The 54,656-nt window shown below is 67.2% G+C and carries 60 protein-coding genes, 1 tRNA gene and 1 pseudogene (1 of these 62 running past the window's edge); 30 read left to right on the top strand and 32 right to left on the bottom strand.

From position 1 onward, the window contains the following. The 3 genes in view from rph to hemW are tightly spaced (at most 34 nt apart) and all read left to right on the top strand, a layout consistent with a single transcriptional unit that may run on beyond the window. Positions 1-546 carry the 3' portion of a ribonuclease PH gene (gene rph, locus Q0996_RS01350; protein ID WP_299615214.1) on the top strand. Its footprint begins 174 nt before the window's first position, so only the last 546 of its 720 coding nucleotides appear in the window; the start codon falls outside the window, past its left edge; its stop codon occupies positions 544-546. 34 nt (positions 547-580) lie between these two features. Beyond that, complete coding sequence (gene rdgB / locus Q0996_RS01345; RefSeq protein ID WP_299615212.1) at positions 581-1,183, top strand: RdgB/HAM1 family non-canonical purine NTP pyrophosphatase; 603 nt, start codon at positions 581-583, stop codon at positions 1,181-1,183. Further along, complete coding sequence (gene hemW, locus Q0996_RS01340; protein WP_299615210.1) at positions 1,183-2,391, top strand: radical SAM family heme chaperone HemW; 1,209 nt, start codon at positions 1,183-1,185, stop codon at positions 2,389-2,391. Before rdgB ends, hemW begins: the two co-directional genes overlap by 1 nt. On the opposite strand, the gene Q0996_RS01335 is transcribed toward hemW, so the two are convergent. Further along, positions 2,384-3,718, bottom strand: a complete 1,335-nt coding sequence (locus Q0996_RS01335) for a penicillin-binding protein activator (protein WP_299615208.1) — start codon at positions 3,716-3,718, stop codon at positions 2,384-2,386. The genes hemW and Q0996_RS01335 overlap by 8 nt on opposite strands. Positions 3,719-3,903: 185 nt before the next feature. On the opposite strand from Q0996_RS01335, the gene rsmI reads away from it, so the two are divergent. The 5 genes from rsmI to gshB all read left to right on the top strand — a co-directional run bounded on the left by rsmI (position 3,904) and on the right by gshB (position 7,834). Continuing rightward, positions 3,904-4,743: a 16S rRNA (cytidine(1402)-2'-O)-methyltransferase gene (gene rsmI / locus Q0996_RS01330; protein ID WP_322096620.1), complete on the top strand. Its 840-nt coding sequence runs from the start codon at positions 3,904-3,906 to the stop codon at positions 4,741-4,743. After that, positions 4,740-5,153: a YraN family protein gene (locus Q0996_RS01325; RefSeq protein ID WP_299615204.1), complete on the top strand. Its 414-nt coding sequence runs from the start codon at positions 4,740-4,742 to the stop codon at positions 5,151-5,153. The genes rsmI and Q0996_RS01325 overlap by 4 nt, the downstream gene beginning before the upstream one ends. Positions 5,154-5,202: 49 nt before the next feature. Continuing rightward, complete coding sequence (locus tag Q0996_RS01320; RefSeq protein WP_299615202.1) at positions 5,203-5,853, top strand: BON domain-containing protein; 651 nt, start codon at positions 5,203-5,205, stop codon at positions 5,851-5,853. 97 nt (positions 5,854-5,950) lie between these two features. Beyond that, positions 5,951-6,805 (top strand): SirB1 family protein, encoded by an 855-nt coding sequence (locus tag Q0996_RS01315; RefSeq protein ID WP_299615200.1) that lies wholly within the window; start codon positions 5,951-5,953, stop codon positions 6,803-6,805. 63 nt (positions 6,806-6,868) lie between these two features. Further along, positions 6,869-7,834, top strand: a complete 966-nt coding sequence (gene gshB, locus Q0996_RS01310) for a glutathione synthase (RefSeq protein ID WP_299615198.1) — start codon at positions 6,869-6,871, stop codon at positions 7,832-7,834. Between the two features lie 230 nt (positions 7,835-8,064). Here the strand turns inward: gshB and Q0996_RS01305 are convergent, their stop codons facing one another. Then, positions 8,065-8,520, bottom strand: a complete 456-nt coding sequence (locus tag Q0996_RS01305; protein WP_299615196.1) for a phasin family protein — start codon at positions 8,518-8,520, stop codon at positions 8,065-8,067. 444 nt (positions 8,521-8,964) lie between these two features. On the opposite strand from Q0996_RS01305, the gene Q0996_RS01300 reads away from it, so the two are divergent. The 3 genes from Q0996_RS01300 to Q0996_RS01290 are packed head-to-tail and all read left to right on the top strand — an operon-like array spanning position 8,965 to position 11,131. Further along, positions 8,965-9,099, top strand: a complete 135-nt coding sequence (locus Q0996_RS01300) for a hypothetical protein (protein ID WP_299615194.1) — start codon at positions 8,965-8,967, stop codon at positions 9,097-9,099. After that, positions 9,096-9,614 (top strand): hypothetical protein, encoded by a 519-nt coding sequence (locus Q0996_RS01295; RefSeq protein ID WP_299615192.1) that lies wholly within the window; start codon positions 9,096-9,098, stop codon positions 9,612-9,614. The genes Q0996_RS01300 and Q0996_RS01295 overlap by 4 nt, the downstream gene beginning before the upstream one ends. After that, positions 9,611-11,131 carry a YifB family Mg chelatase-like AAA ATPase gene (locus Q0996_RS01290; RefSeq protein WP_299615190.1) on the top strand — a complete coding sequence of 507 codons (1,521 nt, stop codon included), beginning with the start codon at positions 9,611-9,613 and terminating at the stop codon, positions 11,129-11,131. Before Q0996_RS01295 ends, Q0996_RS01290 begins: the two co-directional genes overlap by 4 nt. Positions 11,132-11,531: 400 nt before the next feature. Here Q0996_RS01290 and Q0996_RS01285 read toward each other — a convergent pair. Next, positions 11,532-11,608: transfer RNA gene (locus Q0996_RS01285), tRNA-Gly, on the bottom strand. A 515-nt stretch (positions 11,609-12,123) separates the two neighbouring features. Here Q0996_RS01285 and Q0996_RS01280 point away from each other — a divergent pair. The 3 genes from Q0996_RS01280 to Q0996_RS01270 all read left to right on the top strand — a co-directional run bounded on the left by Q0996_RS01280 (position 12,124) and on the right by Q0996_RS01270 (position 14,013). Then, a complete protein-coding gene (locus tag Q0996_RS01280) occupies positions 12,124-13,062 on the top strand; it encodes an Abi family protein (RefSeq protein WP_299615188.1) in 939 nt (312 codons plus the stop codon). A 192-nt stretch (positions 13,063-13,254) separates the two neighbouring features. Next, complete coding sequence (locus Q0996_RS01275) at positions 13,255-13,494, top strand: hypothetical protein (RefSeq protein ID WP_299615186.1); 240 nt, start codon at positions 13,255-13,257, stop codon at positions 13,492-13,494. 111 nt (positions 13,495-13,605) lie between these two features. Continuing rightward, positions 13,606-14,013, top strand: a complete 408-nt coding sequence (locus tag Q0996_RS01270; protein WP_299615184.1) for a hypothetical protein — start codon at positions 13,606-13,608, stop codon at positions 14,011-14,013. A gap of 453 nt (positions 14,014-14,466) precedes the next feature. Here Q0996_RS01270 and Q0996_RS01265 read toward each other — a convergent pair whose 3' ends face one another. The 9 genes from Q0996_RS01265 to hisB all read right to left on the bottom strand — a co-directional run bounded on the left by Q0996_RS01265 (position 14,467) and on the right by hisB (position 20,686). Continuing rightward, positions 14,467-15,324, bottom strand: a complete 858-nt coding sequence (locus Q0996_RS01265; protein ID WP_299615182.1) for an alpha/beta fold hydrolase — start codon at positions 15,322-15,324, stop codon at positions 14,467-14,469. A 9-nt stretch (positions 15,325-15,333) separates the two neighbouring features. Continuing rightward, complete coding sequence (locus Q0996_RS01260; RefSeq protein ID WP_299615181.1) at positions 15,334-16,047, bottom strand: helix-turn-helix transcriptional regulator; 714 nt, start codon at positions 16,045-16,047, stop codon at positions 15,334-15,336. Positions 16,048-16,287: 240 nt separating this feature from the next. Continuing rightward, positions 16,288-16,656 (bottom strand): histidine triad nucleotide-binding protein, encoded by a 369-nt coding sequence (locus Q0996_RS01255; protein WP_299615179.1) that lies wholly within the window; start codon positions 16,654-16,656, stop codon positions 16,288-16,290. Positions 16,657-16,733: 77 nt separating this feature from the next. Further along, a complete protein-coding gene (locus tag Q0996_RS01250; protein ID WP_299615177.1) occupies positions 16,734-17,084 on the bottom strand; it encodes a phosphoribosyl-ATP diphosphatase in 351 nt (116 codons plus the stop codon). Positions 17,085-17,234: 150 nt separating this feature from the next. Next, complete coding sequence (gene hisF, locus Q0996_RS01245; protein ID WP_299615175.1) at positions 17,235-18,014, bottom strand: imidazole glycerol phosphate synthase subunit HisF; 780 nt, start codon at positions 18,012-18,014, stop codon at positions 17,235-17,237. Further along, entirely contained in the window at positions 18,008-18,763 is a 756-nt protein-coding gene (gene hisA, locus Q0996_RS01240) for a 1-(5-phosphoribosyl)-5-[(5-phosphoribosylamino)methylideneamino]imidazole-4-carboxamide isomerase (RefSeq protein WP_299615173.1), read from the bottom strand. Before hisA ends, hisF begins: the two co-directional genes overlap by 7 nt. Positions 18,764-18,816: 53 nt before the next feature. Beyond that, a complete protein-coding gene (locus tag Q0996_RS01235; RefSeq protein ID WP_299615171.1) occupies positions 18,817-19,380 on the bottom strand; it encodes a GNAT family N-acetyltransferase in 564 nt (187 codons plus the stop codon). Further along, a complete protein-coding gene (hisH, locus tag Q0996_RS01230; protein ID WP_299615169.1) occupies positions 19,377-20,048 on the bottom strand; it encodes an imidazole glycerol phosphate synthase subunit HisH in 672 nt (223 codons plus the stop codon). Before hisH ends, Q0996_RS01235 begins: the two co-directional genes overlap by 4 nt. A 50-nt stretch (positions 20,049-20,098) precedes the next feature. Then, entirely contained in the window at positions 20,099-20,686 is a 588-nt protein-coding gene (gene hisB / locus Q0996_RS01225) for an imidazoleglycerol-phosphate dehydratase HisB (RefSeq protein ID WP_299615167.1), read from the bottom strand. Positions 20,687-20,860: 174 nt separating this feature from the next. On the opposite strand from hisB, the gene hslV reads away from it, so the two are divergent. After that, the gene (gene hslV / locus Q0996_RS01220) at positions 20,861-21,481 is read left to right on the top strand and encodes an ATP-dependent protease subunit HslV (RefSeq protein WP_299615166.1); all 621 of its coding nucleotides are present in this window, start codon (positions 20,861-20,863) and stop codon (positions 21,479-21,481) included. A 15-nt stretch (positions 21,482-21,496) separates the two neighbouring features. Beyond that, entirely contained in the window at positions 21,497-22,822 is a 1,326-nt protein-coding gene (hslU, locus tag Q0996_RS01215) for an ATP-dependent protease ATPase subunit HslU (RefSeq protein ID WP_299615164.1), read from the top strand. A gap of 64 nt (positions 22,823-22,886) precedes the next feature. Here the strand turns inward: hslU and Q0996_RS01210 are convergent, their stop codons facing one another. From Q0996_RS01210 to Q0996_RS01170, 9 genes are all read right to left on the bottom strand, one after another. Next, positions 22,887-23,441, bottom strand: coding sequence for a PAS domain-containing protein (locus Q0996_RS01210; RefSeq protein ID WP_299615162.1), 555 nt, complete (start codon positions 23,439-23,441; stop codon positions 22,887-22,889). Next, a complete protein-coding gene (locus Q0996_RS01205) occupies positions 23,438-23,848 on the bottom strand; it encodes a helix-turn-helix domain-containing protein (RefSeq protein ID WP_299615160.1) in 411 nt (136 codons plus the stop codon). Before Q0996_RS01205 ends, Q0996_RS01210 begins: the two co-directional genes overlap by 4 nt. Continuing rightward, positions 23,845-24,360, bottom strand: coding sequence for a GFA family protein (locus Q0996_RS01200; RefSeq protein ID WP_299615158.1), 516 nt, complete (start codon positions 24,358-24,360; stop codon positions 23,845-23,847). The genes Q0996_RS01205 and Q0996_RS01200 overlap by 4 nt, the downstream gene beginning before the upstream one ends. An 83-nt stretch (positions 24,361-24,443) precedes the next feature. Then, positions 24,444-25,043: a Smr/MutS family protein gene (locus tag Q0996_RS01195; protein ID WP_299615156.1), complete on the bottom strand. Its 600-nt coding sequence runs from the start codon at positions 25,041-25,043 to the stop codon at positions 24,444-24,446. 17 nt (positions 25,044-25,060) lie between these two features. Next, a complete protein-coding gene (locus Q0996_RS01190; protein WP_299615154.1) occupies positions 25,061-25,777 on the bottom strand; it encodes a lactate utilization protein in 717 nt (238 codons plus the stop codon). Next, entirely contained in the window at positions 25,774-27,204 is a 1,431-nt protein-coding gene (locus Q0996_RS01185; RefSeq protein ID WP_299615231.1) for a LutB/LldF family L-lactate oxidation iron-sulfur protein, read from the bottom strand. Before Q0996_RS01185 ends, Q0996_RS01190 begins: the two co-directional genes overlap by 4 nt. A gap of 2 nt (positions 27,205-27,206) precedes the next feature. Further along, positions 27,207-28,001 (bottom strand): (Fe-S)-binding protein, encoded by a 795-nt coding sequence (locus Q0996_RS01180; protein WP_299615152.1) that lies wholly within the window; start codon positions 27,999-28,001, stop codon positions 27,207-27,209. 111 nt (positions 28,002-28,112) lie between these two features. Continuing rightward, a complete protein-coding gene (locus Q0996_RS01175; RefSeq protein WP_299615150.1) occupies positions 28,113-29,372 on the bottom strand; it encodes a murein transglycosylase A in 1,260 nt (419 codons plus the stop codon). A 10-nt stretch (positions 29,373-29,382) separates the two neighbouring features. Then, a complete protein-coding gene (locus tag Q0996_RS01170) occupies positions 29,383-30,111 on the bottom strand; it encodes a Tim44/TimA family putative adaptor protein (RefSeq protein WP_299615148.1) in 729 nt (242 codons plus the stop codon). 89 nt (positions 30,112-30,200) lie between these two features. On the opposite strand from Q0996_RS01170, the gene Q0996_RS01165 reads away from it, so the two are divergent. From Q0996_RS01165 to secB, 3 genes and pseudogenes are all read left to right on the top strand, one after another. Then, a complete protein-coding gene (locus Q0996_RS01165; RefSeq protein ID WP_299615146.1) occupies positions 30,201-30,755 on the top strand; it encodes an FxsA family protein in 555 nt (184 codons plus the stop codon). Beyond that, a complete protein-coding gene (locus tag Q0996_RS01160) occupies positions 30,752-31,297 on the top strand; it encodes a histidine phosphatase family protein (protein ID WP_299615144.1) in 546 nt (181 codons plus the stop codon). Before Q0996_RS01165 ends, Q0996_RS01160 begins: the two co-directional genes overlap by 4 nt. A gap of 94 nt (positions 31,298-31,391) precedes the next feature. Continuing rightward, a pseudogene (gene secB, locus Q0996_RS01155) lies at positions 31,392-31,835 on the top strand (protein-export chaperone SecB); the annotation flags it as partial. Between the two features lie 192 nt (positions 31,836-32,027). Here the strand turns inward: secB and dnaQ are convergent. From dnaQ to Q0996_RS01130, 5 genes are read right to left on the bottom strand one after another with little or no spacing between them, the layout of a single operon-like run. Further along, positions 32,028-32,699, bottom strand: a complete 672-nt coding sequence (gene dnaQ / locus Q0996_RS01150) for a DNA polymerase III subunit epsilon (RefSeq protein ID WP_299615140.1) — start codon at positions 32,697-32,699, stop codon at positions 32,028-32,030. After that, complete coding sequence (coaE, locus tag Q0996_RS01145; protein WP_299615138.1) at positions 32,699-33,337, bottom strand: dephospho-CoA kinase; 639 nt, start codon at positions 33,335-33,337, stop codon at positions 32,699-32,701. The genes dnaQ and coaE overlap by 1 nt, the downstream gene beginning before the upstream one ends. A gap of 6 nt (positions 33,338-33,343) precedes the next feature. Beyond that, complete coding sequence (locus tag Q0996_RS01140) at positions 33,344-34,183, bottom strand: shikimate dehydrogenase (protein WP_299615136.1); 840 nt, start codon at positions 34,181-34,183, stop codon at positions 33,344-33,346. Then, complete coding sequence (locus Q0996_RS01135) at positions 34,180-34,788, bottom strand: Maf family protein (protein WP_322096621.1); 609 nt, start codon at positions 34,786-34,788, stop codon at positions 34,180-34,182. The genes Q0996_RS01140 and Q0996_RS01135 overlap by 4 nt, the downstream gene beginning before the upstream one ends. 32 nt (positions 34,789-34,820) lie before the next feature. Beyond that, positions 34,821-35,642: a pyruvate, water dikinase regulatory protein gene (locus Q0996_RS01130; RefSeq protein WP_299615132.1), complete on the bottom strand. Its 822-nt coding sequence runs from the start codon at positions 35,640-35,642 to the stop codon at positions 34,821-34,823. A 570-nt stretch (positions 35,643-36,212) separates the two neighbouring features. On the opposite strand from Q0996_RS01130, the gene hemE reads away from it, so the two are divergent. From hemE to rho, 4 genes are all read left to right on the top strand, one after another. Further along, entirely contained in the window at positions 36,213-37,274 is a 1,062-nt protein-coding gene (hemE, locus tag Q0996_RS01125; RefSeq protein WP_299615130.1) for a uroporphyrinogen decarboxylase, read from the top strand. Positions 37,275-37,278: 4 nt separating this feature from the next. Beyond that, complete coding sequence (gene hemH, locus Q0996_RS01120; protein WP_299615128.1) at positions 37,279-38,331, top strand: ferrochelatase; 1,053 nt, start codon at positions 37,279-37,281, stop codon at positions 38,329-38,331. Between the two features lie 11 nt (positions 38,332-38,342). Next, positions 38,343-38,786, top strand: a complete 444-nt coding sequence (gene hemJ, locus Q0996_RS01115; RefSeq protein ID WP_299615126.1) for a protoporphyrinogen oxidase HemJ — start codon at positions 38,343-38,345, stop codon at positions 38,784-38,786. A 281-nt stretch (positions 38,787-39,067) separates the two neighbouring features. Further along, positions 39,068-40,324, top strand: coding sequence for a transcription termination factor Rho (gene rho, locus Q0996_RS01110; RefSeq protein WP_299615124.1), 1,257 nt, complete (start codon positions 39,068-39,070; stop codon positions 40,322-40,324). A gap of 27 nt (positions 40,325-40,351) precedes the next feature. Here rho and Q0996_RS01105 read toward each other — a convergent pair whose 3' ends face one another. Continuing rightward, the gene (locus Q0996_RS01105) at positions 40,352-41,302 is read right to left on the bottom strand and encodes a DMT family transporter (protein ID WP_299615122.1); all 951 of its coding nucleotides are present in this window, start codon (positions 41,300-41,302) and stop codon (positions 40,352-40,354) included. A gap of 137 nt (positions 41,303-41,439) precedes the next feature. Between Q0996_RS01105 and Q0996_RS01100 the strand changes: the two genes are divergently transcribed. Then, positions 41,440-42,390, top strand: coding sequence for a LysR family transcriptional regulator (locus Q0996_RS01100; protein WP_299615120.1), 951 nt, complete (start codon positions 41,440-41,442; stop codon positions 42,388-42,390). A gap of 191 nt (positions 42,391-42,581) precedes the next feature. Here the strand turns inward: Q0996_RS01100 and Q0996_RS01095 are convergent, their stop codons facing one another. From Q0996_RS01095 to Q0996_RS01080, 4 genes are all read right to left on the bottom strand, one after another. Next, complete coding sequence (locus tag Q0996_RS01095) at positions 42,582-43,559, bottom strand: quinone oxidoreductase (protein ID WP_299615119.1); 978 nt, start codon at positions 43,557-43,559, stop codon at positions 42,582-42,584. Further along, positions 43,556-44,260: a dienelactone hydrolase family protein gene (locus tag Q0996_RS01090; RefSeq protein WP_299615117.1), complete on the bottom strand. Its 705-nt coding sequence runs from the start codon at positions 44,258-44,260 to the stop codon at positions 43,556-43,558. The genes Q0996_RS01095 and Q0996_RS01090 overlap by 4 nt, the downstream gene beginning before the upstream one ends. 92 nt (positions 44,261-44,352) lie before the next feature. Then, positions 44,353-44,829 carry a methylated-DNA--[protein]-cysteine S-methyltransferase gene (locus Q0996_RS01085; RefSeq protein WP_299615115.1) on the bottom strand — a complete coding sequence of 159 codons (477 nt, stop codon included), beginning with the start codon at positions 44,827-44,829 and terminating at the stop codon, positions 44,353-44,355. Next, on the bottom strand, positions 44,826-46,919 hold the full coding sequence (locus Q0996_RS01080; RefSeq protein WP_299615113.1) for a thioredoxin domain-containing protein: 2,094 nt from the start codon (positions 46,917-46,919) through the stop codon (positions 44,826-44,828). The genes Q0996_RS01085 and Q0996_RS01080 overlap by 4 nt, the downstream gene beginning before the upstream one ends. A 255-nt stretch (positions 46,920-47,174) precedes the next feature. Between Q0996_RS01080 and Q0996_RS01075 the strand changes: the two genes are divergently transcribed. The 6 genes from Q0996_RS01075 (at position 47,175) to Q0996_RS01050 (ending at position 53,640) form a co-directional block, all read left to right on the top strand. Then, positions 47,175-47,429: a DUF6489 family protein gene (locus Q0996_RS01075; RefSeq protein WP_299615111.1), complete on the top strand. Its 255-nt coding sequence runs from the start codon at positions 47,175-47,177 to the stop codon at positions 47,427-47,429. 86 nt (positions 47,430-47,515) lie between these two features. Next, positions 47,516-48,949 carry a tRNA uridine-5-carboxymethylaminomethyl(34) synthesis GTPase MnmE gene (gene mnmE / locus Q0996_RS01070; protein ID WP_299615109.1) on the top strand — a complete coding sequence of 478 codons (1,434 nt, stop codon included), beginning with the start codon at positions 47,516-47,518 and terminating at the stop codon, positions 48,947-48,949. Positions 48,950-49,105: 156 nt separating this feature from the next. Next, entirely contained in the window at positions 49,106-51,031 is a 1,926-nt protein-coding gene (mnmG, locus tag Q0996_RS01065; protein ID WP_299615107.1) for a tRNA uridine-5-carboxymethylaminomethyl(34) synthesis enzyme MnmG, read from the top strand. Positions 51,032-51,075: 44 nt separating this feature from the next. Beyond that, positions 51,076-51,714, top strand: coding sequence for a 16S rRNA (guanine(527)-N(7))-methyltransferase RsmG (gene rsmG, locus Q0996_RS01060; protein WP_299615105.1), 639 nt, complete (start codon positions 51,076-51,078; stop codon positions 51,712-51,714). A 38-nt stretch (positions 51,715-51,752) separates the two neighbouring features. Next, entirely contained in the window at positions 51,753-52,565 is an 813-nt protein-coding gene (locus Q0996_RS01055) for a ParA family protein (protein WP_299615229.1), read from the top strand. Positions 52,566-52,710: 145 nt separating this feature from the next. Then, on the top strand, positions 52,711-53,640 hold the full coding sequence (locus Q0996_RS01050; protein ID WP_299615103.1) for a ParB/RepB/Spo0J family partition protein: 930 nt from the start codon (positions 52,711-52,713) through the stop codon (positions 53,638-53,640). 69 nt (positions 53,641-53,709) lie between these two features. Here the strand turns inward: Q0996_RS01050 and holA are convergent. Then, the coding region (gene holA, locus Q0996_RS01045; protein WP_299615100.1) for a DNA polymerase III subunit delta at positions 53,710-54,656 on the bottom strand (947 nt) is incomplete at its 5' end.

Here is a 54,656-nt window from a genome sequence, read left to right as displayed (position 1 = left end):
GTGACGGCGGAGTACGGCATGCTGCCGCGCTCCACCAACAGCCGCACCGACCGCGAAGCCGCCCGCGGCAAGCAGAGCGGGCGCACGCAAGAAATTCAGCGCCTGATCGGCCGCTCCCTGCGCGCCGTCACCGACCTCAAGGGCTTCGGCGAGCGCCAGATCCGCATCGACTGTGACGTCATTCAGGCCGATGGCGGCACCCGCACGGCGGCCATCACCGGCGGCTTCGTGGCGCTTCATCTGGCCTTTCAGCACCTGAAGGAGATCGGCGTGGTGGAGGCGATCCCGCTCAGCGACCAGGTGGCCGCCATCTCCTGCGGCATCTACCAGGGGCATGAGGTGTTGGATCTGGACTACGACGAGGACTCCAGCGCCGCGGCCGACGCCAACTTCGTGCTCACCAAGGCCGGTGGCGTCGTGGAAGTGCAAGGCACGGCCGAGGACGTGCCCTTTCAGCGCAGCCAGTTCGACCGCCTGCTGGACCTGGCCGAGAAGGGCGTGGCCGAGCTTTGCAGCCATCAGGCCAAGGCACTGGGGCTCTCCTGAGGATCGGCGAAGAATGACGACCGTGAGGCCGGACATGCGAAAGCTGACTGCGGGCGACAAGCTGGTGCTGGCGACCCACAACCCCGGCAAGTACCGGGAGAACGCCGACCTGTTGGCGCCCTATGGGCTGGAGGTGCTCTCCGCCGGCGACCTCGGCCTGCCGGAACCGGAGGAGACCGGCAGCACCTTCGAGGAGAACGCGCTCTTGAAGGCGCGGGCCGCCTGCAGCGCCACCGGCCTGGCAGCCATCGCCGACGACTCCGGGATCGCCGTGCCGGCCCTGAACGGACAACCGGGTATCCACACCGCCCGCTGGGCCGGACCGGAGCGCGACTTCATGGTGGCCATGGAGCGGGTGCACAGTGAACTGGGCGGCAGCGGCGACCGCCGCGGGATTTTCGTCTGCAATCTCTCGGTGGTCTGGCCCGATGGCGAGACGGCGTCTTTCGAAGGCCGGCTGGAGGGCGAACTCGTGTGGCCGCCGCGCGGCGACAGGGGCTTCGGTTTCGATCCGATGTTCCAGCCCAAGGGCTTCGACATCACCTTCGCGGAGATGGACCCGGCACGAAAGCACGCCATGAGCCACCGCGCCCTTGCCTTCGCCCAACTGTCCGAGGCCCTGCTGGACGGCCGCTGATGAGCGCCGCGTCCAAGCCGCTGGCCACACCGCGGGACACGGCCTCCACACCCACCGACGATCCCGGTTTCGGAATCTACCTGCACTGGCCCTTCTGCAAGTCCAAGTGCCCCTACTGCGACTTCAACAGCCATGTCCGAGAGAGCGTCGATCAGGACCGCTGGCGCCGTGCCCTGCTCCGCGATCTGGAGCACGCCGCTTCTTACAGCGGGGGCCGGAGGGTCACCTCGGTCTTCTTCGGCGGCGGCACGCCCTCGCTGATGCCGGCGGAGACGGTGGCCGCGGTGATGGAGCGCATCGCCGCACTCTGGGACCTGCCGGCCGGGACCGAGATCACCCTGGAAGCCAATCCGACCTCGGCGGAGGCCGAGCGCTTCGCCGGCTTCGCCCGTGCCGGGGTGAACCGCCTGTCCCTCGGCGTCCAGGCCCTGAACGACGAGGCCCTGGCCTTTCTCGGCCGCCAGCACGACACAGAGGAGGCCCTGGCGGCCCTGGAGCTGGCCCGCGCGAGTTTCCCACGCATCTCCTTCGACCTGATCTACGCCCGGCCCGGGCAAAGCCTGGCGGACTGGCGCCGGGAGCTGACGGCGGCGCTGGAGCTACAGCCCGAACACATCGCGCTCTACCAGCTCACCATCGAGGAGGGCACCGCCTTCCAGGCCGCCTGGCGGCGCGGCGATCTGGTTCTCCCGGCCGAGGCGGAGGCCGCAGGGCTGTTCGAGGATACCGCCCGCCAGTTGAACGACGCCGGGCTGCCGGCCTACGAGATCTCCAACCACGCCCGCCCCGGCGCCGCCTGCCGCCACAACCTGACCTACTGGCGTTACGGCGACTATGTCGGGGTCGGTCCTGGCGCCCACGGACGGCTGACCTGGGACGGCGTCAAGCATGCGACGCGCCAGCACCGCGCGCCGGAGCCCTGGCTGGACCTGGTGGAGCGCGACGGCCACGGCTGGCGCCGCTGCGATGTGCTCACCGAAGACGACTGCCGCATCGAGCTGGTGATGATGGGCCTGCGCCTCACCAAGGGGATTGCCCGCGGCGCCTTCGAGCGGGTTCTCGGGGCGGCCCCGGAACGCGTGCTGCCCGAAGACCGGTTGGCCCGGCTGCAGGACGAAGGCTACATCGAAGTCGACGACCGCGGGCTACGTGCCACCGCGAGCGGGCGCCAGCGGCTCGACGCCGTGCTCGGCTATCTGCTCAGTTGATCGCCTGGCCGAAGGACTGGGGCGCCGGGTCCAGCTCGACGAAGCTCTCCGGCTCAACCGTCAGAACCGCCAGGCCGCGCTGGACCTGGCCGTTGGCGAGAAAGCGGAAGATGCCGTCGATGCCGGAGAAGCCCACCGGCTGGGTGATGCGGTCGACGGTGTAGGCGACGAAGGCCCCTTCGGCGGTGGCGCGGCGCTCCAGCACCGCCGCCAGGGCCACGGCGTCGTAGCCCAGGGAGGCGACCCGCGGCGGGCTCTGGCCGTAGGTCTGCCTGTAGCGGTTGCTGAAGGTCCGCCACAGCGCCGGCGGCGGTGCCGGGAACCAGGCCCCTTGCAAGCTGGGCTCGCGGCGCAGCGAGGGATCGTCCCAGAGGGAGGTGCCCAGGAAGCGGACCTCGCCGGGATCGACATCGTAGTAGGCCAGGAGCGGCGCCACAGAAAGCAGTTGCCGGCCGCTGGCTGGAATCAGGATGACGTCGAAGGCCGGCGGCCCGAGAGTCTCGATCCCTTTCAGGCGGGCAAGCGCCCGCTGCGCCGCTTCGTCGCTGCGCGCTTCGAGCGAGCGCTTCTGCGCCTGCAAGGCTGCGCTGCGCTGATCGTAGTCGGCCAGGGCCCGCACCTCTGCGGAGATGTCCTGGGCCTGGGGATCGAAGAAGACGACCCGGCTGAGCTCCACGCCGTTCCGGAAAATGGCTTCCTGAAGCGACTGCACCACCGAGGTGCCGTAAGGCGATTCCGGTGCCAGAACCGCAAAGCGCTGGAGGCCCCGGGCCACCGCATAGTCGACCACGCGATCCACCTGGGTGCGCGGCGTCACCCCCATGACGAAGGTCTGCGGATCGGCGACCGCGGTGTTGTTGGAGAAGGTGATGAGCGGCAGGTTGGCCTCGAGCACCACCGGCTTCACCGCCTCCACCGAGGTGGAGAACAAGGGTCCGAGAATGATCGACACGTCCGCCGCGAGGGCCGAGCGGGCGGCGGCGGCCGCGCCCTCCGGCGTGCCCCGGGTATCGCGCACCACCAGGGTGAAACGCTCGCCGGCCAGATCGAAGAGGGCGAGTTGCGCCGCGTTCAGAATGGACTGCCCGACCGCGCCCCGGCCGCCGCTCAGCGGCAGCAGCAACCCGACCTTGACCGGTGCTGCCAAGGCGGCCTCGGCGGCGGCCTCGGCTTCGTTCACATCCGCCAGGCTCTGGTTCAGCTCGCCGCCGGTCTCCCCGGCTTGCGGAATCGCCGGGAACTGCGGCGGTTGCGCCTCGGGTTGCGGGCTGGGTACCTTGGGGGCCGCACAGGCGGTCAGCGACAATGCCAGTCCAGCCAGGAGCAATGCCCGCCGGCCCCGCAGGACAAGCTCACCAACACACCATCGGCGCGGCCTGAATGTCAGCAAAACCAAGGGATCATCCATACTCCTCGCGGAGCGCTGAGACTAGCGAGGGGTCCGCGCGAAGTAAACCGCAAGCCGGCGCCGGCACGGCGCAGGAAGAACCGCTCGCCGCCGGGCTCTATCTGGTGTCGACGCCCATCGGAAATCTCAGCGACATCACGCTGCGCGCCCTCGAGGTTTTGCGCCGGGCAAAGCGCATCGCCTGCGAAGATACCCGCACCACCCGCAAGCTGCTCAGCGCCCACGGCATCGCCACGCCGACCACTGCCTATCACGATCACAGCGACGCCCGCGCCCGCGAGTCCCTGTTGCGGGAGCTGCGCGCGGGCGCGGCCATCGCCCTGGTCTCCGATGCCGGCACGCCGCTGGTTTCCGATCCGGGGTTCAAGCTGGTCCGCGACGCGCTGGCCGAAGACCTGCCAGTGACCAGCCTGCCCGGTCCCTCGGCGCCGCTGGCGGCGCTGTCGCTCTCCGGCCTGCCCAGCGACCGCTTCCTCTTTGCGGGCTTCCTGCCGCCCAAGGCCGGCGCCCGGCGCAAGAGCCTGCAGGAGGTGGGCGCGCTGCAGGCCAGCCTGCTGTTCCTCGAGGCCGCGCCGCGCCTGGCCGCCAGTTTGGCCGACATGGCCGAAGTGCTGGGGCCGCGCCAGGCCGCGGTGGCGCGGGAACTGACCAAGCTTCATGAAGAGGTGCGCCGCGGTGCCTTGAACGATCTCGCCGACCACTATGCGGCCGCCGGTCCGCCGCGTGGCGAGATCGTCGTGGTGGTGGGCCCGCCGGAGGAGAGCGGCGCGCCGGACGCGGCCGATCTGGACTCCCAGCTCCGCAGCGCACTGCGCGGATCGAGCCTGCGCGATGCCGCCGCCATCGTCGCAGCGGCCAGCGGCCTGCCGAAACGCCAAGTCTATGCCCGCGCGCTGGAGCTGTCGAAAGAGATGGGCGAAGGCAACAGCGAGGAGGAGCGTTGACCGCCGGGCCCGGGCGCCGGCTCGATCGGCAGCGCGCCTATCGCCGCGGCCGCCGCGCCGAGTGGATCGCCGGCTGCTGGCTGCGCCTGAAGGGCTATCGAATCCTCGCCCGGGACTACCGCTGTCCGGCGGGGGAGATCGATCTGATCGCCCGCCGCGGCGCGGTGCTCGTCTTCGTCGAGGTGAAGCGGCGCGATCACATCGATACCGCCGCCGAGGCGATCTCCCAGCGCCAGCGCCGCCGGGTTGCGCGTGCCTCCCAGGCCTTCCTGCAGGCCCACCCGCAGTTCGGCCACCTGGATCAGCGCTTCGATGCCCTGCTGCTGGCGCCCGCCCTGGGGCGACCCTGGAGACCCTGGCTGCGCCACCAGAAAGATGCCTGGCAAAGCGACACATCTTTGCCTTATTAGGAAAGCACTCTCGCCCAAGTCACACGAATCGCCGAGGAAATCACCTGTGATGCAGTCAAGGGACGTGACCTCTGTCGGGCCCTATACACCGCCGCTCCGCGGCCGGCTGGTGCTGACCCTGGCCGGCCTGATGATGGCCGCCGTCGCCCTCGGCGGCTGCACCTTCTGGGGCGCGGCGGCGGGGGCCGGCGCCGCGGGTGCCACGGCGGCACAAACCGAGAAGGGATTCCGCCGCAGCGTCGCCGACACGGAGATCCGCATCGCCATCAACGACCTCTGGTTCCAGGCGGACGAGCAGATGTTCCGCAAGGTGAACCTGCAGGTCCAGGAACGGCGGGTCCTGCTGAGCGGCAATGTGCCGCGCCCCGAACAGCGGGTCGAGGCTGTGCGCCTGGCCTGGCAGGCGCCGGGCGTGCGGGAGGTGATCAACGAGATCGAGGTGAACGACACCTCCGATCTCGCCGACGCGGCACGGGATTCCTGGATCAGCAGCAAGCTCGAGACCACCCTGCTGTTCGACAAGGAGATCTCCTCCATCAATTTCTCGGTGGAGACGGTGAACAAGACCGTCTTTCTGATGGGCGTTGCGCGGACCCAGGCCGAACTGGACCGCGTGATCGGCCACGCCAAGGACATTGCCCATGTGCGCCGCGTGGTAAGCTACATTCTCCTGAAAGACGATCAGACCCGGTCATCCTAGGACCGGCCATTGTGATCGCGGTCGTCCCGGCAAAGAGTGGAGCGACGATGTCCGACCCGGCGAGCCTTCCTCCGCCCAACGTCCTGCAAGCCACGCCGTGAGCTGGTCGACGGCAAGCAACCGCAAGGACCTGGAAAGCAGCTTGCGCCGGGTGGGCGGCCAGGCCGACGAGGAGATCGACATTGCCGAGGCGGCCCTGTTGCTGGCCGCTTTGGAGCGGCCGCAGGTGGGCCTGGAGCGCTACTACCACCACCTCTCTCTGCTGCAGCGCGACACCGCCGAGCTGGCGGCGCGTGCGGGCGCGGAGGACGACCTCGGAGCGCGGATCGCCGTACTCAACCAGGTCCTTGTGGAGCGCTACAGCTATCAGGGCGACCGGCGAAACTACGACGACCTTCACAACGCCAACATGATGCGGGTGATCGACCGGCGCCGCGGCCTGCCGGTGGCGCTGGGCATCCTCTATCTGCACGCGGCCCGCGCCCAGGACTGGCCGATCTGCGGACTGAACTTCCCCGGTCACTTCATGCTGCGCCTCGACCTCGGCAGCCGGCGCGCCATCATCGACCCCTTCAACGGCGGGCAGGTCCGCGACGCGGCGGCGCTGCGCGGCCTGGTGAAGTCCATGACCGGGGAGGAAGCGGAACTGCGCCCCGAACACACCAGCCGGGTCGGCAACCGCGACATCCTGTTGCGTCTGCAGAACAACATCAAACTGCGGCTGATCCAGCAGGAGCGCAGCGGCGAAGCCCTGGAGGTCATCGAGACCATGCTGATGATCGCCCCGGAACGCGCCGGGCTGTGGAAGGAAGCGGGCGTCCTCCACTCCCACCTGGACAACATGCGCGCCGCGATCATGGCCTTCGAGCACTATTTGGAACTGGCGGGGCCGGACCCGGACCGGCAGAGTATCGCCGAGCTGCTGCAGCGGCTGCGCACGCAGTTGAATTGAGGCGGCCCGCTCAATGAAAACAAGCCGGGCACGAAGGCCCACAAAGAAGGGTTTGGGACAGAAATGAGTCTGGCGGTCGCCATTCAGATGGACCCGGTCGACAAGATCGACATCGAGGGGGACAGCTCCTTCGTGTTGGGGCTGGAGGCCCAGCGCCGCGGCCACGGCCTCTACCACTACCTGCCGCAGGACCTGAGTCTGCGCGACGGCCGGGTCTACGCCCGCATGCGCCCCCTGGCGCTGCGCCGCGAGGCCGGCAACCACGCCAGCCTGGGCGCCCCCCAGAGCGTCGACCTGGCGACCGTCGACGTGGTGCTGATGCGCCAGGACCCGCCCTTCGACATGGCCTACATCACCGCCACCCACCTGCTGGAGCATGTCCATCCGGAGACCCTGGTGGTCAACGACCCGGTGCATGTGCGCAACGCCCCGGAGAAGCTTTTCGTCACCCACTTCCCCGACCTCATGCCGCCGACGCTGATCACCAGCGACCGCGGTGAGATAGAGGCCTTCCGTGCCGAGCACCGCGACCTCATCGTCAAGCCGCTGTTCGGCAACGGCGGCGCCGGGGTGTTCCACATCGCCCCGGAGGACGAGAACCTCTCGGCCCTGCTGGAGCTCTTCACCGACCTCTACCGCGAGCCGATCATCGTCCAGCGCTACCTGCCGGCGGTGCGCGGCGGCGACAAGCGCATCATCCTGATCGACGGGCGCCCCGCCGGCGCCACCAACCGGGTCCCGCCCCAGGGCGAGGCGCGCTCCAACATGCATGTCGGCGGGCGGCCGGAGAAATCGGCGCTGGACAAGCGCGACCTGGAGATCTGCGAGGCCATCGGCCCGGCGCTGAAAGAGCGCGGCCTGATCTTCGTCGGCATCGACGTGATCGGCGGCTACATGACCGAGATCAACGTCACCTCCCCCACCGGCCTGCAGGAGATCAACCGCTTCGACGAGGCCTGCCTGGAGGCGGAGATCTGGGACGTGATCGAGGCCCGCTACGGCGCCGGCCACCGCACCCCCAGCGTGTGAAGTCGACCAGCACCATCGCGCACCGCCGCCTTGCACGCTTCGAGACGCCGGCTCTGCCGGTTCCTCAGCATGAGGTCGGTGTTCGATACCAAACGCAATCCTCATCCTGAGGTGCGGAGCGCAGCGAAGCCTCGAAGGATGGGCCTTCGCCTGCGAACGCCGCAGCACCCGCGCACAAAAAAACCGGCCGGCAGAATGCCGGCCGGTGATCCCAAGCTAGGGAGAAGGATTTAGCTCTCGGCCGCGCCATTGCCGTTGTTGCCGTTCATGTCGTGCAAGGCGGCCTTGGTGCGTTTTTCCATCGGGGCCCAGCAGTTGCGGGAGATGCGGGCCATCATGACCATCAGCTTGCTGGTTTCCTCGATGTACTGCTCGGCCGCGTAACGGGCGATGGTGCACTGCTTTTCGAAGATCTCCTCCGGGTCCTTGGTCTTGGCGAGGTCCTCGGAGGACTCAATGTTGTGGCGCATCCGTTCGCCGGCGAAGGTGATCATCTCCTGGCTCACCTCGGCCATGCCGGCAAACATGGCCTCGCCGGCGCTCATGGCGGCGGCGATGTTTTCGTTATTGGACCCCAGGAAGGTCTCGTAGGACGGTCCGCCGGGGAACAGGCCGGCGGGGCTTTCGCCGGTCTTCTCGGGCGGGGGACTGCTGCTGCTCGTGGTCTGCTTACGGGCGGTTGCCATGGCTTGGAGCCTCCTGCATGACGCTTATGGTTTTGGGGGGGACCGGCCGCAGGGGCCGGCTTACCGTTTCGTCTCCTTTACGCCTCCCTCGAAACCACAACCCAAACTGGTAAACGATCCTGCCGGAGCATCGCAAGATCGTCGCACAGCCATGGGTCGCGGACCGAAAGGACCCCTAAGGCTGGAGCTTCGCGTTTATAAGCATAGCCTAACAAAAATTAACCATAATTGATCTGGGACAATTTCCCTTTTTTTGCCGGTGCCCGCCCATCGGTGACACAACTCAGGCGGCGGCGGGCCCGAGTCCCTTGGCAAGACCGGCGGCTCGCCTATAGATTGATCAGGGCCGGCGCCGCTTAACAAAGGGCGCTTGCGCGGGCAGCCGTTGGGAAGAGACCGGCCGGGCCGCCCGGAGGGAGAGATCAACAGGGAGACGGGGCCGCCATGGTTGCGCACATCACCACGGTGGCCTTCGCCGGCGTCGAGGTCCTGGACATCGACGTGCAGGTGCAGATGGGCGCGGGCCTGCCGGCCCTCGCCATGAAATGGTCGAAGTATCCAGACAAGATTGTTGCATGACGAAATGCATTCTCGGAGTTGTCGGAATTCTCGCGCTCGCATTCCACCTTGCTGGATTCGACAACACACCGCCGTCGGATCAACAGATGATCGACCTGTTTCAGACCCAACGGCCCGTCTTTGAGGAAATCCGCGCGCGGATATGCGAAAAGGCAGAGCGAGATGGAGAGGAGACGGTCGTCGGTCGCTCTCAGGTGATCATGATGGACCCGGAGTGGGCGGACCCGTTGGTGAGTGACGCAGAGCGGGACCACTTCTACGCTCTGTTCGAGATGATCGACGCCAAAGGTGTCCAAGCCATATTTAGCGCAAACAACGAATGCGAATTGTGGATTGAGTATTGGTCGGTCGGTTGGGTGGGAGCTGCCGACTACAAGAAGTTTGTGTTTGGGGCGCCGGATCAAACGGACCAGATCGTCGATTCGCTGGACGATGTCCAAATGGGGTCTGAGATCGTGTTCTTCCGGCGCAAGTTGGAAGGGGGGTGGTGGCTGGCCCTGGATCATTGGCCATGACCGCCCGCATCACCACCGTCGCCTTCTCTGGTGTCGAAGTCCTGGACATCGACGTGCAGGTGCAGATGGGCAGCGGCCTGCCCGCCTTTTCGCTGGTCGGGCTGCCGGACAAGGCGGTGGCGGAAAGCCGGGAGCGGGTGCGCGCGGCGCTCTCCGCCCTGGGCTTGGCGCTGCCGCCCAAACGCATCACCGTGAACATGGCGCCCGCCGACCTGTTGAAGGAAGGCAGCCACTTCGACCTGCCCATCGCCCTCGGCCTCCTGACCGCCATGGGCGTCCTGCCCGCCGACGAGATGGCGGGCTTCACGGCTCTGGGGGAGCTGGCGCTGGACGCCCGCATCACCCCGGTGGCCGGCGTGCTGCCGGCGGCGATCCACAGCCTGGCCCGGGAGCGCGCCCTCATCTGCCCGGCGGCGCAGGGCGGGGAAGCGGCCTGGGCCGAGGGCCTGGAGGTGCTGGCGCCGGCCACCCTGCTGGCCCTGGTCAACCACTTCAAGGGCAGCCAGGTGCTGAGCCCGCCCAAGCCGGCGCTCGCCGACGGGCAGGCAAACGGCCTCGACCTTGCCGACATCAAGGGCCAGGAGAGCGCCAAGCGCGCCCTGGAGATCGCCGCTGCCGGCGGCCACAACCTGCTCATGGCCGGGCCGCCGGGGGCCGGCAAGTCGATGCTTGCCGCGCGCCTGCCGGGCATCCTGCCGCCGCTGGCGCCTGCCGAGGCGCTGGAGGTGAGCATGATCCACTCCGTCGCCGGTACCCTGGGAGAGGCAGGGCTGCTGCGGGAGCGGCCGTTCCGTGATCCGCACCACTCGGCCTCACTGCCGGCGCTGGCCGGCGGCGGGTTGCGCGCCAAGCCGGGGGAGATTTCCCTCGCCCATCTCGGCGTGCTCTTCCTGGACGAACTGCCGGAGTTCCAGCGCGGCGCCCTGGAAGCCCTGCGCCAGCCCCTGGAGACCGGCCGGGTCTCCGTCGCCCGGGCCAACGCCCATGTCACCTATCCGGCCCGCGTCCAACTGGTCGCTGCCATGAACCCCTGCCGCTGCGGCTATCTGGACGACCCGGCCCAGGCCTGCGCCCGGGCGCCGCGCTGCGCCGCCGACTATCAGGCCAAGATCTCCGGCCCGCTGTTCGACCGCATCGACCTGCATGTTGCGGTGCCGGCGGTGAGCGCCGCCGACCTCTCCCTGCCGCCGCCGGCCGAAGGCTCGAACGCCGTCGCCGCCCGGGTCGCCGAGGCCCGGGCCCGCCAGGCGGCCCGCTACGCCAAGGTTTCCGAAGACGCGCGCCCGCGCAGCAACGCCGAGGCGGATGGGCAGTTGCTGGAAGAGGTCGCCGCCCCGGACACCGAGGGCCGCGCCCTGCTGACCCAGGCCACCGAGGCCATGAAGCTCTCCGCCCGCGGCTACCACCGGGTGCTCCGGGTCGCCCGCAGCCTCGCCGACCTGGAAGGCGCCGAAGCCGTCCGACGCCCCCACATCGCCGAAGCCCTGACCTATCGGCGGCAACTGCCGGGGAGGTGAGTATCGGAAGACGGCAACAGCAAAGGCCAGGAAAACGCCAAACGTGCGGTGAAGATTGCTGTTTAGCCTTTAGGCTGATCGGTTGGCTCGATGTCACCTTCAGGCGATGGTTCAGCGTAGTGGCTTAGCCGCAATTCCTGCAGTTTTTGAGTTAGCAGATACTGGGCAACATCCTTCTCGGTCCGCCCCAAACCAGTGTTTTGGGTGAGCCATGTAAGGTAGGCCCACTGCCTTTTTGACAGTTGCCAACGAAATTCCCGGTTTTCAGCCAATACATAGACTCCAGCTTGGAAGATTTTGGCAAAAATCTCCTTGCTGAACGACTCAAATCGTGCGACGATTCAGTCATGGAAAAAGGGAGACGGGCTTAACCGTCTCCCTCTATGATCTGAGTTTGAGGTGGCGCGCCCGGCTGGGCTCGAACCAGCGACCTGAACTTTGGGACAGTCCCGCTCTATCCAGCTGAGCTACGGACGCCGCTCACCGAAACGCCCCGCTCCCGGCAGAGCGGGGCGTTCTTATTTTGGGTGATGTAGCTCGATGGGTCAACTATCGTTAGCGTTATAAATCGGGATAACCCCAATATATTGTAGTTTGGTACCGTATATGGGGCCGAGTAGCCAATCACACACCAGGTGTGTCCAGATCTGGGCGTCATGTCTTGACCAATCTCAGATTTTCATGGCGGCAGTCCGAAAGCACTGCGTCGGATCCTGAAGTATTTGGCCACCCTAGATTCTAAGGCCGCAGGCTGCTTGCCGAGGCCACCTGCAATAACTTTAGAGGTCTCTAGCGTTGAAGTGGTTGCCAGTTCGCAGCCCATTGACTACGGCGAGTCTTGACATATCCATATTCAACCAATAAGGGATGATCATGCTTAATTGCATATTAAGGGTTTAGTTTCTTATTGACTTGCGTGACTCGGAGGCTTATTTAGAAGTCAACAACGCCTCCCACGCCTCTCGAAGAAGCGCCTCAGGGGGGCTTTTTTTGTGGCTGAAAGAAGAGTTACCAGGGAGTTTTTTGACAAACCTGCGCTTACCATAGAAGAACAGGTAAGCCTCTTGAAAGCTCGTGGTCTTGTTATACCGGACCCTTCTCGACTATCTCACTATCTTAACTTCATCAGCTACTATCGCTTTTCTGGATACTTCAGATACTTTTACAAAGACCCAAAGAGCAAAGAACCTGTATTTAGGCAGGAAGTCGAGTTTGAAGATGTTTTGAACCTCTACATCTTCGACAGAAAGCTGCGAAACCTCCTCATGGATGCGCTGGAGAGAATTGAGATAGCTGTCAAGGCAGCTATTTCAAATTCGCTCAGCGTCACCGCTGACCCGTTTTGGCTCTCTGACCCACAGCATTTCGATTTTGGGCACCACGACAAGATCCTGGTGCTCATAGAAGATGTGCTTGGTGACGATCCGAAGAACCATCATCAGCAATTTATCTCGCACTTCTACCGAACTTACAGCGGCCCTCATCACCCGCCTGGTTGGATGCTGATGGAAGTTTTGTCCTTTGCGTCCGTTTCAAAGATTTACCAGAGGCTGAAGGGCTCATACAGGGTTGCCGTAGCCAAGCAGTTTGAGGTTCCTCATCACAGCATTCTTGAAAGCTGGCTTCACGCATTGAGCTTCGCAAGGAACGTGTGCGCACATCATCAACGCGTATGGAATCGTTCCTTTACCATTCAGCCAAAGATTCCTCACAGTTATTCAAGTGACTGGCCTAGAAGCTCCAATCGCACGGTATACAGCGTATGCGCCATGACCCATCATTTACTAAGGGTAATTGCAGATGGATCGCTTTGGTCCAACCGTTTGCGCGAGCTGATCGATGATCGACCAAAGGTGAGCCTGGAAGCTATGGGATTTCGTGATGGTTGGTCGGAAACGGAGTTCTGGTCACTTGAGAAGCCTAACAACTAGTGTCAACGCCGCTACGCGTTGAACTTGTGCTGTCGCTCGTTTCTGTTGATCTACCGGCGGCAACTGCCGGGAAGGTGAGGCGCGCCAGGAATGGTCGCGCCGAGGCAAGTGCTCCCCGGGCCGCTTCGCGCTACAGTCCTCTCGGCCCCGGCCGAACAAGGGGCTCAACGACACTGAGGACAGGGGATTGGGATGAGCAGCCATTTCGACTTGGTGGTCAGCCGCCTGAAGAACATGCTGACCCGCATCTCGGCGGAGGACGCCGACTTCGAGGACCTCTGCGCACGCCACGCGGAGCTGACCGCGGGCATCCGCAAGCTGAACCCCCGCGAAGACCCGGACCAGGCCCAGCGCGACGAAGCGCTGCGCAAACGCCGCGCCGACCTGGAGCAGGAGATGTTCGCCATCATGCAGGCCAACGTGCGGATCTGAGCCGCCGCACCGCGCCCTCGGGACCCGGACGGGCTGATGCGGCGGCCCTAAACGGGAGGCCGTAAGCGGAATGGCCATATTTAGTTAAGACAATCATGCCTAGAGTTGCCCATGGCTGAGATTTCCGCGCAATACAGCCGGGCTCTGGCACTCACCCTCTTCACCGTCAGCGGCAGCGTCACCGCCGACGACCTGATCGCGGCCATGGAAGGGCACTTTCCGGCCCACCCCAGCCGCATTTCCATCTGGGACCTCTGGCATGCCGACCTCTCCGGGCTCGACCTGGCGGAACTGGTCCGGATCTCCGACTGCGCGCGGCGCTTCGCCAAGGACCAGACAGAGCCGCAGACCGCCTTCGTGGTGAAGCGCGAGCAGGAGAAGCCGCTGGTGAAGCTCTACGAGCAGGTCGCCGGCGTGCGCGGCTCGCCGACCCGCTACCGGCTCCACCCCTCTCTGGCCGCGGCCTACGAGGACCTGGGCCTCAAGGACCCCTTCGCCGCACAGCGCGAAAGCGCCTGAGGCACCGTCGGCGGTCCCGCCCTGGCGGAAGCGCTCGCGGCTCTGGCCAAAATACACACTTCGATTTCAGTCGAGACACGGTGGTCGTTGACTGGCACCCGGCGCGTCATCCCCCCCCTCACCCCGACCCTCTCCCACGAGGGGAGAGGGAGAACCAAACCGCCCAATGGATACCCTCTCCCCGCCGTGGGAGAGGGCCTGCCTGCGCGAAGCCGAAGCGGCTTCGCTTCGGCGAAGGCAGGCTGCGAAGGCTTGGTGAGGTCGGAGACCGAACCTAGAGCAGATCCTGGTTCGATGGAATCGTGGGAGCGATCCATCGAGCCTGGTGAATCTGCTCTAATTCTCGAGTGTAGAGCGGATTCACATATTTAGACGCAAACACAGACGTGTTTCCGTCTAAATATGATCCGCTCTAGCCGAAGCTGGGTGAGGGGGCTTTCTCCGCCAGCGCGCTCAGAGACCCTCGAGGAATTCCCTGAGGTGGTGGTTGAAGAGGGCGGGCTGTTCCAGGTTGGGCAGGTGGGCGGTGCCGGGCATCACCGTGCCCAGGGCCTGGGGGATGGCCTGGACCAGGTGGTTGCAGCGCTGCTGCATGTGCGGGAAGTCGGCATCGCCCCAGAGCACCTGGGTCGGCGCGGCAAGCTCGTGCAGGCGGCGGTAGGCGGGCCGCCCGTCGGCCGGGCTGTTCTGCGGGCCCGGGTCGGTGGCGTTGAGGGCGACGCCGTTCATGTCGAGAAAGAGGCTGCGCAGGGGGCCGGAGACCCGCCCTTCCTCCGCGGCCGGGCCGTCGAGCCAGATCCAGGCTTCCATCTGGTTGACCCGGTCCAGGTCCTGCTCCTCTTCCGCCTCGTCCAGCAGGTCCACAACCGCCTGGACGGCCGGCGGAAAGTCCTGCGGCTCGGGAGCGCCGGTCACCGCCGGGGCAACCAGGAAGAGGCCCTCGACGCGGCCGGGATGAACGAGCGCGAAGTCGATGGCGATCCGTCCGCCCTGAGAACAGCCGACCAGCACGGCAGAGGGCATCTGCAGGTCGTCCATCAGCGCGCGCAGATCGTGAACGTGGGAAAAGCGCTCGACGTCGTAGCGGGTCTCCCCGAAGCCGCGCCGGTCATAGGCGACGACGCGGTGGTCCTCGGCAAAGGCGGTGAGCTGGCCTTCCCACATGCGCCGGTCTGCCACCCCGGCGTGGAGAAACACCAGGGGCGGCCCCCAGCCGGCCTCAGCGCCGGCCTCGACCCCGGCCAGGACGGCCCGGCCGCTGGTCACCGTGAAGGGTTTCGGTGCGAGGTCTGAAGAGGGTGTGGCGATCAATCCGGTCTTTCAGTCGTCGCTGTCCAGCGCGGCGATGAGGCCCGGAAAGGCCTCAGGCAGGGCAGCCTTGCCCGCCGCGGTTACGACGACCTTGCGCGACTTGCGGTCCCGCTTCAACCATTTTGCCGCCATCAGCCGCTCCGCCAGGGCCGCCCCCAGGGCGCCGCCGAGATGCGGGCGCCGTTCGCTCCAGTCCAGGCAGCAGCGCGCGAAGTGGCGGCGCTGCCCCTCCGCGGCCTCGACGTCGACGCCGAGCTCGGCCAGAAAGCCGCGGCCCTTGGGGCCGAGCTTGAAGTCCCCCTCGACCCGGCGCATGTAGCGCCGCTTCAGCAGGGAGTCCGTCAAAGCCACGCCCAGGCGCCCGGCCAGGTGGTCGTAGCACATGCGCGCCGTGCGCAGCTCGCCGACCCGCCGGGCATGGACGCGGCGCCGTTCCGGCACCCGCCGGTCGGGGATCAGGTGGGTCAGCGGCTCCAGCGCCTCGGCGACCGCCGGGCCGGCAAGGCGGTAGTAGCGGTGGCGGCCCTGACGCTCGACCGCCAGCAGCCCCGCTTCGGTGAGCTTCGCCAGATGGCTGCTCGCGGTCTGCGGCGTCACCCCGGCAACGAAGGCGAGCTCCGTCGCCGTTTGCGCGCGGCCGTCCATCAGCGAAGCCATCATGTTGGCCCGCGCCGGCACGCCGATCAGCGCCCCGATCAGGGCGAAGGAGGGGTCTACAGACATAATTCGATGATAGGCGATGCGTGAGCGTGGGGCAAGAACCGTGCATCCCAAAGTATAAACACACTTCGGAATTGATCGAAATATATCCGCAACATTCCACTTCCGCTGAGACCACCCAACGAATCCCTCTCCCCACCGTGGGAGAGGGCTGCGCAGGCTTGGTGAGGTCGCAGACCGAACCTAGCCGGAGCTGGGTGAGGGGGGCCTTAAGTCAGCGCGTCTTCGGGGACGGCTGCGTGCCTAAAGCTGTGGCGGTTTGATCATGCGGCCGAGGGGCTGGCCGCCGAAGATGTGGAGGTGGAAGTGGGGTACTTCCTGGTGGCCGTGGCGGCCGGTGTTGGCGAGGATGCGGTAGCCCTCGGTCTCCACGCCCAAATCCCGGGCGATCTTGCCGGCGGCGCGGAAGAAGCCTGTGATCTCCGCCTCGGACGCCTGGGCCGAGAAGTCGTTGAAGGAGACGTAGGCTCCCTTGGGGATCACCAGCACATGCACCTTGGCCTGGGGCTGGATGTCGTGAAAGGCCAGGACGTGGTCGTCCTCGTAGACCCTGTTGCAGGGAATCTCGCCACGCAGGATCTTGGCGAAGATGTTGTTCTCGTCGTAGGCCATGCCGCCCCCCTCTTGCCGTGCCCGTTCTTGCGCCGGCCCCTCTTGCCCCGTGCCCTCTTGCCTGGCCGCCGGGTCCGTCAGCCGTGGGCGCGCGATGCCTTTTCGACGATCCCGGAGATGCCCTTGCGGCCCTCCAGCGCTGCCCAGACGTGCTTCGGCTTCACGCCGCTTTCGGCCCAGAGCACCAGCAGGTGATAGAGCAGGTCGGCCGACTCGTCGATCACGCCCTGGCGGCGTTCGCGCACCGCTTCGACCACCGTCTCCACCGCCTCCTCGCCGACCTTCTGGGCGATCTTGTCGATCCCCCGGTCGAACAGCTTGGCGGTGTGCGAGCTCTCCGGGTCCGCACCGCGCCGGCTTTCGATGACGTCATAGAGGCAATCGAGAACCGAGCCGTTGAGGGAACCGTTGTGGGCGCCGCGCTTCATAGGATGGTGATCCCTAGCCATATCAGCAGATGCTTGAGGCGTAACAGGAATTCGCCGGCCTGTCACGCCGCCAGGTCGTGGTACGACTGTGGAATTTACGTGGGTAACCGCGGCGCAGGGCGGGCCCCATCCGGCCGGCCCGGACAGGCTTCAGGACGCCGGGCGCATGGGCAGGCCCGCCGCCGCCATGGCCGCCTTAGCCTCGGCGATGGAATGGGTGCCGAAGTGAAAGATCGAGGCGGCGAGCACGGCCGAGGCATGGCCGTCACGCACCCCGGCGGCCAGGTGGTCCAGGCTGCCGACCCCGCCGGAGGCGATCACCGGCACCGGCACCGCATCGGCCACCGCCCGTGTGAGCGGCAGGTCGTAGCCCTGCTTGGTGCCGTCGCGGTCCATGGAGGTGAGGAGGATTTCCCCGGCGCCGAGATCGCAGAGCCGCCGCGACCAGTCGACCGCGTCGAGCCCCGTGGGCTTACGCCCGCCGTGGGTGAAGATCTCGAACTTCGCGCCGCCATCGGAACCCTTGCCGACGGCTTTCGCGTCGACGGCAACGACGATGCACTGGCTGCCGAACTTCTCCGCCGCCTGGCGCACGAAGTCGGGGTTCTGAACAGCGGCGGTGTTGATGGAGACCTTGTCGGCCCCGGCCAGCAGGAGCTGGCGGATGTCGTCCAGGGTGCGCACGCCGCCGCCCACGGTGAGCGGCATGAAGCACTGCTCCGCCGTGCGGCGGACCACGTCCAGCAGGATGCCGCGTTTCTCGTGGCTGGCGGTGATGTCGAGAAAGCAGAGCTCGTCGGCGCCGGCCGCGTCATAGACCGTGGCGTGCTCGACGGGATCGCCGGCATCGCGCAGGTCGACGAAGTTCACGCCCTTGACGACCCGCCCGTCCTTCACGTCCAGGCAGGGGATCACCCGGATGGTCAGCATGAGGTGCTCTCGCCTGTTTCCGCCGGCCCGGCCAGGAGGGCGAGGGCGGAGGCCGGGTCGAGGCGCCCGTCGTAGAGGGCGCGGCCGGAGATCACGCCCTCGATCCCGGCATCGGCGATGGCCTGGAAGGCGGCGATGTCGTCGAGGGAGGCAACCCCGCCGGAGGCGATGACCGGTGTGGCGATATCCTTCGCCAGTTCGTAGGTCGCGGCCACGTTGGCGCCTTCCAGCGCGCCGTCCCGCTCGATATCGGTGTAGACGATGGCAGCAGCCCCGGCGTCTTCGAAGCGGCGCGCGAGATCCAGCGCCGAGATCTCGCTGACCTCGGCCCAGCCCTCCACCGCGACGCGGCCGGCGCGGGCATCGATGCCGAGGACGATGCGCCCGGGAAAGGCGCGGCAGGCTTCGCGGACCAGCGCCGGGTTCTTCACCGCGACGGTGCCGAGAATCACCCGCGCCAGGCCGAGCTCCAGCCAGCGCTCGACGGTCGCCAGATCGCGGATGCCGCCGCCGAGCTGGATGGGGATATCGACCGCCGAAACGATGGCCTCCACAGCGGCGGCGTTCACCGGCCGGCCTTCGAAGGCGCCGTTGAGGTCCACCAGATGAAGCCATTGGAAGCCCTGTTCGGCGAAGACGCGGGCCTGGGCCGCGGGGTCGTCGTTGAACACGGTGGCCGAGTCCATGGCGCCGCGGATCAGGCGCACGGCCTTGCCGTCCTTCAGGTCGATGGCGGGAAAAAGGATCATCGAAATGGTGGTCTTTCTAGAACGGCACCAAGGCTGCGCGAAGCGCCAACACCTCAATCCTCGCTCGGCAGGGCGCCGTTGCCCATGAGATCCTTGTAGTAGAAGAAGCCGGTGACCCAGCGGTCGTCGACCCAGGCATAGTGGGGATGGGTGCCCCAGCGCACGTAGCCCGACTGCTCCACCACCTCGATGGCCCGCTTCTGGGTTTCCCGAATGTCCATGTTGAGGACCCTGAGACCGTTCTGGCGGGCGGCTTCCTCGACCTTCCGGACGAGTCCCGCCGCCAGGCCGTGGCCGCGCGCCCAGGGTGCCACGAAAAAGGTTGTGAGCTGGCCGGTGAGGGTCTGGGCCTCGTTGTTACGCGGCGGGCGAACCAACTGCGCGGAGCCGGCGATGGTGTCGTCCAGGCGGCCGACGAAAAGCTCGCGCTCCGGCACCAGCAGCACGCCCTGCCAGTAGGTTTCCATGGTCTGGCGCGGCGGCGGACTGAGCCAGCCGAAGCCGCCGCCGTCGAGGATCGCTGCCTCGGCGGCATCGCAGAGGTCATGAAGGTCCGGCCCGTGAAAGCCGGTCAGCCGATCCATGGAAATCTGGGTACGGGTATCACTGACCGTCATGGAGACCACCTCAAGAAATTCGACAGAAACCGGAGGCCGACAGCCTGGCTCTTCTCCGGGTGGAACTGGGTTCCCACCAGATTGTCCCGCCCGACAATGGCGGTGACCGGCCCGCCGTAATCGACCGTGGCGAGCAGGTGTTCGGGCTGCGTCGGGCGCAGGTGATAGCTGTGAACGAAATACACATAGGAAGGCCGGGGCAGTTCTGCCAGGACTGTGTGGCCTTCGCCCTGCAGCGTCAGGCTGTTCCAGCCCATGTGCGGAACCTTCAAAGACGGACAGTCCGTCCCATTCAGGCCACCCGGCGGCTCCTCCGGCGTCAGGGCCACCACGTCGCCGGGAATCCAGCCGAAGCCGGGATGGCTGCCGTGCTCCAGGCCGCGGGCGGCCATGAGTTGCATGCCGACACAGATCCCCAGAAACGGCCGCCCCTTGGCAATCACGGTCTCTTCCAGCGCTTCGACCATGCCCGGCAGGCCGTGCAGGCCGCCGCGGCAGTCCCCGAAGGCCCCGACCCCGGGCAGGACCACGCGGTCGGCGCCGCGCACGACTTCCGGATCGTCGGTCACCAGCACCGGGCCGCCGCCCACCGCCGCGGCGGCGCGTTCCAGCGATTTGGCGGCCGAGCGCAGGTTGCCCGAGCCATAGTCGATGATCGCAACGCTCATTGATGTCCTAAAATCGCACGCCGGTGGCCTATCGGCCGGCATGCCGCTCCCTAGAGGCTGCCCTTGGTGGAGGGCACGGCATCGGCCTTGCGGGGGTCGATCTGGATCGCCTCGCGCAGGGCCCGGGCCAGTCCCTTGTAACAGGACTCGACGATATGGTGGTTGTTGGTTCCATAGAGGTTTTCGACATGGAGGGTGAGCCCCGCGTGCTGGGCAAAGGCCTGAAACCACTCCTTGAAGAGCTCGCTGTCCATGGTGCCCAGCCGGTCCTGGCTGAAGGCCACCTTCCAGATAAGATAGGGCCGGTTGGAGGCGTCCAGCGCCACCCGGCTCAGGGTCTCGTCCATGGGAATGAGCGCCGCGCCGTAGCGCCAGATCCCCTTGCGGTCCCCCAGCGCCTGGGCGACCGCCTGGCCCAGCACGATTCCACTATCTTCGGTTGTATGGTGGGCATCGATATGCAGATCGCCCTCGGCCTTCAGCGCGATGTCGATGAGGCTGTGGCGCGAAAGCTGCTCGAGCATGTGATCGAGGAATCCGATCCCCGTGCTCACCTCATAGCTGCCCGTGCCATCCAGGTTCACGCTGGCGCTGATCCTGGTTTCACTGGTGTTTCGCTCGACTGTTGCCCGGCGCATGTCCTACTGCCCCCCGGAAACGGAGGCTTCCCTGCCATCCATGGATGAAAACGAAGGCGCCCTTGTAACAGGAAGGTCCGGGTTATGCCAGAACCCTTGACGCCGCCCCAGAAGCGGTCAATCTGGCGGAAATCCCGCTTGACCCGGCTGCCGCCTTTGCCCATGTGAACCTCCATGTCCGAAAACGAACCTTCTCAAGGCCGACACCCCGTCTGGCACGGGACCACAATCCTCTCCGTCCGCAAGGGCGACAGGGTGGTGGTCGCCGGCGACGGCCAGGTCAGCTTCGGCAACACGGTGATGAAATCCAACGCCCGCAAGGTGCGCCGCCTGGGCAAGGACAAGGTGATCGCCGGCTTTGCCGGGGCGACCGCCGATGCCTTCACCCTCTTCGAGCGCCTGGAGGCGAAGCTGGAGACCTATCCCGACCAGTTGACCCGCGCCTGCGTGGAACTGGCCAAGGACTGGCGCACCGACCGCTACCTGCGCCGGCTGGAGGCGATGATGGCGGTGGCCGATACCTCCACCTCCCTGGTGCTCACCGGCACCGGAGACGTGCTGGAGCCGGAAGACGGCCTCATCGGCATCGGCTCCGGCGGCGCCTTCGCCCTTTCGGCGGCCCGCGCGCTTCATGATATCGACGGCCTCGACGCCGAGGCCATCGCGGCCAAAGCCATGGCCATCGCCGCCGATATCTGCATCTATACCAACGACAGCATCGTCATCGAGAGCCTGCCCGCCACCGCGGGCAAGGCCACGGGTTCCGCAGCCACGGCGCCCGAGCCGAAGGGCTGAGGGGCGCCGACCGCCATGACCGAGACCAACAGCGCCTTCTTCAGCCCGCGCGAAATCGTGTCGGAGCTGGACCGCTTCATCGTCGGCCAGAACGACGCCAAGCGCGCGGTGGCCATCGCCCTGCGCAACCGCTGGCGCCGCCAGCAGTTGCCCGAAGAGCTGCGCGAAGAAGTCCTGCCCAAGAACATCCTGATGATCGGCCCCACCGGCGTCGGCAAGACCGAGATCGCCCGCCGCCTGGCGCGCCTGGCCCAGGCCCCCTTCCTTAAGGTGGAGGCCACCAAGTTCACCGAGGTCGGCTACGTCGGCCGCGACGTGGAGCAGATCGTCCGCGATCTGGTGGAGATCGCCATCCACATGATCCGCGAGCGCCAGCGCCAGGAGGTCAAGGCCCAGGCCGAACTGAACGCCGAGGAGCGGGTGCTGGACGCCCTGGTGGGCGCCAATTCCAGTGGCGATACCCGCCAGAAGTTCCGCCGCATGCTGCGCCAGGGCGAGCTGGACGACCGCGAGATCGAGGTCGAGGTCCAAGACAGCGGCGGCCTGCAGCTCCCCACCATGGAGATCCCCGGCATGCCCGGCGCCTCCATGGGCATGCTGAACCTGGGGGACATCTTCGGCAAGGCGCTGGGCGGGCGCCGCAGGCAGCGGCGCATGAGCGTGGCCGAGTCCCACGAGGTGCTGCTGGCTGAAGAGAGCGACAAGCTGCTGGACGAGGAGAGCGTCGTTTCCAGCGCGATTTCCACCGTCGAGCAGAACGGCATCGTCTTCCTCGACGAGATCGACAAGATCACCGCCCGCTCCGACCGGGCCGGCGCCGACGTCTCCCGCGAGGGCGTGCAGCGCGACCTGCTGCCGCTGATCGAGGGTACGACGGTGGCCACCAAGCACGGCGCGGTGCGCACCGACCACATCCTGTTCATCGCCTCCGGCGCCTTTCACATGGCCAAGCCCGCCGACATGCTGGCCGAGCTGCAGGGGCGCCTGCCGATCCGTGTGGAGCTGGACGCGCTCACCCGCGACGACTTCAAGCGCATCCTGACCGAGCCGGAGAACAGCCTGATCCGCCAGTACAAGGCGCTGATGGACACGGAAGGGGTGACCCTGGATTTCACCGAGGACTCCATCGACGCCCTGGCCGACCTCTCCGCCGAGATCAACTCCTCGGTGGAGAACATCGGCGCCCGGCGGCTGCACACGGTGCTGGAAAAGCTGCTGGAGGAGATCTCCTTCACCGCCACCGACCGCAGCGGCGAGACCATCACCATCGATGCCGAGTTGGTGCAAAGCCGCGTCGGCGAACTCTCCAAGAACGCCGACCTGTCGAAGTTCATTCTTTAGGGTCTGATCGACTTACGTCGAAGCGGTTCCAGCCCACTTCCCCGCCCGGCGCCGAATTCAACAACTACGGCAGCCGCAGTTCGAACTCTTCGTGGATGGCCGGAGGATTGGCCTGCCAGGCGGAGTGATCGGCGTGGATCTGGCGGTCGCGCATCTGGCCGATCAGCATCATGTCGATGGCCTCGCCGTCCGCGGCCAGCGGCATAAAGATGCGGGCGATGGTGCGCGGCCCGGTGATCTCCGCATAGTTATAGCGGGTGCGGCTGTAGAGCGCCCCTGGCCCCGCCGCGCCGCGGCTGAACAGAGCGGTGATGTGGTCGCGGTAGGGACCTTCCGGCACCGCCTCGTGCAGGAGCTGGCCGGTGGGGTCGATGCCGAAGGCGACGTCGGTGCCGACGAGGCGCAGGCGGAACTGCAGGCCGCCCCTGTCAGGGGCCCCGGCTGTCCCGGCGTCCAGTACGTCGGTCAGCATGACGAAGGGCAGGACGGTAGGGATCTCCGAGGGCAGGATGTCCGCGCGGGCGGGCCAGGAGCGGTTGCCGCGCTTGGCGGTCCAATAGTCGTACAACTGGCGCAGCGGCAGCTCCGTGATCTCGGCGCTCGGCCTGCTGCCGTTCAAGGCCCGGCCCCGCTTTCGGCGTCTTCGCCCTGGCCAGGCCCTTCCCGGGCAGCGCCCTCCGGATCGACCACCGCCAGCAGGCGCTCCAGGTCGGGACCGTCCAGGTCGCCGATACGCTGCGCCAGCAGGTTGGCCAGCAGGGTCGCCTTGGGATCGAGCCCGGCGGTGTCCACAGCGATGCGCGGATGGGAGAGGTCGGCGAGACGCTGCAGCTCCTCGGCGTCGTCCCAGATGATGCCGAGGTACTGGCAGACCCGGTGGACGAAGCGCCGGCTGGGTTTGCCGCGGCGGCCGTGTTCCATGGCCGAGAGATAGGCCGGGGAGACCTGCAGGCCGGCCGCCATGTCCTTCAGCGCCAGCTTGCGCTCGGCCCGGATGGCCCGCAGCTTTTCACCGAAGGGCGTCACGAGGCCCCCTGCTCCCCGTCCGTCTCATCATAGAGGCCGTGCTTCCTGTGCCAGTCCGCCAGGGAGTCGTCGGGATAGCCGGCATAGCAATCGGCGCGGTCGGCATCCGGTGGAAGCTGCACCCAGCCCGGTTTGAACTCCAGCATGATGCAGACGCTTTCCGGCGCCGCCGGCAGGGGCGTGTCGATGGCCGAGGCGAAGGGGTGCAGCAGCTCCGGCCAGCGCGGGTCGAAGACATAGAGGGCGGAGCCGCAGTGCTTGCAGAAGTGCCGGCGCGCCGGGCTGGCCTCCTCGGGGTCGCGCCCGGTCCCTTTCGCCTGATAGACGGTGACGTGCTCCTCGCCCTCGACGCTGAGGCTCGCGGCCTCGCCGGAGAGATTGATGGCGTAGCCGCCGCCGCCCGCCGTCTTGCGGCAGATCGAGCAGTAGCAGCGCATGTAGGGCACCGCGGCTCGTGAGGACACCGAAAAGCGCACGGCGCCGCAGTGGCAGGATCCTTCGAGGTGCTGCACGCTCGCTCCCTGGCTCCCCGGAAAATAACCGGATCGGAGTTTAGCGACTTTTGCCGCGGAAGGCGATTCCTGCTTGGCCCCGATCAGCGCCTCTTGCGAAGCAGCACGTAGAGCGCGCCGGTGCCGCCGTGCTTCTGCTGGGCGTAGTCGAAGGAGAGCACGCGGGCGCGGTTCGGCGCCTCGTTCAGCCAGCGGGGCACCGCGGCGCGCAACACGCCGCCCTGGTCCTTGTGGACGCCTTTGCCGGTGACCACCAGCACACAGCGTTTGCCCTCGCCCTGACAGTCGGCGAGGAATCGCTCGAGGCGGCCATGGGCCTCGCTCTGGCGCAGGCCGTGCAGGTCGAGGGTCGCCTCGATGGGCAGCTTGCCGCGGCGGAAGCGGTCGGCCTTGCGGCGGTCGAGGCCATCACGGCTGCCATGGGTGAGCGCTGCCTCCGGCCGCCGGGTCGCGCCCGGCGCCGCGGATGTCCGCGGCTGTGCCCTGGGTCTGGAGGGGCCTGCGACCGGTCCCGCAGCATCCTTGCGCAGGTTCGGCTGTCCATCGTCGCCGAGCAGGTCGTCGGCCCGGGAGCGTAGTTTGTCGCGGCCGCTGAGCGGCGCGGCCTGGTCGGCGACGTGGCGCCAGAGGCGGCGGTCTTCCGGCGAGAGGCCGGAAGGGGGCGATTTGCGCTTGCCGGTCATGGCGGCCCGCCGGATCGTCAGTCCGCGGCCGCCGGCTGCTCCGCGTCCTCGATCAGCAGGACATGGAGGCGGCGCGGCCCATGGGCGCCCAAGAGGATGGTCTGTTCGATATCGCCGGTGCGCGAGGGCCCGGTGATCATGTTCACCGCCCGGGGCATGGTCCCATTGCCGAAGCGCGCGCGCAGGCGGGTCCAGGCTTCCTCGTAGGCCCCGACGACGTCGGAGGCCCGCAGCACGACGATGTGGTTCTCCGGCAGGAAGTTGAGGGTAATCGGCGCCTCGGCTCCCGAAGCCATCACGAGGGTCCCGGTCTCGGCGATGCCGGCGAAGGCGCCGGTCACGGCGGTGGGATCCGTTTCCTGGGCGCTGCCCTCGGTCACCTCCAACAGTGGCTGGCTGTCCCAGGGCAGGACGCGCAGGTCCTCGCGCGGGGCCAGGCGCAGACGCGGCGGCAGGTTCTCGCTCTTCAGATAGTCGGCGACGGCCTGGGGCACCTCGGCCGCATCGTCGAGACGCGCAACGGTGGCCGAAAGCTCGGTCAGCATTTCTTCCAGGAGGTCGAGCTGCGCCGCGTGGTCGCGCTGGCCGCGCGCCGGGATCAGGCCGGCCCGGGGCTGTGCCAGGCGCTCCTCCAGCAGGCGGCGCTCCTCCGGCGCGGGCTGCTCACGCTTCAGGGAGCGGCGCAGCGCCGCCATGATCTGGCCCTTGCTGCCGTTCGGGCGCGCCTCGCTCATGATCCCGCTCCGCCCTTCTGCCGCTCGGCCCAGAGCTGCTGGAAGGTCTTGCCTTGCGGGGCCGGGAAGTCGCGGTGCTTCGTCCAGCCGCCGGCGAAGGGCAGGGCGTTGAAGCGGCCCTGGGCGCGGCCCAAGGCGCCGAGCACCCGCATCTTGAGGCCGAGGAGCCGGTGATAGAGCGCCGGCCGCCGCGCGAAGAAGGCCCAGAAGGCGAGCCCGAAGCGCACCGCCTTGGGGCTGAGGTGGCGTTCGAACTCCCGCTCGCGCCAATGGCGCATCATGCGCGGCAGCGGGATGCGCATGGGGCAGACCGACTCGCAGCGCCCGCAGAAGGTGGAGGCGTTGGGCAGGTGCCCCGCCTCGTCGACGCCGATCAGGCTGGGGGTCAGCACCGCGCCCATGGGCCCGGGATAGACCCAACCGTAAGCATGGCCGCCGACGGCGTGATAGACCGGACAGTGGTTCATGCAGGCGCCGCAGCGGATGCAGCGCAGCATGTCCTGGAACTCGCCGCCCAGCATCTGGCTGCGCCCGTTGTCCAGCAGGATCACGTGGTACTGCTCCGGCCCGTCCAGGTCTTCGGGCCGGCGCGGCCCGGTGGAAAACGTGGTGTAGGCGGATAACTCCTGGCCGGTGGCCGAGCGCGCCAGCACACGGAGGATCGTCGTGGCGTCCTCCAGATTGGGAACCACCTTCTCCAGGCTGGCGATGACGATGTGGACCTTCGGCAGGCATTGAGTGAGATCGCCGTTGCCCTCGTTGGTGACGATGATCGAGGTGCCGGTCTCCGCCACCAGGAAATTGGCGCCGGTGATGCCGACGTCGGCCTCCAGGTAGCGGTGGCGCAGCATCTGCCGGGCTTCTGCCACCAGTTGCTCCGGTTCGACGAGGCTGCGGTCGGCGGGCAGTTCGTCGTGGTGGTGGCGGAAGTCGGCTTCGACCTGGTCCTTGGTCAGGTGCACCGCCGGCGCGATGATATGGCTCGGCGTTTCGTGGCGAAGCTGGATGATGTATTCGCCGAGGTCGGTTTCCACCACATCCAGGCCGGCCTCTTCCAGATGGGCGTTGAGGCCGATCTCCTCGGAGATCATGGACTTGCCCTTGGTCACCACCTTGGCGCCGGCATCGCGGCAGATCGTCAGGATGGCGTTGCGCGCCTCTTCGGCGGTGGCCGCCCAATGCACCTGGCCGCCGCTGGCCAGCACCTTCTCTTCATAGCGTTCGAGGTAGAAGTCCAGGTTCGCCAGGGTGTGGTTCTTGATATCGCGGGCGGCATCGCGCAGGTCCTCGAACTCCGGCAGGCGGGCGCGGGCCTTGGCGCGCTTGCCGATGAAGCCCGCCTTCACGTTGCCCAGGGCCTTCTGCAGGGTCTGGTCGGCCAGCGCCGCGCGGGCGTTCTCCTTGAAAGCCGGGGAACTGCTCTGCAGCATCAGCCCGCACCCCCAGCCGGATCGCCCGCTTGACCGGGTTCGCCGATGGCCGGGCGGTCCGCCATGTCGGCCAGCACCTCCGCCACGTGGCGGGCCTTCACCGGCACGCCCTGGCGCTGCAGCTTGCCGGCCATGTTCATCAGGCAGCCGAGATCGCCGGCCAGCAGGGTGTCGGCGCCGCTGGCGGCGATGAAGCCCGCCTTGTTGGTCACCATCTTGTTGGAGATGTCGGGGTATTTGACGCAGAAGGTGCCGCCGAAGCCGCAGCAGACGTTGGACTCCTCCATCTCGCGGATTTCGACGCCGGGAACGCTGTCCAGCAGCTTGCGCGGCTGCGCCTCGACCCCCAGCTCGCGCAGGCCCGAGCAGGAGTCGTGATAGGTGACGGCACCGCTGAATGAGGACTCCACCGCCTCCACCCCCCGCACGTCGGCGAGGAAGGAGACCAGCTCGTGGGTGCGCGCCGCCAGTTCCTCGGCCTTGGCGCGCAGCGGCGGATCGTCGGCGAAGAGGCCGGGGTAGTGCTTCTTGATCATGGACGCGCAGGAGCCCGAGGGCGCCACCACATAGTCGTAACCGGCAAAAGCGGCGATCACCTGTTCGGCGATGGCCTTGGTGTCGGCGCGGTCGCCGGAATTGTAGGCCGGCTGGCCGCAGCAGGTCTGGGCCCGCGGGACGGAGACGTCGCAGCCCGCCTGTTCCAACAGTTTCACGGCGGCAAAGCCCACCGAGGGGCGGATCAGGTCGACCAGGCAGGTGACGAAAAGGCCGACGCGGGGCCGCGATTCAGCCATGGGCGGTCCTCTCACTCCCTGCGGTTCTTGTTCCCAGCGATAATGGTATTACCAATTTGGAAAAGCAAGCGGCAGCACCGGCTTGACGGCGATCATGGTGCCTCGGGCGGGCTAGCTCGCCTGCTGCCGCCGCTCGGCCACCGCCTTGGGGAGCAGCAGGAAGTAGCGCCCCTTTTGCTTCATGCGGCCGGCCTGGGCCAAGGCGGGCTCGCCGGAGCCCCAGTAGAAGTCGCCGCGCACCGCGCCCTTGATGGCGCTGCCGACGTCCTGGGCCACCATCAGCCGGCGCAGCGGCCGGTCGGTGGCGGGCCAGGTGGTGTCGAGATAGAGCGGCACGCCGAGGGGAAGCAACCCGGAATCCACCGCCAGGCTGCGCCCGGGGGTCAGCGCCACCCCCTGGGCGCCGATGGGCCCCTCGCCGGTGATCTCCCGAAAGAAGATGTAGCGGGCATTGCGCTGCATGACCTCGCGGGCCTTCTCCGGGTGGGCCCGTAGCCAGTCGCGGATCGACTGCATCGAGGCTTTCTTGCGGTCGATCAGCCCTTCGTCGATGAGGGCCCGTCCGATGGCGTAGAAGGTGTGACCGTTGGAGCCGGCGAAACCGACCCGCGTGGTGCTGCCGTCGGGATAGACCACTCGCCCGGAGCCCTGGACGTGCAGAAAAAAGACGTCCACCGGGTCCGCGGCCCAAAGCAGCTCCGCGCCTTGTCCGGCCAGCGCGCCGCCGTCGATCTGCTTGCGGGTCAGATAGGGAACCAGCCGCCCGTCGCTGACCCGCCCGACCAGATGCTTGCCGCGCAGATCCGCGCGGAAGCGCCCGAGGTCGACAGTCACAAGATCCGCGGGCACGCGGTAGAGCGGCGTTGCCCCCGGTGCCTTTGGATCGCGGGTCCCCTTCAACTCCGCTTCGTAGTAGCCGGTGAAGAGACCCTCGGTCTCGCCCGCATGGGAAACCGCGAAGGGCCGGAAGGCCGCCTCGATGAGCTGGCGCAGCGCCGCGTCGTCGCCGGCGGCTTCACCGAAGGCCCGGCAGGGCTCCATCCAGTCGCTTACCGTGCCCGCCAGCCCGTCGGGGCCCACCGGCCGTTCCGCCGGCTGCACGGTGAGACGTGCGCAGGAGCGCCGCAGCGCCGGAAGGGCCTCGGCCAGGGGATCCTCAGTCCAGCCGGGAAGATCGGCGTAGTCGACAGGGGTCAGCAGCAGGGCCGGAGCGGTCGGCGCCTCCGAGGGTTGCGCGGGCGCCGGCTCTGCACGCTCCTGCTGCGGCGCCTCGCCGTTACAGGCGGCGACAAAACTCAGAAAAACGATGGAAAGGCTTGCCTGCAGGAGCGTCCGGCGATGCCTGCGCCAAGCGCCTCGACCGGCAGACAAGGGCGCCCGGTCAGTTGGGGCTGCGGGTGGCAACCAGCGTCCAGTTGGGGTCCCGGCTGCGGGTGTTGCGGGCAAAGGTCCAGATGTCGGTGATGGTGGTCACCTCGTTGGGGTTGCCCTCCACGATCCGCCCTTCGGCATCGCGGGTCACGTTGACCTGTTCGGACACGAACTTCACCGTGACGAAGGCCGTCTTCTGCTGCATCTCCGCTTCGATCAGATCCACCGAAGTGATGCCGATCAGGGTGGTTTCCAGGTTCTCGTTGCGGCTTTCGCGGTCCTTGATGGCGCCGCTGAAGTCCTCATAGACCTCGTTGGCCAGCAAGGGGCGCAGGCTCTTGCTGTCGCCCTGTGCGAAGGCCGCGACGATCAACTCGAAGGCGCCCCGGGCGCCGGCCAGGAACTGGGAGGGATCGAAGTCGCGGTCCGCCAGCCTGATCTGGGTGACCCCGGCGGCCAGCGGCGATTCGTCCCCGCCGGCTTCGGCCTGATCGGGCTTCGGACGGTCCAGCAGTTCTTCTTGTGAGATTTTTGCGCCCTTGGTCCGCTCCTGGGCCCGGTCCGGCAGTTGGATGACCTTCTCGTCCTCGCCTTCGCCCTCCCGCTGGCGCTGGCGGAAAGGATCGAAGTCCGGCTTCTCGTGGCCGGTGCGCTTGCCCAGCACCGAGCGCAGCTTGAAGACAAAAAAGGCTGCGACTGCAGCAAGGATCACTATTTCAAGGAGACTGCCGTCGCTCATCTGCTCTGCAATCTGTGAGGCGTGCCGCGGCTGGCCTTGCCGCCCGGTTTATGGGCATTATGTAGGCAACTGGTGAAGAAAGAGCAAGTATGGCCCTAATTCTGCTCGCTGTCTTTATTGGTGTTCCGCTGATTGAAATCGCTGTGTTTATTGAGGTCGGCGGAGCCCTCGGCGTGTGGCCGACAATCGGCGCCACCGTGGCCACGGCGCTGGCCGGCAGCATGCTGCTGCGTGCCCAGGGCCTGACCACCCTGATGCGCGCCCGCGCCCAGATGGACCAGGGCCAGCTTCCCGCCCGGGAGATGTTCGAGGGGATCTGCCTGGTGCTGGCAGGGGCCCTGCTGCTGGTGCCCGGATTCGTGACCGACGCCCTGGGACTGCTGCTCTTCGTCCCGCCCTTCCGCGAGGCTTTGCGCCGCTATATCGGCCACCGCCTTGCCCAACGTGGGGCGGCCGGGCGGACCCGGATTTTCGTGGACGGCCAGGAAATCGACCCCAACTCGTGGAATCGGGACAAGCGGCGCCCGGGGGGCGTGATCGATGGCGAGTTCGAGGAAGTCGATGATAGCCCTGGCGGCCCAGGCGGCAGCGGGCGTAGCGGGGGCCGGAACGACCCGGATCCGCCGCGGAGGCTAGGACCTTGATCCTCGTCCGCCACGGCCAGTCCCATTTCAACGTTCACTTCTCCGCGACCCGCAAAGACCCGGGGATCGTCGATCCGGGTCTCACCGAGGAAGGCGAGCGCCAGGCGCAGGCAGCGGCGGAGGATCTGTCCGGTCGCGGGATCGAACGGATCATCGCCAGCCCCTACTGGCGCACTCTGCATACAGCCGAAATCATCGCCGAGCGCCTGGGGCTGCCGGTCAGCATCGATCCGCAGGTGCGCGAGCGCTACTTCTTTACCTGTGACATCGGCAGCCACCGCAGCGATCTGACGGCACGCTGGCCGGCTTTCGCGTTCGGCGGCCTGCCGGAGCGCTGGTGGCCGGAGGAAGAAGAGACCGAGGATGCTCTGGCGATCCGCTGCGCGGGTTTCCTGGACAGCATTGCTGGCGACGAGAACTGGGACAAGCTCCTGGTGGTCACCCACTGGGGCTTCATTCGCGGGCTGACCGGCGAAGCGGTGGCCAATGGCGTGGCCCTGCGTTTCGACCCGCACGTAGGCGAGGTCTCGGCGACGCTTTAGATTCAGGCTGCCGTCGGGGCCGTACCGGGTGCCTTTGTTGTGTATCGCGGCGATCCGTGATAGCCAAGCCGGCCGATCATCACAGGAGGCGCGAATGGCCGAAGAAGCCGCGCAAGCACCGCTCACCATCAACAGCCAGTACGTCAAGGATCACTCTTTCGAGAATCCCAACGCGCCCAGCATCTACGGCACCATGCGCAAGGAGAGTCCGCAACTCAACGTCAACGTGGAGGTGACGCCGTCCCACCTGCAGGGTGCCATCTACGAGGTCATCCTCGGCCTGCGCGCCGAGGCGAAGATCGGCGAGACCACGGCCTTCCTGGCGGAGCTCGACTATGCCGCGGTGGTGACCATCGCCGAGAACCTGGACGAAAAGGTGCGCGAGCAGATGCTGATGATCGAGGTGCCGCGCTTCCTCTTCCCCTTCGCCCGCGCCATCTTGGCCGACGACACCCGCGACGGGGGCTTTCCGCCGCTGATCATGAACCCCATCGACTTCGGCCAGATGTATCTCAGCCGCAAGATGGCGCAAGCCGGTGAGGGGGCCGGCGAAGGCGCTGGTGAAGCGACTGACGAGGGCGCCGCGTCCGAAGGCAGCGATGCGGGCGAACAGCCGGAGACCACAACCGACGGCAAGACAGCCGCGGATGCCGGTGCCTCGGCGAACGGCCAGGCCTAAGCCCGAAACTTCTTTCGAAAACGTCCCGGATCGCAGCTCGGCTCGCCGGCCCTACTGGCGCCAGACCGGATCGGTCAGCTTCTGCAGCATCGCCTCGTGGGCCGCTTGCTCGTCGGGCGTCGGGCTATGCGGCCGCGCCGGGCGGGCGTCGCGGGCGAGGGGCTGCAGTTGCGCCATCGGCTGCCGGCGCTGCTCCAGAGTCAGCCCCGGCTGGCGCCCGCCACAGAGTTCGAGATAGACCTCCGCCAAGAGCTCGCAGTCGAGCAGAGCGCCGTGAAAGGTGCGCTCCGAATTGTCGATCTCGAAGCGCCGGCAGAGCGCATCCAGGCTGACCTGGCCGCCGGGAAAGCGCTTGCGCGCCAGGGCCACCGTGTCGACTGCGCGGTCGACCGCCAGCCGCGGCAGGCCGGCGGCGTTCAGCTCGGCATTGAGAAACTTCATGTCGAACTGGGCGTTGTGAATCACCAGCTTGGCCTCGCCGATGAAATCGAGGAACGGCTGGGCGATCTCCGCAAAGCGCGGCTTGTCGGCCAAAAAAGCGGCACTGAGGCCGTGGATCTTCTCGGCCTCTTCCGGCATGTCGCGCTCGGGGTTGATGTACTCCCGAAAGGTGCGGCCCGTGGGCATGTGGTTCAACAACTCAAGGCCCGCCACTTCCACGACGCGGTGGCCCGCCGCCGGGTCCAGGCCGGTGGTTTCGGTGTCCAGCACGATCTCGCGCACTAGGCGTATCTCCTGAAGAGCTTGTGCAGGGGCGGACGCCAGTCGGCGCCGCGCTCGCGCAACAGTCTGACGATGGCGCGGAGTTGGCGCAAGGCATGGGCCTTGTCCAGGCCCGTCTGGACGACGAAGTCCGCCCGCCGGCGTTTTTCTTGATCGGTCATCTGCCGCTCGAGGATCGCCCGATAGCGGGCCTCGGTCATCCCCGGACGGGCAAGCACGCGGGCCCGCTGCGTCGAGGGCGGCGCGGAGACGACGATCACCGCGTCGCAGAGTTCATCGCCGCCGGTCTCGAAGAGCAGCGGGATCTCCAGCACCGCCATCGGCCGGCCGAGCCGGGCTTGGCGGGCAAGGAACGCCCGGGCCGATGCCCGCGCCAGCGGGTGCAGAATGGCCTCCAGCCGGTCCAGCGCGGCCGGATCTCCCAGAACCCGTGCCGCCAACCGCCGGCGGTCGACAGCCCCGGCCTCGCTCACCCCCGGAAAGGCCGCCTCCACCGCCGCGACCGCCGCCCCGCCACGGGCCATCAGTCCGTGGACCGCGGCGTCGGCGTCATGGACCGGCAGTCCCAGGCGCCGCAGCATTCCGGCGGCGGTGGACTTGCCCATGCCGATGGATCCGGTGAGGCCGATGACCAGCATCGCCCGCTAGGGCTCCCCAAGCACGAAGTCGCGCAGCGTCTGGGTAACCTCCGGCTCGACCCCGAACCAGGCCCGAAAGCCGGGCCTGGCCTGGTGGAGCAGCATGCCGAGACCATCCACCGTGCGGCAGCCTCGCGCCCGCGCTGCGGCCAGAAGCTCGGTCTCCAGCGGGCTGTAAACCAGGTCGGTCACCAAGGCGGAGGGCGCGAGCCTGTCCAGCGCGATCTCCAGGGACGGCTGGCCGCTCATGCCGAGAGAGGTGCTGTTGACCAGCAGCCCGATGTCGTCCAGCGCGTCCGCCCGCTGCGCCCAGGGCAATGCGGTTGCCGCCGCACCCAGTTCGGCCGCCAGCGCCGCCGACCGCTCCGGGCTGCGGTTGCAGATGCGCAGCGCCGGCACGCTGGCCTCGATCAGGGCGACGGCCACCGCGCGGGCGGCCCCGCCGGCGCCGAGCAGGACGGTCGGCGCAGCAGTCAGGTCATGCCCGGCCGCGCCCGCTTTCAGGTTTTCGATGAAGCCGAAAGCATCGCTGTTGGAGCCGTGGATCCGTCCCCCGTCAAAGACCAGGGTATTCACCGCGCCGATGCGCTCAGCCGTCTCCTCCAACCGGTCGCAGAGCGCCAGGACCTGTTCCTTGTGGGGAATGGTCAGGTTCACTCCGCGGAAACCGGCGGCCGCCAAGCCACGGAGCGCGGTTTCCAGTTCTTCCGGCCTGACCGCCAGGGGCAGATAGGCGCCGTCGATCCCGTAGGTCTCCAGCCAATAACCGTGAAGCCGTGGCGAACGCGAATGGGCGATGGGCCAGCCCACCACGCCGGCCAGGGCCGCCTTGCCGGTGAGGCTCATGCCGGCAGCACCCGGTTGGCGCGCAGGAAGTCCAGCAGCGGCAATAGCGGGAGGCCCAGGATCGTGAAGTAATCGCCCTCCACGGCGGCGAAAAGTTGCGCGCCCGGACCCTCAAGCTGATAGGCACCCACCGAACTCAGGGCATCTTTGCCGACCGTCTCTAGATAGGCGGCAATGAAAGCATCGCTCAGCGACCGCATGGTCAGGCTCGGCGCGGCGTTGTGATGCCAGAGCCGCGCCCCGCCGCGCACCACGCAGACGGCCGTGTGAAGCTGGTGGGTCTTGCCGGTGAGGGCGCGGAGATGGGCGGCGGCATGACCACGGTCCGGCGGCTTGTCGAACCAGACCTCGTTGCAGGTGAGGATCTGGTCGGCGCCGATCACCAGGGCGCCCGGGTCCTTGCTCGACAACCGCTGGGCCTTCAGTTCGGCCAGTGTTTCGGCGGCCTGACCCGCGGTGGCGCCCTCGGCCTTCAGGGATTCCTTGACCGCCGCCTCGTCGACCGCGGCCGCTTCGGCATGAAAGACGATACCGGCGGCGCTCAACAGCCGGCGGCGCACGGCGCTGGCAGAGGCGAGGACTAGGACTGGCGCCTCCGCCGCCATCAACACCGGGGGTGAATCGGCAGCCGTCTGAGTCATGGCTCGGCGCCGATATGCCGCGCATAGTAGTTGAGAATTGTCGCCGCGGTTTCCTCGATGGAACGGCGGGTCACGTCGATCAGCGGCCAGCCGTGCTCGACACAGAAGCGCCGCGCCTGAGCGATTTCCTGGCGCACGGCTTCCAGGTTCACATAGTCGGTTTCCTGCTTGTCGTCGGTCAGCATGCGCAGCCGGTTCTGCCGCACCTGGACCAGACGCGAAGGATCCTTGGTCAGGCCGATGATCAGCGGGCCGTTGGCGCTCAACAGTTCATCGGGCATCGGGCAACCCGGCACGACCGGCACGTTGGCCGCCTTGATCCCGCGGTTGGCGAGATACATGCAGGTCGGCGTCTTGGAGGTGCGCGACACGCCCACCAGAATGATATCCGCCTTGGAGATGTCGCTGCAGTGCTGCCCGTCGTCGTGGGTCAGGGCAAAGGTCATGGCGTCCATGCGGCTGAAGTACTCGGCATCCAGGGCATGCTGCAGCCCCGGCGTGCCTTTCATCTCCGCGCCGAAATAGCTGGCCATGGTGTGGATCACCGGATCGAGGATGGCGATGCAGGGCACGCCGAGCTGCAGGCAGCAACTGGTAAGCTGGTCGCGCAGTTCCAGGTTGACCAAAGTGTAGAGCACCGGGCCCGGGTGAGCCTCGATCTGGCGCACCACCTTGTTCATCATTCCCCGGGTGCGCACCAGGCTCCAGACGTGCTCGATCGGGTCGACGCCACTGAACTGAACGAGGCAGGCGCGGGCGACAGAGTTGATGGTCTCGCCGGTCGAATCGGACACGAGATGCAGGTGATGGGCCGTCATGACGGGCGCTCCACCAGGGCCGCGCCGCTTCCGCCAAAGGCGACTCCGCGGCCAGCGATTCTGTGAATGACTTGTGCAGCTCGCTGGAAAGGCGTGGGAAAACCGGCGTCCGAACCACCACGCCGAAGATTCGTCACATCCACTCCGTCATTCATCAGGCGAGTCTTTCTTCTTCGAACAGATGCGCCCACAGCCGCCCCGAAGCGATAGGCAGGGGCCCGGTACCCCGGTTTTCCCCGTTATCCCTTGCCAGTCGGCTTTGTGCAAGCAAGCGGGATCTCAGGCCCTTTCCTGTCCTCCGGACCGCCCGTGTCCACATGCAACCCACAACCTCGCCCCTCGGTTCCGGCGCTGCGGATGACTCGCTGGACAAGTTCATGCAAAGCGCAGATCCCCAGGACTCACAGGGATCAACAACAGAAACCCAAAAGCTTTCAAATTAAGTTTTGGAAGAAGAAGGCTTTGCCATCACCGTGGAAAACGCCATCTTGTCTGTTCGTGGGTCGCCGGACTAAACAGCAAACAGGCGACGTTACGCAGTCGTCGGTCCTGTCTGTGAGAAGAGTGTCCGTGAACCAAACCAGCGACAAACTCCTGCTAAGCGCGCTTCGGGGAGAAACGCTTCCACGCCCGCCGATCTGGCTGATGCGCCAGGCGGGGCGCTACCTGCCGGAGTATCGGGCGCTGCGCGGTCAGGCCAAAAGCTTTCTGGACTTCTGCCTGACACCGGACCTGGCCGTGGAAGCCACCCTGCAGCCGATCCGGCGCTATGGCTTCGACGCGGCCATCCTGTTTTCCGACATTCTGGTCATTCCCCATGCCCTCGGCCAAAAGGTGTGGTTCGAGGAGGGTCGCGGGCCACAGCTCGAGGCAATCCAGAGGCCGGAGGATCTGGCGCGGCTTTCACAGGACGGTCTGCACGAGGCTCTGGCAGCGGTCTACGAAACCGTGCGCCGCCTGAGGGAGGAACTGCCGGCGGAGGTCACCCTCATCGGCTTTGCCGGTGCGCCCTGGACGGTGGCCAGCTACATGCTGGAAGGGGGGTCGAGCAAGGATTTCGCCGCCGGCAAGCGCTGGGCCTATGGCGCGACGGAGGACTTTCAGCGGCTGATCGATCTGCTGGTGGAGGCGACGGGGGACTATCTCATCGCCCAGATCGACGCCGGGGCCGAGGTGGTCCAGATCTTCGATTCCTGGGCCGGCGTCTGGCCCGAGGAGGCTCTGCGCCGCTGGTGTCTGGGACCGGCAAAGGCGCTCACCGCGCGCATCAAGGCGGAGCGGCCGCAGGTTCCGGTGATCCTCTTCCCGCGGGGCGCAGGCCTGCTGTACCGCGACTTTGCGCAAGACAGCGGGGCCGACGCCCTCGGCCTCGACACCACCCTGCCCCTCGCCTGGGCGCGGGAGGAACTACAGTCGAAGCTCACCGTTCAGGGCAATCTCGACCCGCTGCGGCTGGTCGCCGGCGGCGAGGGTCTGCGGGGAGACATCGAGCGGATCCTGCAGGAGCTGGGCGGCGGGCCGTTCATATTCAACCTGGGCCACGGAATCGTTCCGCAGACGCCGCTCGATCACGTCGAGGCGATGCTGGAACAGATTCGCGGCTGGACCGCGGCGGAACGGCGCGCGGGCTAGCGTCATGAGCCGCATTGCCGTCGTCGTCTTCAACCTCGGGGGACCGGATCGCCCGGACGCCGTCGAGCCCTTTCTGTTCAATCTCTTCAACGACCCGGCCATCATCCGCCTGCCCGGGCCTCTGCGCTGGCTGCTCGCCAAGGTCATCTCCCGGCGCCGCGCCCCCGTGGCGCAGGAGATCTATCGGGAGTTGGGCGGCGGGTCGCCGCTGTTGCCCAATACCGAGGCGCAGACCCGTGCGCTGCAGGCCAAGCTGGCTGGGGATGAGCTGGCCGGGGCTGAGGACGAGTGGCAGGTGTTCATCGCCATGCGCTATTGGCATCCGCGGGCGGCGGAGACGGCACGGGAGGTCGCGGCCTATGGGCCGGACCAGGTGCTGCTGGTCCCGCTCTATCCACAGTTCTCCACCACGACCTCGGCCTCCTCGCTTCGGGAGTGGGAGCGCGAAGCCCGGGCCGCCGGGATCACGGGGCCCAGCCGGACGCTCTGCTGTTATCCGGAAGACCGCGGCTTTGTTGCGGCGACAGCCAAGGGGCTGCGCGCCGCGTTGCGCGATCTGGAGCACGACACCCCGCCGCGGGTACTCTTTTCCGCCCACGGCCTGCCGAAGAAAATCGTGGCCCAAGGCGATCCCTATCAGTGGCAGGTGGAGCAGTCGGTGGCCGCGGTGGTGCGCGCCATGGGGGAGGTCAACCTCGACTGGGCGGTCTGCTATCAGAGCCGGGTCGGGCCGCTGGAGTGGATCGGCCCCTCCACCGATGCGGAGATCGAGCGCGCCGGGCGGGAAGGCCGGCCGGTGATTGTAGTGCCCATCGCCTTCGTCTCCGAACACTCCGAGACCCTGGTGGAGTTGGACATCGAGTATCGCAAGCTGGCGGAGGAGGCCGGCGTGCCGGTCTATCTGCGCGTGCCCACGGTCGCCGACGACAGCGAATTCATTGAGGGCCTGGCGGAACAGATCCTGCACCTGCGCACGGCGGAGCAGGTGCTCTGCTCCCACATCGGGGGACGCTTCTGCCCGGCCCAGTGGGCGGGCTGTCCCCACACAAGGAGCTAGAGGCGACGGCTATGGGCGGCTTTCTGGGCGAAGCCTATCTCTGGGTCAAAAGCCTGCACATCCTGGCGGTGATCGCCTGGATGGCGGCCTTTCTCTATCTGCCGCGGTTGTTCGTCTATCACTGTCAGGCCGAGGTCGGCTCAGCCCAGTCGGAGACCTTCAAGGTCATGGAGCGGCGCCTGCTGCGCGCCATCATGACCCCCTCGATGATTGTGGCGTGGTTGGCGGGGCTGGGCCTTGCGGCCCATCTGGAGGCCTGGACCGAGGGCTGGTTTCACGCCAAATTGACCTTGCTGGTGATCCTGACCGGCCTCCACATGGCCGCTGCCGGCTGGCGCCGCGCCTTTGCCGAGGACAACAATCGCCACAGCGAGCGGTTCTACCGGGTGATGAACGAAGTCCCGGCCTTGCTGATGGTGGGCATCGTCATCCTGGCGGTGGTGAAACCCTTTTGATCGGTCGGCGGGGCTTTGGCGGTACCGCCCTTGCTTGACTTCCCACCCCGCTTGCAGTAACCATCGCCAGTCCTAAGCACCTTGCCGTCCGGCGGTGCTGATCCCATATGTCGAGTCATATTTCATTAACCAGCCAAGTATAGGCTGTAGTTGGGAATTCTTCCCCGCCCCGGCGGTCCTCGTCGCCTCTCCTACGCATCCCCCTCGAGTGACCCCGTCGCGGTGCAGATGCAGGCCAGACAGCTATCCCTCCCTTCGATCGAGCACAGGCGTAAGCGCCCATGAACCTTCAAGAACTGAAAGCCAAGTCTCCGGCGGACCTCCTGGCCTTTGCCGAAGAGCTGGAAATCGAGAATGCCAGCACCCTGCGGAAGCAGGACATGATGTTCGCGATCCTCAAGCATCTGGCGGAAAACGATCAGCCGATCTACGGGCGCGGCGTTCTGGAGATTCTGCAGGACGGCTTCGGGTTCCTGCGCTCGCCGGAGTCCAACTACCTGGCCGGCCCCGATGACATCTACGTGAGCCCCAGCCAGGTGCGCCGCTTCGGTCTGCGCACCGGCGACACGGTGGAAGGGCAGATCCGCGCGCCCAAGGACGGCGAGCGCTACTTCGCCCTCCTGAAGGTCAGCGAGATCAACTTCGATCCGCCGGAGAACTCCCGCCACCGCATCAACTTCGACAACCTGACCCCGCTCTATCCGGACGAGAAGGTCACTCTGGAGATCGAAGATCCCACCACCAAGGATCTGACCCCGCGGGTGATCGACCTGACGGCGCCCATCGGCAAGGGCCAGCGCGCCCTGATCGTGGCGCCGCCGCGCACCGGCAAGACCATGATCCTGCAGAACATCGCCAAGTCCATCGCGGCCAACCATCCGGAAATCTTCCTCATCGTCCTCCTGATCGACGAGCGCCCGGAAGAGGTGACGGACATGGACCGCTCGGTGAAGGGCGAGGTGGTGAGCTCCACCTTCGACGAGCCGGCCAGCCGCCACGTGCAGGTCGCCGAGATGGTGATCGAGAAGGCCAAGCGCCTAGTGGAGCACAAGAAGGACGTGGTGATCCTGTTGGACTCTATCACCCGCCTGGCGCGCGCCTACAACACCGTGGTGCCGAGCTCCGGCAAGGTGTTGACCGGCGGCGTCGACGCCAACGCGCTGCAACGCCCGAAACGATTCTTCGGTGCCGCTCGAAATATCGAGGAAGGTGGCTCCCTGACCATCATCGCCACTGCGCTGATCGATACCGGCAGCCGCATGGACGAAGTCATCTTCGAAGAGTTCAAGGGCACCGGTAACTCGGAAATCGTCCTCGACCGCAAGCTGGCCGACAAGCGCACCTTCCCGGCCATCGACATCGGCAAATCCGGCACCCGCAAGGAAGAACTGCTGGTCGACAAGGGCACGCTTTCGAAGATGTGGGTCCTGCGCCGCATCCTCATGCCCATGGGCGTCACCGATTCCATTGACTTCCTGGTGGACAAGCTGAAGCAGCAGAAGACCAACCAGGACTTCTTCGACTCGATGAATCAGTAGCCGCCGCGCCGGCTTCGGCCGACGCGGCTACGGTCGTGCGGTGTCTTCCGCCATCTTGTTCGGAGACGGTGCAGCGACCAGCAAGCCCGCCAGGGTGATCGAGACCATGCCGGCAATGGTGAGGGGCCCGGGCCGCTCGGCGAAGAGAACGAAGCCCCACAAACTCGCCCAGACCAGATAGGCATAGTCGAAGGTGGCGATGATCGACGGCTGCGCGATCTGATAGGCGCGGGCCACGCCGACGAAATAGGCGGCCGAGAGCAGACCGAGCAGGGCCATGAAGCCCCATTCCGGCAAGCCCATCGCTTGCCAATCTCCGAGCAGGAACGGGAAGAGTGATGTCGTGTCGGCGCCGAGGTCGAGGACGGCAAGCAGTCCCGTCGCGGCCAGACCGGCGAAGAGGAACGCGCCGTGCAGCACGAGGACCAGGGTGAGGGGCGCCTCGTCCTGGCACTTGCTGCGGGTGAGCACCATGGCCAGCGCATAGAAAACCGCGCCCAGCAGGGGCAGGAGCGTGAACCAGGAGAAGGCATCGCCACCGGGCTGCAGGATCGCCATCACGCCGACAAAGCCGATCAGCACGCCGGCCCATTGGCGCGCGGTGACCGCTTCGCCGATCAGGGCCGCGGAGAACAGGGCGATCAGGATCGGGCCGGTGTAGATGGCGACCGCCGCGGTGGACAGGCTGAGCACCGGCAGCGCGGCATAGTAGACCAGCCAAGTGAGCACCAGGAGCCCTGAGCGGAGCAGCGCCCACCCGGGTGCGCGCAGCCGGAGGCGCAGGCCGCTTGCGCGCGCCAGGGCGATCAGGACCGGGATGGCCACGAGGGCCCGCGCGGTGAATAGCTGCCACAGAGTCACCTCCGCGCTGACCAGCTTCACCACCGCATCGGCAGTGGCCATCGCCAGCACGGAGCCCAGGATCAGGGCGATCCCCTCCGCCGTCCGCTGAGGTCTTGCCTCCGCTTTTTGCACCATGACCGAGCCCTCGTGATGGCTCCCTCATCGACCCTCACCGCGAGGGACCGCCGGGACCAAAGACCACCATGGTAGCCGAGTACAGATTGGTGAAAAATATATTGGATCTTCATCACATTATTTCATAGATTCGAACAATGGACCGGGCACCGATCGGCGGCATCGAGGTGTTTCTGGCGATTGTCCGGGAGGGCTCGCTGCGGGCCGCCGCCCGTGCGCTGGGCATCGGGGCGCCGGCGGTCAGTCATCAGTTGAAGGCGCTGGAGCGCAGGATCGGGGTCGACCTGCTGGTCCGCACCACCCGGTCTCTGGAGCTGACGGAGGCCGGGCGCACCTTGCATGCCGGGGCCGCGCCAGCCTTCGAGGAACTCACCGATGCCATCGAAGGCACCCGCGCCGTCGGCAAGTCCACCACCGGTACCCTGCGGCTCACCCTGCCCAGCAGTGTCTACACCCTGATCATCGCGCCGCGCCTCGCCGCGTTTCAGAAGCGTTACCCGGACGTCTGCCTGGACCTCTCCATCAACGAGGGGCTCGTCGATATCGTCAAGGAGGGCTTTCACGCGGGCTTCCGGCTCGGCGACCGGCTGACCACGGATGTGGTTGCGGTGCGTGTGACCGGGGCGTTGACCGCCTGCTATGCCGCGGCGCCCTCCTACTTCGCGGCCTTCGGGCGGCCGGCGCATCCGCGCGATCTGCTGACCCATCGCAGCGTGCGCTACAAGTACATCACGGCCAACCGCATTCACGAGTGGCAGTTCGTCGAAGACGGACAAACGAAGACCGTCGACCCGCCGAGGCGGCTAATCTTCGACAGCATGGACGCCGTGCGGCAGGCGGTGCGGGACGGCCAGGGGATCGGCTGGTCGCTGCGAAAGATCGTCGAGGACGATCTCAAGGCCGGCACCCTGGAGACGGTTCTCGATCCCTACGTCACGGAGCTGCCGCCGTTCTATCTCTACTACCCGGAGCAGAACCGGCGCCTCGAACTGCTGCGCCTGTTCATCGACTTCCTGACCGCAAGGCGGAGCGGGCCGAAACCGGCTCGACGCAAGGGGAAAACGCCGTCAAAGCCTGACCCGAAATAGGGCCTTGTCAGTCGAAGGACTCCCGCGCTCCGGATTCCCCCGATCGTCATTGCCGGACTTGTTCCGGCAATCCATCGAGGTCCTGGTCTCGGTCTGTCCATGGACCCTCGGGACAAGCCCGAGGGTGACGATTTTGGGAGGAATGGTGTTGGCAAGCCATTGAAACCAGGCCGTTCATTTTGGGCCGAGACCTAAGGCAGCAGCACTGTCGAGCCGGTGGTTTTGCGGCCTTCGAGGTCGCGGTGAGCCTGGGCGGTCTCGCTCAAGGGGTAGGTCTGATTGACCTCGATCTTCACCTTGCCCGCAGTCACCACGTCGAAGAGCGCCGCCGCGGAGGCCTCCAGGTCCTCGCGCTGGGCATTGTAGGTCAGGAGGGTGGGCCGGGTGAGGTAGAGCGACCCTTTCTGGGCGAGGAGCGCCGTATTGAACGGTTCGACCGGTCCCGAAGCGTTCCCGAAACTGACCATCAGGCCGCGGGGACGCAGACTGTCGAGGGAGCCCTCGAAGGTGTCCTTGCCGATGGAATCGTAGACCACGGGGACGCCGGCGCCATCGGTCAGCTCCCGCACCCGGTCAGTGAAGTTCTCTTCGCGGTAGTTGATGGTGTGATGGCAGCCGTGCGACTTCGCAAGTGCAGCCTTCTCATCCGACCCCACCGTGCCGATCACCGTGGCGCCCAGATGGTTTAGCCACTGGCAGGCGATGAGGCCGACGCCGCCGGCGGCGGCGTGGAACAGCACCGTGTCGCCGGGCTGCACCGCATAGGTGCGGCGGATCAGGTACTCCACCGTCATGCCCTGCAGCATCATCGCCGCCGCCTGCTGGTCATTGACCGCATCGGGCAGCTTCACCAGCCGGTGCCAGGGCATGAGCCGCTGGGCGGCATAAGAGCCGGGGGGCGCGTCGGCATAGGCGACCCGGTCGCCCGGTTTGAAGGCCGCGACCCCTTCGCCCACGACGGCGACGGTGCCGGCCCCCTCCATGCCGATGACGGCGGGCAGGGAAGGCAGCGGATAGAGTCCCGTGCGGTGATAGACGTCGATGTAGTTGAGGCCGCAGGCGCCCTGGTCGATCAGCACTTCGCCCGGGCCGGGGGAAGGCACCTCGACGTCCTCGTAGACCAGCGCCTCGGGCCCGCCGGGTGTGTGGATGCGGATCGCCTTGGTCATGCGCCCAGCGCCTTTCTGAAGAAGTCGACGCTGCGCTCGTTGGCGAGCGTTGCCGAGGCGGCGTCGTAGTGCTCCCCGCCCTCACGGGCGAAGGCGTGGTCCTGGCCCTCGTAGACATGCACGCTGACCTGGCCGTTGCCGGCGAGCCCAGCCTGCACCTTGGCAATCTCCTCCGGCGAGGAGAAGGCATCCTTCTCGGCGATGTGGAGCATCAGCGGCTTGGCGATCTTGTCGGCCTCACCCAGCAGGTCGCCGAGGCCGACGCCGTAGTAGCCGACGTTGCAGTCGGAATCGGAGCGGGTGGCCATGAGGTAGGCGAGCTTGCCGCCGAGGCAGTAGCCGATGCTGCCCGCCTTGCTGTTGCAGACCTCGTGGGCGCGCAGCGTGGCCAGGGTGGTCTTCATGTCCTCGATTCCTTTGTCCACATCGAAGAGGCCGAAGAGTTCGAAGGCGCGGTCCCATTCCGCCTGGCTCTGGTCGGTGAGCTGGATGCCCGGTTCGATGCGCCAGAAGAGATCGGGGCAGACCGCGACGAAGCCCTGGGTCGCCAGCCAGTCGCAGGTGTCGCGCATCACCTGGTTGACGCCGAAGATCTCCTGCGCGACGACGATGCCCGGCGCCGGCGGCCCGTCGCCGTCGTTGGGCGCTGCCGCATAGACCGTGAAACTGCCGTCCGGACCGTCGATGGTGACTTCCGCCATGAGCCTTCCCCTTCCATGAATTGCACTGCGGCCAGCTTAACCCGCATTTCTCAGCACCTCCACGGTCAGCGTGGCGGCGCTTAGTCATCACCTCAGCCGAAGGCGAAGCTGTGCTGGACCGGCCAGGAGCCTTCGAGGGTGAGGAGCTGTTCCTTGGTCTCGCGGCCCTTGCCGCCGGAAAAGCCGCCGAGCTCTTTGTCCGCGGCGAGGACCCGGTGGCAGGGGATGAAGATGGGGATGGGGTTGGCGCCGCAGGCGCTGCCGACGGCCCGGGCGATCCCGTCGGTGGCTTTGGCGAGGTCGCCGTAGGAGCGGGTCTCGCCATAGGGGATGCGCAGCATCTCCCGCCAGACGGCGCGCTGGAAGTCACTGCCGAAGGGGCGCAGCGGCAGGTCGAAGCGCTGCAGGGCGCCGGCGAAGTAGGCCTCGAGCTGGGTGGCGGCGCGGTCGAGCAGGGGGCTCGAATCCCGGCCGCCCTGGCCCCAGGTGACCCGCACGATGCTGCCATCCTCCTCGGTCAGGCGGACCGGTCCGGTCGGGGTTTCGACGCTGCGGCTGAGGCGGGTCATGACGCCGGCGCGCCGCCCAGCGCGGTGACCAGCCCTGCCGGATCGGTGATGGGCAGTGAACAGGTGGGGCCGTGGCAGACGTAGGCCGTGGTGCGCGCCTCGCTCTGGGTCTTGCCGTGGGCGGGATGGCTTTCCGGCAGGGCCTCGTCCGGGGCGATCACCTGGAGGATGCGGTTGGGCAGGCAGAGCCCGCGGGTGGCGGCGACGAGGGCGTCGGTCTCGGGCTCGCCTCTGGTGCCGATGATCACGATCTGCACCGCGGAGATCAGGATCTCGGCGCCGTTCAGAAGCGTCGCCAGCGGGAAGAAGTTGCGGGTGATCTCGCCGGAGAAGGCTGTGATCAGGGCCTCCGCCCGGCTGCGGTAAGCCTCCTTGCCGGTGAGGTAGAAGAGCTTCGCCAGCGCGGTCAGGGCCATGCCGTTGCCCGAGGGCACCGCATTGTCGTGGGGCGTTTTGGTGCGCACGATGAGCCCCTTGGTGTCCGCGGCGGTGAGGAAATAGCCGCCCTGGTCGGCGTCCCAGTAGTGGCGGTCGAGCGCGTCGATCCAGGTCTCGGCCTGATCGAGGTAGGCGCGGCTGCCGGTGGCTTCGAAGAGGGCGAGCGCCGCCACGGTCATGTTGGCATAGTCGTCGAGGGTCGCCGGGTGCTTGAGGCGGCCGTGACGCCAACTGTGGTGGAGCCGTCCGTCGCGGACCATCTCCCGGCAGACGAAGGCGAAGGCGGTCTCGGCGGCGGCCAGCCAGTCGGGCTCGGCGAAGAGCGGGCCCAGCTCGGCGAGGGCGGCGATCATCAGGCCGTTCCAGTCGGCCAGCACCTTGTCGTCCCAGCCGGGCCAGATACGCTTGCTGCGTTCGGCGAAGAGCCGCGCGCGGGCGTCGGCGAGGCGGCGTTCCGTATCGGCGTCGGCCAGTTCCGGCCGCGCCGTGCGGTTGAGGATGGTCTTGCCTTCCCAATTGCCGCGGGCGCTGACGTCGTAGTGCGCCTTGAAGAGCTGGGCCTCGTCGCCCAACAGGCTGTCGATCTCCTCTTCCGACCAGACGTAGAACTTGCCTTCCTCGCCCTCGCTGTCGGCATCCAGGGTGGCGGCGAAAGCACCGCTGGGACTGGTGCCGCTTCCGTCCAGGTCCGCGATCATCTCCCGCAGGGTCCAGGCGACGGTCTCGCGGATGCGCTGTTCGTAGAGCGGGTCTTTCGTGTCCTGCCAGAGCCAGCCGAGAAGATCCAGGAGCTGGGCGTTGTCGTAGAGCATCTTTTCGAAGTGCGGCGCCAGCCAGACCGCATCCACCGAATAGCGGGCATAGCCTCCGCCGAGGTGGTCGTAGATGCCGCCCTGGCTCATCTTGGTCATGGTCAGCGCGCAGGCCTCGCGCAGGGAGAGCGGGCCGCCCCGCTTCCAGGCCCGCCACAGCAGCTTCATGATGGCGGGCTGCGGAAACTTCGGGGCGCCGGCGATACCGCCGTGGCGCATGTCGAATTCCCGCACCAGGCGGTTGGCGACCTGATCGATCATCGGCAGCGTGATCGCCTCGCCGGGCTGGTTCTGCGACAGGGAGGCGAGTGCGTCCTTCAGGGCGGTGGTGTTCTTGGTCACCCGCGCGCGATCGTTGGCGTAGATCTCGGCAATGCCGTGCAGCACCTGCGGCAGGCCCGGCCGGCCGTAGCGCGGCGAGGGCGGAAAGTAGGTGCCGCCCCAGAAGGGTTCACCCTCGGGCGTCAGGAACATGGTGAGCGGCCAGCCGCCCTGCTCACCCAGCAGCGCCAGGGCGGCCTGATAAATGCTGTCGACATCGGGTCGCTCTTCGCGGTCGACCTTGATGTTGACGAAGAGCTGGTTCATCAGCCCGGCGATCTCCGGGCTCTCGAAGCACTCATGGGCCATGACATGGCACCAGTGACAGGCGGCATAGCCCACCGAGAGCAGGACCGGCTTGCCGGTCTCCCGCGCCCGGTCGAAAGCCTCCTCGCCCCAGGGCTGCCAGGCCACCGGATTGTCGCGGTGCTGCAGCAGGTAGGGGCTGGTCTCTGCGCCGAGACGATTGCTGAGGCCGCCGTCGGCGTCGTTGGGCGGGGAGGTGAGCTGCTCGGTCAAGGCTCGGCTCTTCGGACTGGGTGGGGGACGGGCGGGACGGCGTTGCACCCATCGACGGCGCTGCGGCCAGGCATTGTCCTGCGACTCTGCCCTGCCGGAGCGCCCCTTGCGGGTAGCGAATTCCGTCCTCTATATGAGTGGCCAAGGCCCCTCGGCTCAACCCTGAAATGTGTGGGGTGATAGGGGACGGGTTGTAGGCTGCGGATGCGGTGCCCAGGGTGCCGGCCGGGCGGGGCAGAAAGAGGAGCGGGAGCGATGAAGATTCACCTGGATATCGATTGCACGCCGGAGGAGGCGCGGGCCTTTCTGGGGCTGCCGGATGTCGCGCCGATGCAAAAGGCGGTGCTGGAGGAAATGCAGAAGCGGATGATGGCCAACCTGGCGGCCATGGAACCGGAGCAACTCTTCAAGACCTGGCTGCCGGCCGGCATTCAGGGATGGGAGCAACTCCAGAAGGCCTTTTGGTCGCAGATGACCAAAGCGGCCCGCGACCGGCCGCCGAAGGAGTAACAGTGAATGAGATTAAAATAACTCATCAATAATGAAAAGGTATAATAGAGAACAATATGCTATGGAGAGATAAGTAACTAAATATAATGAATGAGGACCAGGACCAGAGTACCATATTCGCGCCGTCCAGCGCGCCGGGCCGGGCCGGGGTTGCGGTGTTGCGCATCTCCGGGCCTCAGGCGGGCGGGGCTCTCGCCGCGCTCACCCGCGGCCCCCTGCCGGCGCCGCGCCAGGCCAGCCTGCGCATTCTGCGCGATCCCGGCAGCGGCGAGCGCATCGACCGGGCGCTGGTGCTGTGGTTTCCGGGACCGCAAAGCTTTACCGGGGAAGATGTGGCCGAGTTGCATCTGCACGGGGGCCGGGCGGTCATCGGGGCGGCGCTGGCGAGCCTCGCCACCCTGCCCGGCCTCTGCCCGGCCGAGGCGGGGCAGTTCACCCGCCGGGCCTTCGACCACGGCAAGCTCGACCTGACGGCAGCAGAGGGACTCGCTGATCTCATCGACGCGGAGACCGAGGCGCAGCGGCGCCAGGCCCTGCGCCAGATGGAAGGCGGGCTGGCCCGCCTCACCGAGGGCTGGGCGGCGCGGCTGCTGCGGGTCTCGGCGCACTACGAAGCGGCCATCGACTTTGCCGAAGAGGAGCTGCCGGAGGCCCTCGACCGGCAGGCGCTGGAGAGCGCCGCCGCGGTGGCCGCGGAGATCGAGGCGGCGCTGCGCGACGGGCGCCGGGGCGAGCGCCTGCGCGACGGCCTGACGGCGGTGATCCTGGGGCCGCCCAATGCCGGCAAGTCGTCGTTACTGAATGCACTGGCCCAGCGCGAGGCGGCCATCGTTTCGGCCATGGCCGGAACCACCCGGGACCTGATCGAGGTGCACCTCGATCTCGGCGGTTACCCCGTGACCCTGGTGGACACCGCCGGCCTGCGGCAGACCGAAGAGGACGGGGCGGCGGGGCCGATCAGCGATGGCACGGCGATGGGCGACGCCCATTGGCGCATCGAGCAGGAGGGGATGGCCCGCGCCCGCCGTCGCGCCGCCGCCGCCGACCTGAAGCTGCTGGTGATCGATCTGGAGGCGGAACGGTCCCTCGATCCCGATTTCCTGGCGCTAATCGATGATCAGAGCCTGGTGGTCCTCAACAAGGCCGACGCGGTCTCGGCGGACCGCGTGGCAGAAGTTCGATCCGCTGTCGAAACGGAGGGGGCCGCGCGCGGCGCTGGCTGCTTCGTCATATCGGCGCAGAGCGGGCAGGGGCTGACGGCGCTGCTCGGCGGGCTGATCCAGCAGGCCCGGGATTGTTTCGAGGGCGGAACAGGCGGATCGGAGATCACCCGGGCGCGCCACCGGCAGGCGTTGGAGGACTGCGCCGCTGCGCTGCGCCGTGCAGCGGCTGCGGCCTTGCCCGAACTGGTCGCTGAGGAGATCAGATTGGCGGTTCGGGCCCTGGGGCGGATCACCGGCCGGGTCGATGTGGAAGACCTACTAGATATTGTGTTCAGGGAGTTCTGTATCGGTAAATGATGGGTGATGAGCCCTGTTTCACGTGAAACAAAGTGAACAGGGGCTGAATCCCGGCGGCCGGAGCCCGGATCAAGGCCCGCCTGCCTGTTGTCTGGCGGGCCAAGCCTGATATAACCCGCTCAAACAACGGCTGTCTCTCGGAAGGAATGCACGCCGATGGTGCGGCAGAGCAGGCATGATGTCATTGTCGTCGGCGGCGGCCACGCGGGCTGCGAAGCGGCCGCGGCGGCTGCGCGCCTGGGGGCGAACACGCTGCTGGTGACCCACCGGCGCGAGAGCATCGGCGTCATGTCCTGCAATCCGGCCATCGGCGGCCTGGGCAAGGGACACCTGGTTCGGGAGATCGATGCCCTGGACGGGCTCATGGGCCAGGTGGCCGATGCGGCCGGGATCCAGTTCCGGATGCTCAATGCGAGCAAGGGGTCGGCGGTGCGGGGCCCGCGGGCCCAGGCGGACCGCAAGCTCTATCGCACCGCGGTGCAGGAGCGCCTGGCGGCGCAGCCCGGCTTGAGCATCTTGGATGCGGCAGTCGGCGATCTGCTGGTCGATACGCAGGGGCGCTGCACCGGGGTGGTGACCGAGGACGGGGCGGAGCTGCGGGCCGCGGCGGTAGTGCTGACCACCGGCACCTTCCTGCGCGGTCTCATTCACATCGGGGAGCGGCGCATTCCCGCGGGCCGGGTCGGGGAGGCGCCGGCGGTGGGTCTCGCCGCCACCTTGGCGCGGGCGGGGTTTCAGCTCGGCCGGCTGAAGACCGGGACGCCGCCGCGCCTGGATGGCCGGACCATCGACTATCGCGGCCTCATCGAACAGCCCGGCGACTCTCCGCCGGAGCCGTTCTCGACCCTGACCGGGGAGATCGCCCAGCCGCAGATCGTCTGCCACATCACCCACACCTCCGAGGCGGGGCATGCGCTGATCCGGGAGAACCTGGACCGGGCGCCGCTCTATTCCGGCCAGATCGACAGTGTGGGGCCGCGCTACTGCCCCTCCATCGAAGACAAGGTGGTGCGCTTCGCCGACAAGGGGCGGCACCAGATTTTCCTGGAGCCGGAGGGCCTGGACGATCCCACGGTCTATCCCAACGGCATCTCGACATCCCTGCCGGAGGAAGTCCAGAAGGCGCTGCTTGAGACCATTCCGGGGCTGGAGACGGCGGTGATGCTGCAGCCGGGCTATGCCATCGAGTACGACTACGTGGACCCGCGGGAGCTGAACCGCTCGCTGGAGACGCGGCGCATGCCGGGCCTTTTCCTGGCCGGGCAGATCAACGGCACCACGGGCTACGAGGAGGCCGCGGCCCAGGGACTGATGGCGGGGATCAACGCGGCGCGGGCCGCCGGGAGCGCGGGCACCGGGCAGGGGAGCGATCCCTTTGTCCTGGACCGCGCAGAGGCCTACATCGGGGTGCTCATCGACGATCTGGTCACCCGGGGGGTCAGCGAGCCCTACCGCATGTTCACAAGCCGGGCCGAGTACCGGCTGCAACTGCGCGCCGACAACGCGGACCAGCGCCTGACCGCCAAGGGGATCGCCCTGGGGTGCGTCGGCGCGGACCGCCGCCGGACCCATGAGGCCAAGATGCGCGCGCTGTCGGAGGCCCGGGCCCTGGTGAACGACCTGACGACCACCCCCAACGCGCTGGCTGCGGAGGGGATCGCCATCAATCAGGATGGGGTCCGGCGCAGCGCCTTTGAGCTGCTGCGGTATCCGTCCCTCGATCTGAATCGCCTCTCCGCCATCTGGCCGGCCCTGAAGGGCATCCCGGCCGGCATCGCCCGGCAGATCGAGATCGAAGGCCGCTATCAGGGCTATATGGAGCGCCAGGAGGCCGACATCCGGGCTTTCCGCAAGGACGAGGCCTTGAAGCTGCCGGTGGACCTGGACTACGCCGAGATCGGAAGCCTGTCGGCGGAGGTCCGGGAGATCCTGGGGCGGGCACGGCCGGAGACCCTCGGCGCCGCGGCGCGCACTCCCGGCGTGACCCCGGCCGCCGTGATGGCCCTGCTTCGCTTCGTGAAGAAGCGCCCGCCGGACAGGCAGACGGGCGGGTTGGCGCGGCCGGACGAGTCCGCGGCCTAGCGCCGGAAATCTCTGCGAAGACTATGGAACCGCGGCCGGAGCGTTTGACGGCGGACGACTTCCAGCGCCTCCTTGATGTTTCACGTGAAACACAGGACAAGTTTGACCGATATGCGGCGCTGCTGACCAAGTGGACCGCCGCCATCAACCTTATCAGCCCGCGGAGCCTGCCGGACCTCTGGCGCCGGCATTTTCTGGACTCGGCACAGCTTCGCAGCTATCTGCCGCCGGCCCCGGCGCCGCGCAGCATCCTGGACCTCGGGTCCGGCGGTGGCTTCCCGGGGCTGGTCCTGGCGCTTCTGGGCTGCGGCCACGTCCACCTCGTGGAGTCGGACCAGCGCAAGGCGGTGTTCCTACAAGAGGTGGTCCGGGAAACGGGGGCGGCGGCGACGGTGCATCCGATCCGGCTGGAATCTTTGGAAGCCTTTCCCGTCGATGTCGTCACCTGCCGGGCCTTTGCGTCCCTGCCGAAAATCCTCGCCCAGGCCGAGCGATTTCTTCTCCCGGAACCCGGGCAAGAGGGGGCAACGGGGCTCTTTCTGAAGGGGCGAAACGTGGATCAGGAATTGACCGACGCGGGCAAAAGATGGAGACTGCGAATCGAGCGCTTTGAGAGCATCACCGATCCGGAGGGACGGATCCTGCGTCTCAAACTTCTATCTGTTGAGGATCGCGCGCCTTGAACCTACAATATGTTGAGGAACCCCAGGAGCGCGGGCCGATCCCGCCGGCGCCTCCTGAAACCCGCATTTTGGCGGTCGCGAATCAAAAGGGCGGGGTGGGCAAGACCACCACCACCGTCAATCTGGCCACCGCATTGGCGGCCTGCGGCAAGCGGGTCCTGATCGTCGACATGGACCCCCAGGGCAACGCCAGCACCGGTTTGGGGGTCTCGCCGGAGAAGCGCAGCCAGGGCGTCTATCAGGTGCTGATCCAGGGCCTGCCGGTGGCGATTGCGGAGGCCGCGACCCTGGTGCCGGGCATGGCCATCATTCCCTCCGGCGTCGACTTGTCCGGCGCCGAACTGGAGTTGATCTCCGTCGACCGCCGCGAGTATCGACTTCGCGACGCGGTGGAGCAGGTGAGGGGTCGTTACGACTTCGTACTGATCGATTGCCCGCCGGCGCTGGGTCTATTGACCCTCAACGCCCTGGTGGGGGCGGACGCGGTCCTGGTCCCGCTGCAGGCGGAGTTCTACGCCTTGGAAGGCCTCAGCCATCTGATGCGCACCATCGAGCGGGTTCAGCGTGCCCTCAATCCGAAGCTGGTGCTTCAGGGCGTGGTCCTGACAATGTTCGACCGTCGGAACAATCTCTGCGAGATGGTGGCCGCCGACGTCCGCGGGCACCTCGGCGAGCGGGTCTACCGCACAGTGATCCCGCGCAACGTCCGGGTCTCGGAGGCGCCGTCCCACGGCAAGCCGGTGCTGCTCTACGACCTGCGCTGCGCCGGGTCCCAGGCCTATGTGCGCCTGGCGCGGGAAATCCTGCAGCGCGAGGATGGCCTGGCGGGCCGGCCGGCCATGGCCTCCTAGGCCCCTCACGCCGGTTGGTCGACGGTTGGGGGTTGAGAGTAATTCGTTTCGGGAGAACAACGAGCAACTCTAGGCCGGTGCGCAGGCGGCTGCGGACCGGACGCGGCATGCCGGCACGGCATGTCATGTGGGGAAGACCAAAGCGATGACAGACGGAGCACCATCGGATCACGGCAAGCGCACCAACCTGGGGCGCGGCCTGGCGGCATTGTTCGGCGAAGAGAACGAGGACTACGCGTCCCTCGATCGGGTGCGCTCCAGCAAGTCGGTGCCTGTCGAGCACCTGCATCCCGGGCGCTATCAGCCGCGTCAGGTCTTCGACGAGGAGGCCGTCGCGGCGCTCGCGGAGTCCGTTAAGGCCCAGGGCATCCTGCAGCCGATCCTGGTGCGCCGCCATCCCGACCGGCAGAGCGAATTCGAGATTGTCGCCGGCGAACGGCGCTGGCGGGCGGCGCAGAAGGCGAAGCTCCATGAGGTGCCGGTCATCATTCGCGAGCTCAGCGATGCCGAATCCCTGGAACTGGCCATCGTCGAGAATGTTCAAAGGCAAGACCTGACCCCAATCGAAGAGGCGGAGGGGTACAAGCGGCTGCTGGACGAGTTTCGGCACACCCAGGACGATCTGGCCAAGGTGGTGGGCAAGAGCCGCAGCCACATCGCCAACACGATGCGGCTGTTGACCCTGCCGGAATCCGTCAAGACCATGGTCATGGAAGGCAAGCTCAGCGCCGGCCACGCCCGCACCCTGGTGGGCCACGAAGCCCCGGAGGACCTGGCCGCCGAGATCGTCAGCAAGGGCCTGAACGTCCGCCAGACCGAGCGCCTGGTCCAGGACGCCAAGGCGGCGCCAAAGCCGGCACCGGCGGGCGGCGGCGCCAGCGCTGCGGAAGAGATCCCCAAGGACACCGACACCATTGCCCTGGAGCGGGACCTGACCGCCCTGCTTGGGCTCAAGGTGAGCATCAAGTTCCACGGCAGCGGCGGCTCGCTCACCATCCACTACAAGACGCTGGAGCAGTTGGACGATGTGTTGCACCGGTTGAACCAGATGCCGCCGATCACGCCGAAGCCATAGAGTCGTTCTTGATCTGAACGAGCCGGCCCGGGCGCGCCCGGCCTCGCTGCGAAGCGATCCGTGATTGATCTACTGGGCGCTCCGCCGGCGGCCCGGCGCATTGGCGGCGATCTCCAGTAGTGCCCGCGCCGCCAGGCTCTCCTGCGGCGCGCCGCTGCGCTTGCAGGCGGCCTCGGCCTCGACCAGGCGCTCCATGGCCCCGGCCAGGTGCCGGGCGGTCCAACTGCCGGCCTGGGCCTTGAAGCGCGGCGCCGACTTCCAGAAGACCGGCGGCCGCAGTACCTTCATCGCCTGATCCACCGATGCGCCCGTCGCCACCGCGCCGGCGACCTGGTGGACGCGCTGGAAGTGGCGCGCCACCGCGCGGAGCAGGCTGACCGCCGTGCTGCCTTCGGCGAGACAGCGGGCGAGGGCGCGCTCCAGCGCCGGCAAATCGCCTGCGGCGGTGGCGAAGGCGACGTCGTCCAGATTGAGCAGGGCCGAATCGCCGATGCAGAGCTCGGCATCGCCCAGGGTGACCGGTCCGTCGCGGCTGCCCTTGAACAGCAGCAGCTTCTCCAGCTCGCGCCGGGTCAGCGCCCGGTCGCCGCCAAGATGGGCGGCGAGGAATTCGACCGCCTCGCGATCGATGCCCAGGCCGGCGTCGGCGAAGAACTCCCGCACCACCGTCGCCAAGCTGCGCGCGTCGTCGTGGTAGCAGGGAATGGCCGCCGCGGCCTTCGCGCCCTCGAAGAGACGCCGCAGGCTCGACCGGCCCGGCAGGTCCCCGCCATCGAAGACCACGAAGGCCTCGCCCGGCGCATGATCCAGGAAATCCTTCACCGTCGCCGTGATGCTGTCGGCGGCCTCGCGCACCGCGACAAAGCGGCGCCCGCCGCCGAAGGTGAGGGCGGCCGCCTCGTCGGCGAGCCGCGCCGGATCCGCCTTGATCTGGGCGGCGGTCAGCTCGGAAACGCGGAAGGGGTCGTTGGGATCGTCGACCACGACGGCGCGCAACTGGGCGATGCGTTCGCGGC

Source organism: Pelagibius sp., from assembly GCF_028289705.1.
Taxonomy (GTDB): Bacteria; Pseudomonadota; Alphaproteobacteria; order Kiloniellales; family Kiloniellaceae; genus Pelagibius.
This window is presented reverse-complemented; position numbering and strand designations above follow the sequence as displayed.

Coding starts and splice junctions, on each gene's coding strand:
- rdgB (WP_299615212.1), top strand. CDS start 581: ATGCGAAAGCTGACTGCGGGCGACAAGCTGGTGCTGGCGACCCACAAC.
- hemW (WP_299615210.1), top strand. CDS start 1,183: ATGAGCGCCGCGTCCAAGCCGCTGGCCACACCGCGGGACACGGCCTCC.
- Q0996_RS01320 (WP_299615202.1), top strand. CDS start 5,203: ATGCAGTCAAGGGACGTGACCTCTGTCGGGCCCTATACACCGCCGCTC.
- gshB (WP_299615198.1), top strand. CDS start 6,869: ATGAGTCTGGCGGTCGCCATTCAGATGGACCCGGTCGACAAGATCGAC.
- Q0996_RS01305 (WP_299615196.1), bottom strand. CDS start 8,520: ATGGCAACCGCCCGTAAGCAGACCACGAGCAGCAGCAGTCCCCCGCCC.
- Q0996_RS01300 (WP_299615194.1), top strand. CDS start 8,965: ATGGTTGCGCACATCACCACGGTGGCCTTCGCCGGCGTCGAGGTCCTG.
- Q0996_RS01295 (WP_299615192.1), top strand. CDS start 9,096: ATGACGAAATGCATTCTCGGAGTTGTCGGAATTCTCGCGCTCGCATTC.
- Q0996_RS01290 (WP_299615190.1), top strand. CDS start 9,611: ATGACCGCCCGCATCACCACCGTCGCCTTCTCTGGTGTCGAAGTCCTG.
- Q0996_RS01275 (WP_299615186.1), top strand. CDS start 13,255: ATGAGCAGCCATTTCGACTTGGTGGTCAGCCGCCTGAAGAACATGCTG.
- Q0996_RS01270 (WP_299615184.1), top strand. CDS start 13,606: ATGGCTGAGATTTCCGCGCAATACAGCCGGGCTCTGGCACTCACCCTC.
- Q0996_RS01260 (WP_299615181.1), bottom strand. CDS start 16,047: ATGTCTGTAGACCCCTCCTTCGCCCTGATCGGGGCGCTGATCGGCGTG.
- Q0996_RS01255 (WP_299615179.1), bottom strand. CDS start 16,656: ATGGCCTACGACGAGAACAACATCTTCGCCAAGATCCTGCGTGGCGAG.
- Q0996_RS01250 (WP_299615177.1), bottom strand. CDS start 17,084: ATGAAGCGCGGCGCCCACAACGGTTCCCTCAACGGCTCGGTTCTCGAT.
- hisF (WP_299615175.1), bottom strand. CDS start 18,014: ATGCTGACCATCCGGGTGATCCCCTGCCTGGACGTGAAGGACGGGCGG.
- hisA (WP_299615173.1), bottom strand. CDS start 18,763: ATGATCCTTTTTCCCGCCATCGACCTGAAGGACGGCAAGGCCGTGCGC.
- Q0996_RS01235 (WP_299615171.1), bottom strand. CDS start 19,380: ATGACGGTCAGTGATACCCGTACCCAGATTTCCATGGATCGGCTGACC.
- hisH (WP_299615169.1), bottom strand. CDS start 20,048: ATGAGCGTTGCGATCATCGACTATGGCTCGGGCAACCTGCGCTCGGCC.
- hisB (WP_299615167.1), bottom strand. CDS start 20,686: ATGCGCCGGGCAACAGTCGAGCGAAACACCAGTGAAACCAGGATCAGC.
- hslV (WP_299615166.1), top strand. CDS start 20,861: ATGTCCGAAAACGAACCTTCTCAAGGCCGACACCCCGTCTGGCACGGG.
- hslU (WP_299615164.1), top strand. CDS start 21,497: ATGACCGAGACCAACAGCGCCTTCTTCAGCCCGCGCGAAATCGTGTCG.
- Q0996_RS01195 (WP_299615156.1), bottom strand. CDS start 25,043: ATGACCGGCAAGCGCAAATCGCCCCCTTCCGGCCTCTCGCCGGAAGAC.
- Q0996_RS01190 (WP_299615154.1), bottom strand. CDS start 25,777: ATGAGCGAGGCGCGCCCGAACGGCAGCAAGGGCCAGATCATGGCGGCG.
- Q0996_RS01180 (WP_299615152.1), bottom strand. CDS start 28,001: ATGGCTGAATCGCGGCCCCGCGTCGGCCTTTTCGTCACCTGCCTGGTC.
- Q0996_RS01170 (WP_299615148.1), bottom strand. CDS start 30,111: ATGAGCGACGGCAGTCTCCTTGAAATAGTGATCCTTGCTGCAGTCGCA.
- Q0996_RS01165 (WP_299615146.1), top strand. CDS start 30,201: ATGGCCCTAATTCTGCTCGCTGTCTTTATTGGTGTTCCGCTGATTGAA.
- coaE (WP_299615138.1), bottom strand. CDS start 33,337: ATGCTGGTCATCGGCCTCACCGGATCCATCGGCATGGGCAAGTCCACC.
- Q0996_RS01140 (WP_299615136.1), bottom strand. CDS start 34,183: ATGAGCCTCACCGGCAAGGCGGCCCTGGCCGGCGTGGTGGGCTGGCCC.
- Q0996_RS01135 (WP_322096621.1), bottom strand. CDS start 34,788: ATGGCGGCGGAGGCGCCAGTCCTAGTCCTCGCCTCTGCCAGCGCCGTG.
- Q0996_RS01130 (WP_299615132.1), bottom strand. CDS start 35,642: ATGACGGCCCATCACCTGCATCTCGTGTCCGATTCGACCGGCGAGACC.
- hemH (WP_299615128.1), top strand. CDS start 37,279: ATGAGCCGCATTGCCGTCGTCGTCTTCAACCTCGGGGGACCGGATCGC.
- hemJ (WP_299615126.1), top strand. CDS start 38,343: ATGGGCGGCTTTCTGGGCGAAGCCTATCTCTGGGTCAAAAGCCTGCAC.
- rho (WP_299615124.1), top strand. CDS start 39,068: ATGAACCTTCAAGAACTGAAAGCCAAGTCTCCGGCGGACCTCCTGGCC.
- Q0996_RS01105 (WP_299615122.1), bottom strand. CDS start 41,302: ATGGTGCAAAAAGCGGAGGCAAGACCTCAGCGGACGGCGGAGGGGATC.
- Q0996_RS01100 (WP_299615120.1), top strand. CDS start 41,440: ATGGACCGGGCACCGATCGGCGGCATCGAGGTGTTTCTGGCGATTGTC.
- Q0996_RS01095 (WP_299615119.1), bottom strand. CDS start 43,559: ATGACCAAGGCGATCCGCATCCACACACCCGGCGGGCCCGAGGCGCTG.
- Q0996_RS01090 (WP_299615117.1), bottom strand. CDS start 44,260: ATGGCGGAAGTCACCATCGACGGTCCGGACGGCAGTTTCACGGTCTAT.
- Q0996_RS01085 (WP_299615115.1), bottom strand. CDS start 44,829: ATGACCCGCCTCAGCCGCAGCGTCGAAACCCCGACCGGACCGGTCCGC.
- Q0996_RS01075 (WP_299615111.1), top strand. CDS start 47,175: ATGAAGATTCACCTGGATATCGATTGCACGCCGGAGGAGGCGCGGGCC.
- mnmE (WP_299615109.1), top strand. CDS start 47,516: ATGAATGAGGACCAGGACCAGAGTACCATATTCGCGCCGTCCAGCGCG.
- mnmG (WP_299615107.1), top strand. CDS start 49,106: ATGGTGCGGCAGAGCAGGCATGATGTCATTGTCGTCGGCGGCGGCCAC.
- Q0996_RS01050 (WP_299615103.1), top strand. CDS start 52,711: ATGACAGACGGAGCACCATCGGATCACGGCAAGCGCACCAACCTGGGG.